49 protein-coding genes are annotated in these 50,290 nt (G+C 66.1%); 22 read left to right on the forward strand and 27 right to left on the reverse strand.

Features of this window, described 5'->3' with window-relative positions:
- Positions 1-89: 89 nt before the first annotated feature.
- Positions 90-986 (reverse strand): KPN_02809 family neutral zinc metallopeptidase, encoded by an 897-nt coding sequence (gene ypfJ / locus AC1D14_RS19650; RefSeq protein ID WP_230119549.1) that lies wholly within the window; start codon positions 984-986, stop codon positions 90-92.
- A 60-nt stretch (positions 987-1,046) separates the two neighbouring features.
- Between ypfJ and AC1D14_RS19655 the strand changes: the two genes are divergently transcribed.
- Positions 1,047-2,495, forward strand: coding sequence for a class I adenylate-forming enzyme family protein (locus tag AC1D14_RS19655; protein WP_476969042.1), 1,449 nt, complete (start codon positions 1,047-1,049; stop codon positions 2,493-2,495).
- A 10-nt stretch (positions 2,496-2,505) separates the two neighbouring features.
- Entirely contained in the window at positions 2,506-3,711 is a 1,206-nt protein-coding gene (locus tag AC1D14_RS19660) for a thiolase family protein (RefSeq protein WP_230119547.1), read from the forward strand.
- A gap of 22 nt (positions 3,712-3,733) precedes the next feature.
- On the opposite strand, the gene AC1D14_RS19665 is transcribed toward AC1D14_RS19660, so the two are convergent.
- Genes AC1D14_RS19665 through AC1D14_RS19675 form a run of 3 tightly spaced genes read right to left on the reverse strand, consistent with a single transcriptional unit; the run spans position 3,734 to position 5,822 of the window.
- Entirely contained in the window at positions 3,734-4,360 is a 627-nt protein-coding gene (locus AC1D14_RS19665) for an energy-coupling factor transporter transmembrane component T family protein (protein WP_230119546.1), read from the reverse strand.
- Positions 4,357-5,106 carry an energy-coupling factor ABC transporter ATP-binding protein gene (locus AC1D14_RS19670; protein WP_230119545.1) on the reverse strand — a complete coding sequence of 250 codons (750 nt, stop codon included), beginning with the start codon at positions 5,104-5,106 and terminating at the stop codon, positions 4,357-4,359. The genes AC1D14_RS19665 and AC1D14_RS19670 overlap by 4 nt, the downstream gene beginning before the upstream one ends.
- On the reverse strand, positions 5,103-5,822 hold the full coding sequence (locus AC1D14_RS19675; protein WP_230119544.1) for a biotin transporter BioY: 720 nt from the start codon (positions 5,820-5,822) through the stop codon (positions 5,103-5,105). The genes AC1D14_RS19670 and AC1D14_RS19675 overlap by 4 nt, the downstream gene beginning before the upstream one ends.
- Before the next feature lie 289 nt (positions 5,823-6,111).
- Here AC1D14_RS19675 and AC1D14_RS19680 point away from each other — a divergent pair, with 289 nt between their 5' ends.
- On the forward strand, positions 6,112-7,710 hold the full coding sequence (locus tag AC1D14_RS19680) for an ABC-F family ATP-binding cassette domain-containing protein (RefSeq protein ID WP_230119543.1): 1,599 nt from the start codon (positions 6,112-6,114) through the stop codon (positions 7,708-7,710).
- Positions 7,711-7,778: 68 nt separating this feature from the next.
- Positions 7,779-8,060 (forward strand): VOC family protein, encoded by a 282-nt coding sequence (locus AC1D14_RS19685; protein ID WP_354962160.1) that lies wholly within the window; start codon positions 7,779-7,781, stop codon positions 8,058-8,060.
- Between the two features lie 160 nt (positions 8,061-8,220).
- On the opposite strand, the gene AC1D14_RS19690 is transcribed toward AC1D14_RS19685, so the two are convergent.
- Genes AC1D14_RS19690 through AC1D14_RS19705 form a run of 4 tightly spaced genes read right to left on the reverse strand, consistent with a single transcriptional unit; the run spans position 8,221 to position 10,281 of the window.
- A complete protein-coding gene (locus AC1D14_RS19690) occupies positions 8,221-8,721 on the reverse strand; it encodes a YbaK/EbsC family protein (RefSeq protein ID WP_230119542.1) in 501 nt (166 codons plus the stop codon).
- On the reverse strand, positions 8,705-9,583 hold the full coding sequence (locus tag AC1D14_RS19695) for an SURF1 family cytochrome oxidase biogenesis protein (RefSeq protein ID WP_476969043.1): 879 nt from the start codon (positions 9,581-9,583) through the stop codon (positions 8,705-8,707). The genes AC1D14_RS19690 and AC1D14_RS19695 overlap by 17 nt, the downstream gene beginning before the upstream one ends.
- Positions 9,584-9,847 (reverse strand): hypothetical protein, encoded by a 264-nt coding sequence (locus AC1D14_RS19700; RefSeq protein ID WP_476969044.1) that lies wholly within the window; start codon positions 9,845-9,847, stop codon positions 9,584-9,586.
- Positions 9,844-10,281, reverse strand: a complete 438-nt coding sequence (locus AC1D14_RS19705) for a DUF3099 domain-containing protein (protein ID WP_476877238.1) — start codon at positions 10,279-10,281, stop codon at positions 9,844-9,846. Before AC1D14_RS19705 ends, AC1D14_RS19700 begins: the two co-directional genes overlap by 4 nt.
- Before the next feature lie 139 nt (positions 10,282-10,420).
- Between AC1D14_RS19705 and AC1D14_RS19710 the strand changes: the two genes are divergently transcribed.
- From AC1D14_RS19710 to AC1D14_RS19720, 3 genes are all read left to right on the forward strand, one after another.
- A complete protein-coding gene (locus AC1D14_RS19710; RefSeq protein WP_230119539.1) occupies positions 10,421-11,146 on the forward strand; it encodes a beta-ketoacyl-ACP reductase in 726 nt (241 codons plus the stop codon).
- Positions 11,147-11,336: 190 nt separating this feature from the next.
- The gene (locus AC1D14_RS19715) at positions 11,337-12,089 is read left to right on the forward strand and encodes an SDR family oxidoreductase (RefSeq protein ID WP_230119538.1); all 753 of its coding nucleotides are present in this window, start codon (positions 11,337-11,339) and stop codon (positions 12,087-12,089) included.
- A gap of 159 nt (positions 12,090-12,248) precedes the next feature.
- Positions 12,249-13,094, forward strand: a complete 846-nt coding sequence (locus tag AC1D14_RS19720) for a VOC family protein (RefSeq protein ID WP_230119537.1) — start codon at positions 12,249-12,251, stop codon at positions 13,092-13,094.
- A gap of 30 nt (positions 13,095-13,124) precedes the next feature.
- Here AC1D14_RS19720 and serB read toward each other — a convergent pair whose 3' ends face one another.
- On the reverse strand, positions 13,125-14,030 hold the full coding sequence (gene serB / locus AC1D14_RS19725) for a phosphoserine phosphatase SerB (RefSeq protein ID WP_230119536.1): 906 nt from the start codon (positions 14,028-14,030) through the stop codon (positions 13,125-13,127).
- A 121-nt stretch (positions 14,031-14,151) separates the two neighbouring features.
- On the opposite strand from serB, the gene AC1D14_RS19730 reads away from it, so the two are divergent.
- The 3 genes from AC1D14_RS19730 to AC1D14_RS19740 are packed head-to-tail and all read left to right on the forward strand — an operon-like array spanning position 14,152 to position 16,558.
- A complete protein-coding gene (locus AC1D14_RS19730) occupies positions 14,152-14,937 on the forward strand; it encodes an ABC transporter ATP-binding protein (RefSeq protein ID WP_230119535.1) in 786 nt (261 codons plus the stop codon).
- Between the two features lie 18 nt (positions 14,938-14,955).
- The gene (locus AC1D14_RS19735; RefSeq protein ID WP_230119534.1) at positions 14,956-15,741 is read left to right on the forward strand and encodes a sulfite exporter TauE/SafE family protein; all 786 of its coding nucleotides are present in this window, start codon (positions 14,956-14,958) and stop codon (positions 15,739-15,741) included.
- A gap of 7 nt (positions 15,742-15,748) precedes the next feature.
- Entirely contained in the window at positions 15,749-16,558 is an 810-nt protein-coding gene (locus AC1D14_RS19740) for a TrmH family RNA methyltransferase (RefSeq protein WP_230119533.1), read from the forward strand.
- A gap of 140 nt (positions 16,559-16,698) precedes the next feature.
- On the opposite strand, the gene AC1D14_RS19745 is transcribed toward AC1D14_RS19740, so the two are convergent.
- Positions 16,699-17,460: a VOC family protein gene (locus AC1D14_RS19745; protein WP_230119532.1), complete on the reverse strand. Its 762-nt coding sequence runs from the start codon at positions 17,458-17,460 to the stop codon at positions 16,699-16,701.
- A 293-nt stretch (positions 17,461-17,753) separates the two neighbouring features.
- On the opposite strand from AC1D14_RS19745, the gene AC1D14_RS19750 reads away from it, so the two are divergent.
- Positions 17,754-18,011 carry a type B 50S ribosomal protein L31 gene (locus AC1D14_RS19750; RefSeq protein WP_028267311.1) on the forward strand — a complete coding sequence of 86 codons (258 nt, stop codon included), beginning with the start codon at positions 17,754-17,756 and terminating at the stop codon, positions 18,009-18,011.
- Between the two features lie 83 nt (positions 18,012-18,094).
- Positions 18,095-19,189, forward strand: a complete 1,095-nt coding sequence (locus tag AC1D14_RS19755) for a lipoate--protein ligase family protein (protein WP_230119531.1) — start codon at positions 18,095-18,097, stop codon at positions 19,187-19,189.
- A 50-nt stretch (positions 19,190-19,239) separates the two neighbouring features.
- On the opposite strand, the gene pepN is transcribed toward AC1D14_RS19755, so the two are convergent.
- Together pepN and AC1D14_RS19765 are read right to left on the reverse strand one after the other, a co-directional pair.
- Positions 19,240-21,882, reverse strand: coding sequence for an aminopeptidase N (gene pepN, locus AC1D14_RS19760; RefSeq protein ID WP_476969045.1), 2,643 nt, complete (start codon positions 21,880-21,882; stop codon positions 19,240-19,242).
- Between the two features lie 4 nt (positions 21,883-21,886).
- A complete protein-coding gene (locus AC1D14_RS19765) occupies positions 21,887-22,945 on the reverse strand; it encodes a YeiH family protein (RefSeq protein ID WP_476877250.1) in 1,059 nt (352 codons plus the stop codon).
- Positions 22,946-23,105: 160 nt separating this feature from the next.
- Between AC1D14_RS19765 and AC1D14_RS19770 the strand changes: the two genes are divergently transcribed.
- The 3 genes from AC1D14_RS19770 (at position 23,106) to AC1D14_RS19780 (ending at position 26,524) form a co-directional block, all read left to right on the forward strand.
- On the forward strand, positions 23,106-24,662 hold the full coding sequence (locus AC1D14_RS19770) for a circularly permuted type 2 ATP-grasp protein (protein ID WP_230119529.1): 1,557 nt from the start codon (positions 23,106-23,108) through the stop codon (positions 24,660-24,662).
- Positions 24,663-24,749: 87 nt separating this feature from the next.
- Positions 24,750-25,676 (forward strand): alpha-E domain-containing protein, encoded by a 927-nt coding sequence (locus tag AC1D14_RS19775; protein WP_230119528.1) that lies wholly within the window; start codon positions 24,750-24,752, stop codon positions 25,674-25,676.
- Entirely contained in the window at positions 25,673-26,524 is an 852-nt protein-coding gene (locus tag AC1D14_RS19780; RefSeq protein ID WP_230119527.1) for a transglutaminase family protein, read from the forward strand. Before AC1D14_RS19775 ends, AC1D14_RS19780 begins: the two co-directional genes overlap by 4 nt.
- 25 nt (positions 26,525-26,549) lie before the next feature.
- Here AC1D14_RS19780 and AC1D14_RS19785 read toward each other — a convergent pair whose 3' ends face one another.
- From AC1D14_RS19785 to glgC, 4 genes are all read right to left on the reverse strand, one after another.
- Complete coding sequence (locus AC1D14_RS19785) at positions 26,550-27,032, reverse strand: pyridoxamine 5'-phosphate oxidase family protein (protein ID WP_230119526.1); 483 nt, start codon at positions 27,030-27,032, stop codon at positions 26,550-26,552.
- Between the two features lie 116 nt (positions 27,033-27,148).
- On the reverse strand, positions 27,149-27,610 hold the full coding sequence (locus AC1D14_RS19790; protein WP_476969046.1) for a pyridoxamine 5'-phosphate oxidase family protein: 462 nt from the start codon (positions 27,608-27,610) through the stop codon (positions 27,149-27,151).
- A 59-nt stretch (positions 27,611-27,669) separates the two neighbouring features.
- The gene (locus AC1D14_RS19795; protein WP_230119524.1) at positions 27,670-29,121 is read right to left on the reverse strand and encodes an SDR family NAD(P)-dependent oxidoreductase; all 1,452 of its coding nucleotides are present in this window, start codon (positions 29,119-29,121) and stop codon (positions 27,670-27,672) included.
- An 81-nt stretch (positions 29,122-29,202) separates the two neighbouring features.
- Complete coding sequence (gene glgC / locus AC1D14_RS19800; protein WP_230119523.1) at positions 29,203-30,603, reverse strand: glucose-1-phosphate adenylyltransferase; 1,401 nt, start codon at positions 30,601-30,603, stop codon at positions 29,203-29,205.
- 100 nt (positions 30,604-30,703) lie between these two features.
- Between glgC and glgA the strand changes: the two genes are divergently transcribed.
- Positions 30,704-31,900 carry a glycogen synthase gene (glgA, locus tag AC1D14_RS19805; protein ID WP_230119522.1) on the forward strand — a complete coding sequence of 399 codons (1,197 nt, stop codon included), beginning with the start codon at positions 30,704-30,706 and terminating at the stop codon, positions 31,898-31,900.
- Between the two features lie 106 nt (positions 31,901-32,006).
- On the opposite strand, the gene AC1D14_RS19810 is transcribed toward glgA, so the two are convergent.
- Entirely contained in the window at positions 32,007-34,121 is a 2,115-nt protein-coding gene (locus tag AC1D14_RS19810) for an acyl-CoA dehydrogenase family protein (RefSeq protein ID WP_476969047.1), read from the reverse strand.
- A 48-nt stretch (positions 34,122-34,169) separates the two neighbouring features.
- A complete protein-coding gene (locus AC1D14_RS19815) occupies positions 34,170-34,850 on the reverse strand; it encodes a TetR/AcrR family transcriptional regulator (RefSeq protein WP_230119550.1) in 681 nt (226 codons plus the stop codon).
- A 68-nt stretch (positions 34,851-34,918) separates the two neighbouring features.
- On the opposite strand from AC1D14_RS19815, the gene AC1D14_RS19820 reads away from it, so the two are divergent.
- The 3 genes from AC1D14_RS19820 to AC1D14_RS19830 are packed head-to-tail and all read left to right on the forward strand — an operon-like array spanning position 34,919 to position 38,577.
- On the forward strand, positions 34,919-36,322 hold the full coding sequence (locus AC1D14_RS19820) for an acetyl-CoA C-acetyltransferase (protein WP_476969048.1): 1,404 nt from the start codon (positions 34,919-34,921) through the stop codon (positions 36,320-36,322).
- A 9-nt stretch (positions 36,323-36,331) separates the two neighbouring features.
- Positions 36,332-37,669, forward strand: a complete 1,338-nt coding sequence (locus AC1D14_RS19825) for a 3-oxoacyl-ACP reductase (RefSeq protein WP_476969049.1) — start codon at positions 36,332-36,334, stop codon at positions 37,667-37,669.
- Positions 37,666-38,577: a MaoC family dehydratase gene (locus AC1D14_RS19830; protein ID WP_476969050.1), complete on the forward strand. Its 912-nt coding sequence runs from the start codon at positions 37,666-37,668 to the stop codon at positions 38,575-38,577. The genes AC1D14_RS19825 and AC1D14_RS19830 overlap by 4 nt, the downstream gene beginning before the upstream one ends.
- A 10-nt stretch (positions 38,578-38,587) precedes the next feature.
- Here the strand turns inward: AC1D14_RS19830 and AC1D14_RS19835 are convergent, their stop codons facing one another.
- The 4 genes from AC1D14_RS19835 to AC1D14_RS19850 form a co-directional block, all read right to left on the reverse strand.
- Positions 38,588-39,706 carry an FUSC family protein gene (locus AC1D14_RS19835; RefSeq protein ID WP_476969051.1) on the reverse strand — a complete coding sequence of 373 codons (1,119 nt, stop codon included), beginning with the start codon at positions 39,704-39,706 and terminating at the stop codon, positions 38,588-38,590.
- Between the two features lie 89 nt (positions 39,707-39,795).
- A complete protein-coding gene (locus tag AC1D14_RS19840; protein WP_476969052.1) occupies positions 39,796-40,857 on the reverse strand; it encodes a glutathione S-transferase family protein in 1,062 nt (353 codons plus the stop codon).
- Positions 40,858-40,866: 9 nt separating this feature from the next.
- The gene (locus AC1D14_RS19845; protein ID WP_476969053.1) at positions 40,867-41,631 is read right to left on the reverse strand and encodes a M50 family metallopeptidase; all 765 of its coding nucleotides are present in this window, start codon (positions 41,629-41,631) and stop codon (positions 40,867-40,869) included.
- Positions 41,632-41,680: 49 nt separating this feature from the next.
- Positions 41,681-42,406, reverse strand: a complete 726-nt coding sequence (locus tag AC1D14_RS19850; protein WP_230119514.1) for a polysaccharide deacetylase family protein — start codon at positions 42,404-42,406, stop codon at positions 41,681-41,683.
- A gap of 336 nt (positions 42,407-42,742) precedes the next feature.
- Between AC1D14_RS19850 and AC1D14_RS19855 the strand changes: the two genes are divergently transcribed.
- Positions 42,743-43,207, forward strand: coding sequence for a GatB/YqeY domain-containing protein (locus AC1D14_RS19855; RefSeq protein ID WP_230119513.1), 465 nt, complete (start codon positions 42,743-42,745; stop codon positions 43,205-43,207).
- 100 nt (positions 43,208-43,307) lie between these two features.
- Positions 43,308-43,505 (forward strand): hypothetical protein, encoded by a 198-nt coding sequence (locus AC1D14_RS19860; protein ID WP_230119512.1) that lies wholly within the window; start codon positions 43,308-43,310, stop codon positions 43,503-43,505.
- A gap of 149 nt (positions 43,506-43,654) precedes the next feature.
- Here the strand turns inward: AC1D14_RS19860 and AC1D14_RS19865 are convergent, their stop codons facing one another.
- From AC1D14_RS19865 to AC1D14_RS19880, 4 genes are all read right to left on the reverse strand, one after another.
- Positions 43,655-44,494: a phosphatase PAP2 family protein gene (locus tag AC1D14_RS19865; RefSeq protein WP_230119511.1), complete on the reverse strand. Its 840-nt coding sequence runs from the start codon at positions 44,492-44,494 to the stop codon at positions 43,655-43,657.
- A 161-nt stretch (positions 44,495-44,655) separates the two neighbouring features.
- Positions 44,656-47,004: a multicopper oxidase domain-containing protein gene (locus tag AC1D14_RS19870; RefSeq protein WP_230119510.1), complete on the reverse strand. Its 2,349-nt coding sequence runs from the start codon at positions 47,002-47,004 to the stop codon at positions 44,656-44,658.
- Positions 47,001-47,675 (reverse strand): hypothetical protein, encoded by a 675-nt coding sequence (locus AC1D14_RS19875; RefSeq protein WP_476969054.1) that lies wholly within the window; start codon positions 47,673-47,675, stop codon positions 47,001-47,003. Before AC1D14_RS19875 ends, AC1D14_RS19870 begins: the two co-directional genes overlap by 4 nt.
- Before the next feature lie 156 nt (positions 47,676-47,831).
- Positions 47,832-48,083, reverse strand: a complete 252-nt coding sequence (locus AC1D14_RS19880; protein ID WP_230119508.1) for a hypothetical protein — start codon at positions 48,081-48,083, stop codon at positions 47,832-47,834.
- A gap of 495 nt (positions 48,084-48,578) precedes the next feature.
- Between AC1D14_RS19880 and AC1D14_RS19885 the strand changes: the two genes are divergently transcribed.
- Positions 48,579-49,040 carry an Hsp20/alpha crystallin family protein gene (locus tag AC1D14_RS19885; RefSeq protein WP_230119507.1) on the forward strand — a complete coding sequence of 154 codons (462 nt, stop codon included), beginning with the start codon at positions 48,579-48,581 and terminating at the stop codon, positions 49,038-49,040.
- A gap of 179 nt (positions 49,041-49,219) precedes the next feature.
- On the opposite strand, the gene AC1D14_RS19890 is transcribed toward AC1D14_RS19885, so the two are convergent.
- On the reverse strand, positions 49,220-50,290 hold a 1,071-nt coding region (locus AC1D14_RS19890), incomplete at its 5' end, for a penicillin-binding transpeptidase domain-containing protein (protein ID WP_476969055.1).

The following is a 50,290-nucleotide window of genomic DNA, read 5'->3' on the forward strand; positions in this document are numbered from 1 at the left end:
GGGGCCCGCCCGCCGTCGTACCCTCATCGATTGCTCCGTAAGTGCCCTTCTCAAGCCTCAGAACGGCACTTACGGAGCAACCGATTGGATTAGAGGGTGGCGGCGCTGAAAGTGTCGCACTGGTTGATGTCGCCGGTCTTGTAGCCCTGGTAGTACCACTTCTGCCGCTGGGCGCTGGACCCGTGGGTCCAGCCCTCGGGCGAGACCCGGCCCGTGGCTGCCTTTTGGATGCGGTCATCGCCGACTGCGGACGCGGCAGAGAGGGCGTCGTTAAGGTCCTTCTGCGTAAGCGGCTCCAGGAACGGCTTGCCGGTTTTGGGATCCTTCTGCGTGGTGGCGTATCGGGTCCAGAGGCCGGCGTAGCAGTCGGCCTGCAGTTCAACGCGGACGCCACCCGACTGGGCACCCTGCGGATCCTGCTGAGCCTTGTCCAGGTCGCCCAGGATGTTCTGGATATGATGGCCGAATTCATGGGCCACGACGTATTCCTGCGCCAGCGGGCCACCCGACGAGCCGAAGCGGTCCACGAGTTCCTGGAAGAAACCGGGGTCGAAGTACGCCGTGGTGTCCGCGGGGCAGTAGAAGGGGCCTACTTCTGAGGTGGCCGCGCCGCAGGCGGTGCCCGTGCCGCCGGTGAAAAGCACCGTCTTGGGCCGGGGGTACTTGACCTTGTAGTCGGCCAGATACGCCGGCCAGAACGCGTTGAGGCTGGTCACTGTTCCGGTGATCCTGCAATCGAGCCGTCTATCGGCGTCCGTACCGAGTTTGCATTCCGTGGGCGCCGTTCCCTGGCTCTGGCCGGGCTGTTCCTGCCCCGAGCCGACCAGTCCTTCGAGGAGCCCTGGATTGATGCCGAACAGCGCAGCCAGAAGCAGGATTACGCCGCCCCCGATGCCACCCCCGATTTTCGGTCCGCGGCCCATTCCGCCGCCCCGCCGGTCTTCCACTTGGGATGAGTCTATTTCGACTCCGTCATTGAAGCTCATGTTGTCACAATAGTCGTCTGCAGCATGGGTGCAGCCGGTTCCGCCGGTAAAGTTGGTCCGATGCCTTTTCTCAACAGACTCCAGCGCTGGGCCGATGAACGCCCCGACGACACCGCCGTCGTCGTGGCGGGCAAGCGGCTCAGCTGGTCCGGTCTCCGCGACGAAGCGGAGGCCATTGCCGCCGGCGGCGCTGCCGAAATCACGGTGCTCGCCGAACAGAATTCCACGCACTTTGCGGTCGCCTTCGCCGCCGCTGTAGCGGGTGAGCGGCAGTGCGCAGTTCTCGATCCAACATGGCCGGAGCAGTTGCGGGCGGAGATAGTTCACCGGTTGGGACCAGCCGCTGAAGCGGTCCCCGGAAGGGCGGGCGCAGCGGCGGGGGCGCCAGCCGCGGACGGGCGGCTTGCTGACGGGCGGCTTGCTGACGGTGATCCGGAGTCGTCCTTCCTGATCGGCCTGACCTCCGGCACCACTTCCGTTCCCAAGGCGTTTACCCGTTCCAGGCGCTCCTGGCAGCAGTCCTTCGAGGCCTCCATGGAGTTCTTCGGCCTCAGCCAGGAGGACAAAACCCTTGCCCCGGGGCCGCTCGCGGCGAGCCTCAACCTCTATGCCCTGGCCGAATGCCTCTACGCGGGCTCGGAATTCCACACACTCGAGTCCTTCGACGTCGGCGACGTCCACGCCGCCATCAGCCACGACGGCATTACCCGGCTGGTGCTGGTCCCCACCATGCTCCGACTGTTCAGTGAACGCGGGCTGACCGGCTGTGTTGATGCCTCCGGCCTGCGGAGCATCATCTGCGCCGGTTCAAAGCTTGACGCCCGCACCCTCGAAGCAGCCCGCCGGTGGGCGCCGAACGCCACCATCTTCGAGTACTACGGCGCGTCGGAGCTGAGCTTCGTGTCCGGCACCGGCCTTCCGGCCGGCAGGCCGCTGGACGCCGGTGGAACCGGCATCGGCCGGCCGTTTCCCGGCGTCGACGTCAGGATCATGGACGACGCCGGCGATGTCCTTACCGACGGGGCTGCAGGGAACATCAGCGTCCGGAGCGGCATGGTCAGCAACGGGTACCTGTGGGGCGACGACGGGCAGGCGCTCCGGTGTTTCAACGGCTGGTTCACAGTGGGGGACCAGGGGTATCTGGAGAACGGCGAGCTGCACATCCTGGGCCGGCGCGCAGACATGATCATCACGGCCGGCAAGAATGTCTACCCGCACGAAGTCGAGCTGGCCCTGGCTTCCGTTCCCGGCGTGGCGTCGGCCGTGGCGGCCGGCATGGACGACGACGTCCGTGGCCAGCGCGTGGTGGCCGGGATCGTCCCGTCGCACGGCGGGGTCACCGCCACCCAGCTCAAGACCGGTCTCGAGGAAATCCTGCCGAAGGACAAGAGGCCGCTGCAGTATTTCGCCCTTGCCGAGCTTCCGCTGACGGACCGTGGAAAGATCAGCCGCCGCGTCATGCTCGACTGGATCACCGCCCGCGACTCCCGCGTCCGGCGCCTTGTCTGAGTCGGATCGCGTGTCTGAGGCGGGCAGGACAGAAACGCAGGCGCAGCAGCCCCTCCCGGCTGAGCGGCAGCCGGTCATCATCGCCGCGTTGCGCACGCCCCTTTGCCGGGCAAACGGCGCCCTGAAGCGGCTCCGCGCCCACGAACTCCTGGCGCCGGTGCTGGGCGCGCTGCTGGCCCAAAGCGGGATCGGGGCTGCTGAAGTGGCCGACGTCGTCATCGGCAATGCGGTGGGCGGCGGCGGCAACGTGGCCCGGCTGGCGGCCCTTGAGGCAGGCTTCCCGGTCACTGTCCCGGGCCTTACCGTCGACCGGCAGTGCGGCTCCGGCCTTGACGCCATCGTCCTTGCGTCACGGCTCGTTGCGGCGGGTGGCGGCGGCTTGTATCTGGCCGGGGGAGTGGAAAGCATCAGCACCGCGCCGCTGCGCGCGCACCGGGACGACGACGGCGTTCCCGCCTTTTTCAGCCGGGCCCAGTTTGCGCCGCACAGCATGGGCGATCCGGACATGGGGGTGGCCGCTGAGAACGTGGCAGCCGAGTTCGGCATCAGCCGTTCGCGGCAGGACGACTTCGCGCTGCGCAGCCACCGCAGGGCTGTTGCCGCCGCCGCAAACGGCGCCTACGACCGGGAGATCGTCCCGCTGGAGGCGGCTGCCGGCAGGGTGACAGCCGACGACGGGCCCCGGCCCCGGCTCAGTGAGTCCCTGATGGCGAGGTTTCCGGCTGCCTTTGTGGAATCCGGGACCGTCACCGCCGGTAACTCCTGCTTCGACGCGGACGGCGCTGCCGCCGTCGTCATCACCTCGCTGGCGCGGGCACGGGAACTGGGCGCGGCTGATGGGCTGGCCGTCCTGGGAACTGATACAGCCGGGGTGGAGCCGCGGCTCCTCGGCATCGGCGCCGCATCAGCCGCAGAGCGGCTGCTGGCAGCGCGGGGTGAGACGGCCGACGTCGTGGACCTTGTGGAATTCAATGAGGCGTTCGCCTCCCAGACGCTGGCATGCATGGACCGGCTGCGCATCGATCCGCAGCGAGCCAATGCCGACGGCGGTGCTCTGGCGCTCGGCCATGCGTACGGGGCATCCGGCGCCGTCCTGGTCACGAGGCTGCTGGCCCAGGCCCGCCGCACTCCGGATCAGGAGAAACTCGCTCTCGCGATGATCAGCATTGCCGGGGGCATGGGAACGGCTGCCCTGTTCAGGTACGCCCGGCTCTAGGCCGCAGGCAGCACGGCCGGAGTCAGTCGTCCTCGGGTTCACCCAAACCGCGGGCGGCCAGGGCATCACCGGTGTGGCGAGCATAGGCAACGGTGGTGATAAACACCGGCAGGACCAGCGCGCGCGGGTTGCGTTCCAGGCCGCGGGCGCGCGCCGAGTCACGGACGTCCGCGTAGGCCCCGGCGATGAAGGGGATGCTGCGCAGCATGATCGCGATGGTAAGGGCAAACCGTTCGGGATCCGCCCCGAAGCGCGTGAACGGCCGGGCAAGGGACACCACTCCGTCCAGGAGCCGCTGCAGCGGTGTGGTTGCCGTCAGCAGCGATGCCGCCACGACGCATAGCAGGACGTTCAGGACGATGCGTGCCGCCACGGGCGCCCCAAGCTGCCACCACTGGAACACGCCGATGGCCAGCAGCACCGGAAGCAGCGGGCGGACAGCGCGGAAGAGGCGGGCCGGACCCGCGCCGCTCAGCAGGAACAAGGCGCACATCAGGGTGAGCGCGGCGGCCGCCAGCCGCCAGTCGACAATCAGGAACGAGGCCATGCCGCAGCCCACCACCAGAAGGAACTTCAGCCAAAGGGGAGTGCGGTGGATCAGGGACCTGCCTGCCACGTAGTTGGCGAGCAGGAAGCCGTGCCCCCTCACCTCGCATCCCCACTGCCCGCGCCCCCACTGTGCGGGACCTCAAGGCCAGCGGCGCACAACGAGCGGTAATGCGCGACGGCGGCGGCAGCATCGCCGTCGAAAGCTATCCGGCCGGACTCGACTACCAGGACGCGGTCCATCTCGAGGGCGAGCTCAAGGTCATGGGTGGACATGACGATTTGCTGGCGGAGTCCCGCGATCGTGCGCCGCAGCAGTTCACGGTTCCGGAGGTCCAGAAGCGTGGACGGTTCGTCCAGGACCAGTACGTCGGGTTCCACCGCGAGTACCACCGCCAGCGCCAGCAGCTGCCGTTCGCCGCCGGAAAGCTCGTAGATGCTCTGGTCCGCCAACGGCAGGAGGCCGAAGCGGTCCAGCGCGGCGTCGGCCCTTTCGCGGCGTTCGGTTCCGTTCCTGACCGAGCGCCGGAGGGACAGTTCAACGTCCTCCCTGCCCGTCGGCATGACCAGCTGGGACAGGGGATCGGTGAACACGAAGCCAACCTGCTGACGGATGGACCGCACTTTCCGGACGGTGTCCAAACCGTTGACGGTGACCGTTCCTTCGGTGGGCGCGACGAGGCCGTTCAGGAGCCGGAGGAGGGTGGACTTGCCGGATCCGTTGGCGCCGATAACGCCGATCCGCCGTTCGGCGAGGCTGAGCGTCACGTCCTGAAGCAGCACCTTAGGGTCTGGGTGGCCGTCGACGGCCACCCGGACACCCACGGTGCTGAGGGAGATCAGGCTCACGGCTGGTTGGAGGACTGCTGCCCGGAGGGCGCCGCGCTAGAAGGAGCTGCGCTTGAAGGAGGTGCCGTTGAGGGAACCACGCTGGACGCGCTTGGGGAACCCAGCGGCCGGACGCGGCGGGCAAGCAGGTCCGGAAAGGCCTTGTGCAGGGCCAGCGCCACCGTGACGGCGAGGACGTTCTTGATGATGTCGCCCGGGTAGAAGGGGAGGTCGGCAAGGAAGGCCTTGGACAGGTCCAGCTTGGCGTTGACCATCATGCCGAGCACGCCGAGCGCGTGCACGACGACGATGCTCGTAACCATGGCCGCGGCGAAGAGGAACACGCCGCGGTACTTGAGCGTGCGCCGTATAACGATGGCTGCGAGCCAGCCGACGACGGCGGCGGCCAGTGGGAAGCCGATAATGTAGCCGGCCGAGGGGCCGGCCAGGATGCCCAGCCCGCTGCGGCCGCCGCTAAAAATGGGGAGTCCGGCGAGTCCCAGCAGGGTGTAGAGCCCCACGGCGGCGAACGCCCTGCCCGGTCCGAGCGCCAGCCCGGTGAGCATCACGGCGAGGGTCTGAAGCGTGATGGGAACGCCCAGTCCGCCCACAGGAATCGCGGCTACGAGAGCGGAGGCGGCCACCAGGGCGGCGAAAACGGCGATGAGGCCGAGGTCGGTGGCGTTCCAGCGGCTGCGTTTCTTCACGCTGGCGGCGGGGGGACGGGTCTGGGTCATGGGAGGTCCTGTCGGAGAGATACAAACAATTATCGGCTGATGTTGACGTTACTGGCGCGGAGATAGGTGCATTTTGTAGCTGTTCTACAAGGGAGGCGTGCCGGGCCTTAGCGCTGGGCACAAAAGCCCGCGCCCAGCGCAGTCAGGCGACTGTGTTCGTGCCGGTTATGCAGGGCGCCCGAGGCCGGTAGACTTGTATAGGCCGTTCTCTCGGCCGCACCGCCCCGGCACCCACAAGTTACGATCCGCTGTGCCGCTGCGTTCCCTGTTGTGAAAGGCCTTACCTGCTTTGATTACCGTCCAGGATCTTGAACTGCGCGCCGGCGCCCGCCTCCTTATGGACCAGGTGAGCTTCCGGATCGACAAGGGAGACAAGATCGGCCTCGTGGGCCGTAACGGTGCAGGCAAGACCACGCTGACCCGGGTGCTCGCGGGCGAGGGCCTGCCCGCCGGCGGCAAGGTTTCCCGCAGCGGCGAGATCGGCTACCTGCCCCAGGATCCGCGCACGCCGGACATGGAACAGCTCGCCCGTGACCGCATCCTGTCCGTCCGCGGCCTGGACGTCGCCGTCAGCAAGCTCCGCGTGGCACACGAAGAGATGGCCAGCGAGGACGCCGCCGTCCAGCGCAAAGCCATGAACCGCTACGACCGGCTGGAATCAGAGTTCCTGGCGGCAGGCGGCTACGCGGCAGAGGCCGAGGCTGCGGCGATCTGCTCCAACCTCGCCCTGCCGGATCGGTTGCTGAACCAGCCGCTGAAGACGCTTTCCGGTGGCCAGCGCCGCCGCGTGGAACTCGCCCGCATCCTGTATTCGGGCGCCGAGACAATGCTCCTCGATGAGCCCACCAACCACCTCGACGCCGATTCGATTTCTTGGCTTCGTGAGTTCCTCAAGAGCCACCAGGGTGGTCTGATCGTGATCAGCCACGACACGGAACTGCTCGAAGCCACCGTGAACAAAGTCTTCCTGCTCGACGCCAACCGCGCGCAGATCGACTTCTACAACATGGACTGGAAGCGCTACCTCCAGCAGCGCGAAACCGACGAGCGAGCCCGCAAGAGGGAGCGCGCCAACGCCGAGAAGAAGGCCCAGGTCCTGTTCGACCAGGCCAACAAGATGCGCGCCAAGGCCACCAAAGCTGTCGCCGCCCAGAACATGGCCAAGCGTGCCGAACGGCTCCTCGGCGGGCTCGAGGCAGTCCGCGAGACCGACCGTGTGGCAGCCCTGCGTTTCCCGGATCCCTCGCCCTGCGGCAAGACCCCGCTCACCGCGGACGGCCTCAGCAAGTCCTACGGCTCGCTGGAAATCTTCACCGATGTGGACCTCGCGATCGATCGCGGCTCCAAGGTGGTCATCCTGGGCCTCAACGGCGCCGGCAAGACCACGCTGCTCCGGATGCTCGCCGGCGTCGACAAGCCTGACACCGGCGAAGTCATTCCCGGCCACGGCCTGAAGGTGGGTTACTACGCCCAGGAACACGAGACGCTCGACGTCGACCGGACCGTGCTGCAGAACATGCGGTCCTCCGCCCCGGACATGAACGACTCCGAAGTGCGCGGAATCCTCGGCTCGTTCCTGTTCTCAGGCGACGACGTCGACAAGCCCGCCGGTGTGCTTTCCGGCGGTGAGAAGACGCGTCTGGCGCTGGCCACCATCGTCGCCTCGAGCGCAAACGTGCTCCTCCTCGACGAGCCCACCAACAACCTCGACCCCGCCAGCCGCGCTGAAATCCTTGGCGCCCTGAGCAACTACACCGGCGCCGTCGTGCTGGTAAGCCACGATGAAGGCGCCGTCGAGGCGCTGAACCCCGAGCGCGTCGTGCTGCTGCCCGACGGCGTGGAGGACCACTGGAACGAGGACTACCTGGACCTCATCACGCTGGCTTAGCAGGCCTCCTGTTCGCAATGGCTCCCTGGTTTCGGGTCATCCTCAAGAGGCCAGCATTGCGCCGCAGGATGGGGACCTGGCCTTCCATCGATGTGATCGCTGTGCCCGAAGGCAAGACCATCAAGAACCGGCTGCATTTCGACCTGCCGGCTGACGGCGTGTCCACTTCCGAGGAGCTCGAGCGCCGGCTCGCCCTCGGCGCACAGACGTGGGCCAGGGCCCGGAAGTCAGTTGGGTGGTACTCGGTGATCCCGAGGGCAACGAGTTCTGCCTGCTGTCCCGATCCGTCCAGGACGTCGAAGATCAAGGTTGAATGGTGCCGGACCGGGCTTGAAAAAGCTCATGGTTGAACGGGGCCGGCGCGCGTAGAATTTAGGCAGGCCGGCGGCGGCACCTGAGCAGCTCGTGTCCCCCATGCCTGCTGGCTCAGCCCAGTCCGCCGCCGGCCCCGGGGCGCACATCAAGAAGCGTCGGGCCGGAAGGGCCGGCTGCGGTCCGCCGAGGCCGGTCCTACCGCACCCGTATCGCATGGGCTCCGGTGATTCGCTCAAGCTCCTTGTACGTGATCGAGAACATCGAATGGTGGTCTCCCGCCCCGGCCCAGAGCACGGGGTGGGCTGCCAGCGATGCGTCCAGGAGTGTCCGGATCCTCTGCGGATGGCCCACCGGGGCCACGCCGCCGACTTCCTGTCCGGTGTGTTCCAGGACGAAGGCCGGGGTTGCGCGGCGGACCTTTCCGGACCCCAGCTGGTCTGAGACGTAGCCCGTGTCAACTCTGGCCGCGCCGCTGGCCAGGATGAGTAGGGGAGCGCCGTCTAGTTCGAACACCAGGCTGTTGGTGATAGCAGCGACGTCGCAGCCGAGCGCGGCAGCCGCGGCGGCCGCCGTCGGGACTTTGCCTGGCAACACCGTGACAGTGTCGCGTGCACCTGCCTCGGTGAGGGCGCGCCGTACGTTGGCCACAGGATCGGAAGGAATGTCCTTGCTCCTGCCGTCAGTATCCCTGGGCATCCAGGATCGCGTCTTCCTCTTCTTCGGCCGTGGCGCGCTTCCGTTTCCGCGGTACGGGCGGACGACGGCGGGCTCCCGCGGCGGTGTGGCCAGTGTCACCGCCGGCGCCGGAAGTCGCAGCGTCTTCGGCGTCAATCGCTGCGTTCCGGGCCTGCTGGCGCGCGGCGTACCCGAAGCCGACGAACATCAGGATGCCGAACGCGAACCACTGGAGCGAGTAGGAAAGGTGTGTGCCTTCTTCGACCGACGGCATCGGGAACGCCTGGGGCATCTCGGCAGCCGGCGGCGTTTCGGAGGCGAGCTGGCCATAGGCGCCGGTCAGGAGCGGATATCCGAGTTGGGCCGAGTACGCCGGCAGGTCGATGGAGGGGAGCTGCCCGTCCGGGGCGCCGCGCTGCAGGGCCGGTTCACCGTGCTTCAGCCGCACCACTGTGGTAATCTGCCCGGACGGCGGCGCCGGAACCGAATCCGGGTGCCCTGGATTGTTGTTGCCGATCGGCAGCCAGCCGCGGTCTATCACGACGGTTTCGCCGGAGACCAGCCTGAACGGCACCACGACTTCGTAGCCCGGCTGGCCGTTCAGGGGGCGGTTGCGGACGATGCGCTGCCCCGCGGAGTCGTAGCTGCCGCGCAGCTCCACCTGCGTCCACTCCTTGGACGCATCGAGCTGCCGGAACTGGTTTTTTGCGTCCGAAAAGCTGATCGGCGCGGCCGAATAGTTGGACGTGACCCGCTGGATTTCAGCCAGGGTTTCCGCGCGGCGGTCCATCTGCCAGCGGCCCAGGAACACACAGCCGGTGGCAAAGACCGCAGCCAGCAGGAGATAGCCCAGCCACTTGCTGGAGAACAGGAACCGGTACATTCAGCTGTTCCCGCCGGTTGTTGAGGCGGCGTCGAGCGGGACAGTTTCCTTCCACAGCCCGCGCGTCTGCAGATAGTCTTCCAGCCATTCCTTGTGCCCACCGCACGCCAGCCACACTTTGCGGCGGTCCGGAGTGTGGATCTTCGGGTTGTTCCAGAGCAATTGCCACGACGCGTCTGCGCGGCAGGCTTTACGTGAGCACATGGCTGCGGAGGCCGGGCCGGCGGTCTCGCCCGCACCGCCGTCCAGGTTGAAAATGTTCATGAAGCTTTCTGTCCCCGGCCGTCGTCGTCTTCTTCATCGCTGATCAGCTCGCCCTGCAACACCGTTGGCGGCTCTCCCTCGGCGTCACCCTCCCAGGCGATGCCGGATGCTTCCAGTTCAGCGTACGGTGTGTAGTCGAGGAGCGAGTCGCTGTGGATTTCGGCCTGGTCGGAACCGTTGGCGATCACCACGGCGATCCATGGCAGGAAGACCGCACCCGCCACAGCCACGAGCTTGAGCCAGCCATCCACCACGAAGATCAGGATGAGGCAGACCATGCGGATCCCCATGGCCACCGCGTACTTGATCATGCGATCCCGCATGTCCTCGGAATGCGCTGCAGCGGCGTCCGTAATGCTGTGCACCTCCGACTGACCGGATGCGGTGCCAGGCTTCTCGGGCATCGGCTGTCCGGGCTGGTGGTGGGTTGTCACGGCTGTCTAATCACGCTCCAATGGCTTACCTAATTCTCTCACCATCCGGGGGAGCCGCCCAAACGGGCGCTAAGATCGGAGGCAGTCAAAAATCGAGCCACCACAGCGGAGCCAGGCTTCGCAGAAATCCGGAGTACCCATGTCTGAAGCAGCCGCCCCGGCCCGCAGCGTCCTCATCACCGGCGGAAACCGCGGCATCGGCCTCGCCATTGCCGAGGCCTTCCTGGCCAACGGGGACAAAGTGGCTGTGACCTACCGGAGCGAGTCCAAGCTTCCGGACGGCATCCTCGGGGTCAGGGCCGATGTGACCGACGAAGCGTCCGTCGACGCCGCGTTCACCGAGGTCGAGAACGCGCACGGCCCCGTTGAGGTGCTGGTCGCGAACGCCGGCATCACCAAGGACACCCTGCTGCTGCGCATGAGCGAAGACGATTTCACCTCAGTGATCGACACCAACCTCACCGGCGCGTTCCGCGTCATCAAGCGTGCCTCCAAGGGCATGATCCGGCTGCGCAAGGGACGCGTGGTCCTCATCTCCTCGGTCTCCGGTCTTTACGGCGCACCGGGCCAGATCAACTACTCCGCCTCCAAGGCCGGACTCGTCGGGATCGCCCGCTCCCTCACCCGCGAACTCGGCTCGCGCGGCATCACGGCGAACGTTGTGGCGCCGGGCTTCATCAACACCGACATGACGGCAGAGCTGCCCGAGGCTACCCAGAAGGACTACCTCTCCAAGGTGCCGGCGGGACGATTCGCAGACGCCTCCGAGGTGGCCAACGTTGTCCGGTGGATCTCCAGCGACGAGGCGTCGTACATCTCCGGCGCCGTCATCCCGGTCGACGGCGGCCTCGGGATGGGCCACTAGGAGCCGGACGCTCACGCTGCGCCCCCACCCCGGGGACCAACGCCCTGCCGGCGGTGTCCAACAGAGCGTCGGCCGGACTACCTGCCCCGGGCTTCTTTGTGGAGGTCAAACAAAGGAATTGGGAGTGTGCGCTGGCATGATTGACTGCAGACCTACAGCAATTTAGACGTTTCGAACAAAGGGAGCTCGTATGGGCCTGCTGGACAACAAGACCGCCATCGTGACCGGATCCTCGCGGGGAATCGGTGCCGAAGTGGCCAAGAACCTCGCCGGCGAGGGTGCCGCCGTCGTCGTCAACTACCGGCAGAAGGCGCCGCGCGCCAACAAAGTCGTGGCCGGAATCGAAGCCGCGGGCGGCCGTGCGGTGGCAGTCGGTGCGGACCTGACCACCCAGGAAGGCGTGCAGGCACTCGCCAGTGCTGCCATGGAAAACTTCGGCTCGCTGGACGTTCTGGTGCTCAACGCATCGGGCGGCATGGAGTCGGGCATGGAAGAGGGTTACGCCCTCAAGCTGAACCGCGACGCTCAGGTCAACATGCTCAACGCCGCCGTTCCGCTCATGAAGGAGGGTTCGCGCGTGGTGTTCGTCACCAGCCACCAGGCCCACTTCATCAACTCAGTGGCCACCATGCCGGAGTACGAGCCGGTTGCCCGCAGCAAGCGCGCCGGCGAGGACGCGCTCCGTGAACTGCTGCCCAACCTGGCAGACAAGGGCATCTCACTGGTGGTCGTTTCCGGGGACATGATCGAAGGTACCGTGACGGCGACCCTGCTGGACCGCTCCAACCCGGGCGCCATCGAGGCCCGTCGCGCGGAAGCCGGCAAGCTGTACTCCGTCGAAGAGTTTGCTGAAGTGGTAGCGGGCATGGCAACTGCCGACGTCGAGTCCGGCCACACGGAATATGCCGGCGGCGCCGACTACTTCGGCAAGAGCGCCGAGTAGCGATTCCCGGTCTCCCTGGAGAGCCGGTTCTCCAGGCGACGGCACTAATCACGAAGAGCTCCGGGCAGTACGCCTGCCCGGAGCTCTCTTCTGTGACTGAGGCTCTTTCGGGGCGTCGAGGCGTTGTCCGAGGAGCCCGCGCGGCTTAGGGTCTTATGCATGGAACAGCAAGGAGAGGCGGCCCGCCGGAGCTACCCGTCGGGTGTCCCGTGCTGGGTGGACACCCAACAGCCTGATGTGGAGGCCGCCATGGTGTTCTACGGCGGACTCTTCGGGTGGGAGTTCGAGGACACGGCCCCGCCCCGTGCACCTGATAGGTACGTAATAGCCAGGCTCGACGGCCAGGAGGCTGCCGCGATCGGCGGACCCGGAACCGGCGCCCCCGCCTGGAACACGTACGTCTCCGTCGAGGACGCGGACGCCGCCGCGCGCCACCTGTTGTCTGTTGGCGCAACACTGAAATCGGCTCCTGCCGATGCGGGCTCAGGAAGCGTGCAGGCGGTGCTGGCCGACCCCGACGGCGCCGAGTTCCGTATCTGGCAGGCCCGGGAGCGGCCCGGTGCCCAGGCGGTCAACCGGCCTGGCGGGTGGAACTTCAGCGACCTCCACACAACAAACATCGAGGCAGCGGTCGCCTTCTACACCAAGGCTTTCGACTGGCAGTTCGACTACCTCGATTTCGGAACGATGATCCGCTGCCCCGGGTACGGTGACCACCTCGAGGCCACTGTCGATCCCGACATCAGGGCTCGCCAGTCGGGGGACGCCGTCCCCCGCGGTTTCGAGGACGCCGTCGGCTGGCTTGTCTCCGCGGGCCCCGGCGAGCGGCCGCGGTGGCACGTGACGTTCACTGTCGCAGACCGGGACCGGACGGCCCACGATGCAGAGCGGCTGGGCGCCGACGTCCTGCGGCAGGAGGACACCGCATGGACGCGTACGGTCCTGATCCGGGATCCCGGAGGAGCGGTGTTCACGGCGAGCCAGTACGCGCCGCCGTCCGGCTGAATCGAGCCAGCCAACGAGCGTTTCTGCGGCTCAGACGCCGGCGATGTGCCGGACGGCGTCGAGATACGGCATGTTCACCGCGGCATCCGCCACGGCCCGGACAGCAGGCTTGGCGTTAAAAGCAACGCCGATTCCGGCTGCCCCGAGCATGTCCAGGTCGTTGGCGCCGTCGCCCACGGCGACAGTGTGCTCCATCGCGACGCCTTCCGCGGCGGCCCATTCGCGCAGGTACTTCTCCTTCGCGGCACGGTCAATCACGGCACCAAGCACTTTGCCGGTGAGGGCGCCGTCGACAATTTCCAGCTCGTTGGCGATCCAATAGTCCAAGCCAAGATCCTCGGCGATGGGGCGAAGTATCTGGTTGAAGCCGCCGGACACCACTGCCACCACATGGCCCGCGGCCTTGAACGCCGCCACCAGCTCCGCGGCGCCCTCGCTGAGTTTCACTTCAGCGCGCACGGAATCGACGACGGCGGCCGGCAGCCCGGCGAGCACGGCCACCCGGGCGTGGAGGCTTTGGGCGAAGTCCAGTTCCCCCCGCATGGCGGCTTCGGTGACCGCAGCTACTTCGTCACGTTTGCCGGCGTAGGCGGCCAGCAGTTCGATGACCTCCTGCTGGATGAGCGTGGAGTCCACGTCCATGATGAGGAACTTCCGCTCTGCCGTCCTCAGTTCCGCGGGCACGATGGCCGTATCCACGCCGTCACGGCCCGCCTGCTCCTTCGCCGCGGCCACGCGGTGCCGGAGGCCAGCGATGTCCGCCGCGGAGCCGGACGGCACCGCAAAGTTAACCGTGCAGACGTCATAGCGGCCGTTTTCGCTGCGGGAAGCCGCCTCAAAATCCGTGCCGGAGCCGGCCAGCAGGGACCTGAGATTTTCCGGTTCCGAGGGGGACAATTTCACGCCGTAGCTGACCGCAGTCACGTTCGAAGTCATGGCTGCAATCTTAGCGAGCGCATCCGTGGCCCCCGAATTCGTTTCGGCGGCTGCGGGTGCGGGTCAGGGAACAGCGTTCCAGTTATCAGTCGCACCCTGTTTTGTCCTAGTGTCTACTCCTATGAGTGATGTTCTTGAAATGGCCGCCGTCAGCGTTGTCCGCGGAGCCAAAACGCTCCTGAGCAAGGTGGACTGGCAGGTCCAGGAAGGCGAGCGCTGGGTGATCCTCGGACCCAACGGCGCCGGCAAGACCACTCTGCTGCAGATCGCAGCCGCCCGGCTTCACCCGACAAGCGGCATGGCCGGCATTCTCGAGGAGATCCTCGGCGCCGTTGACGTCTTCGAACTGCGGCCCCGCATCGGTCTGTCCTCAGCCGCGCTGGCCAACCAGATCCCGGAGCACGAGACGGTGCTCAACGTTGTGGTCACGGCCGCCTATGGCGTCACCGGACGCTGGCGCGAGGGATACGAGAAGGACGACGAACGCCGCGCCTTTGCCCTCCTGAATGAGTGGGGGATGGGGCCCTTGCTGAACCGTTCCTTCGCCTCGCTTTCCGAGGGCGAGCGCAAACGTGTCCAGATCGCACGCGCGCTCATGACCGACCCCGAACTGTTGCTGCTGGACGAGCCGGCCGCCGGACTGGACCTTGGCGGCCGCGAGGACCTGGTCCACCGCCTGAGCGAACTGGCCCGCGACGAGGACGCTCCCGTCATCGTGCTCGTTACGCACCACCTGGAGGAAGTCCCCCCGGGCTTCACCCACGCCATGCTCATGCGCGACGGCGGCGTCGTGGCTTCCGGTGCCGTCGAGGAGGTCCTCACCTCCGGCAACCTGAGCGAGACCTTCGGCCTGCCTCTGGATGTCGCGGTCAACGCCGGGCGTTACACCGCAACTGCCCGCCGCTGACGGGTCGGCCGGGGCAGCGTGGAGTTTTTCAGCGGCATCCTTGTGTTCTTTGCCGGCCTGTGGGCCGGCACCATCAACAGCGTGGTGGGCTCCGGCACCCTGGTCACCTTCCCGGTTCTGATTGCTTTGGGACTGGCGCCGGTGACGGCCTCCATGAGCAACGCCATGGGCCTCGTGGCCGGAGGCGCGGCCGGCGCGTGGGGCTACCGCCGTGAGCTCGAAGGACGCGGCCGGCAGCTGCTGAAGATGCTTCCGGCTTCTCTGCTCGGCGGCATAACCGGCGCGTGGCTCCTGCTCCATCTCCCCGAGAAAGTCTTCCACTATGCGGCGCCGGCCCTGATTGTGCTGGCCCTGCTGATGGTCGTGTTCCAGCCCCGGCTGCAGCGCTGGGTACGCAACAGGGAAGAGAATCCTGAGCATGCCCTCCGGGACAAGCACCACGGTGTCCTCCTTGTGGTGCTCGTCTATCTCGCCGGCGTCTACGGAGGTTACTTCGTTGCCGCACAGGGAATTCTGCTGGTCGGCATCCTTGGTGTCTTCATGACGGGGACGATCCAGAACGCCAACGCGATGAAGAACATCCTGGTGCTCGGGGTCAATCTGATCGCGGCCACGTCCTACATGCTCTTCGCCTTCGACCGGATCAACTGGACCGTGGTGGCAATCATCGCCGTGAGCTCGCTCATCGGCGGCCTGGTCGGCGCCAAGGTGGGCCGCAGGCTCTCGCCGCCTGTCCTGCGCGGCATCATCTTCGCCCTTGGGCTCGTCGCTCTTGGCTTCATGATCGCCAATCTGCTGAAATAATCGGCCGGTGACTTTCCACTATCTCGAAACCGCCGAAGACCCGCGCGTCTCGGATTACACCCAGCTGACGGACGTGCACCTGCGCAAGGTCCGTGAGCCGGCCGAGGGCATGTACATCGCGGAATCTTCCAGGGTGCTCCGTCGGGCACTTGCAGCGGGCCACCGGCCCCGGTCGTTCTTCCTCGCGGAAAAGTGGCTTCCGGACCTTGCGGACGTCTTCGAGCAGTATCCGGAGGTTCCGGCTTATGTGGGAAGCTCGGTGCTCCTCGAGGAGATCACCGGCTTCCACCTCCACCGGGGGGCCATGGCGGCCATGCACCGGCCCGCGCCGGTTCCGCTCCCCGAACTGCTCGCCGGTGCCCGCCGGGTGGCGGTGCTGGAAGACATCGTGGACCACACGAACGTCGGGGCCATCTTCCGTTCCGCGGCGGCACTGGACGTGGACGCCGTCCTCGTGTCTCCCCGCTGCGGGGACCCGCTGTACCGGCGCAGCGTCCGCGTGAGCATGGGTACGGTGTTCCAGGTGCCCTGGGCGAGGCTGCACAGCTGGCCACAGGACCTTGGCCTGCTCCGGGACCAGGGCTTCACGGTGGCGGCCATGGAACTCACACCGGACGCTGTGAATCTCGACGAGCTTGCTGCGCGCAACCCGGAAAGGCTTGCGCTGGTGCTGGGAACGGAGGGTGCCGGCATGAGCGCAGAGACGCTGGCCGCCGTCGACCTCGCCATAAAGATCCCCATGCGCACCGGAGTCGATTCGCTGAACGTGGCGGCCGCATCCGCCGTGGCCTTTTGGGAGCTGCGGCCCCGTAATTGATCGCCGGGCAGTCGAGCGCTGCAGCAGCTCCTGCACGTCGAACCTCGAGCTCATCGCGCCCACCCGGGTTGGTGCCGAGGGTCCCAAAACGTGCATGTGTCATGAGTCCATCCCTCGCGACGGCCCCATATACGGCACGCTCAGCTGGCGGCTGCGCTGACCGCGATGAAGCCGCCTTGAGGGTCGCCGATCACCGCGCTGCGAAATCCCGGGGTGTTTATTGGGGCCATCAAGATGGTGCCCCCAAGGGCGACAGCGTGCTGGGCGATGGCGTCCGCGTCGTGGACGGAGAAATTGACGCTCCAATGTGGCGGGACCGCGACGCCGTCCGTCGCCGTCACGACGGCCACGACTCGCTCTGAGCGTCGCCACAGCGAGAAGGCAGCGTCCGGCACCGACTCGAGCTCCCAATCGAACACAGCGCCGTAGAATGCCTGCGCTCGCTCGACGTCCGTCGTGTGCAGCGAGCTCATCGCCCACGAGTTCGGCTCGTTGGCTACCTCAGCGCCGTCCCTCTCGCCAGCCTGCCGCACGCAGAACGGGACGCCGGTGGCGTCGGCGAGGACAGCAATGCCGCCGTCCGAGCCGCCACCAAATGGTCCTGCCAGGCACGTGCCTCCCGCTTGTTCGGCACGTGCAAGGGTCTGGGCGACGTCGCTGACACGCACGTGGGTGTTCCACACCGGCGGGGATAACTGTGGCGCCTGGCCGATCCCGGCCACCAGCCGGCCGCGGAGGCGCGCGGCGAAGTAGTCGCCCTCGAGGCCGGTCGGCATTGGGGTGGGATCATCGAAACTCCAGCCGAAGAGCGGGCCGTAGAAGTCCATGGCGGCCCGGGGCTCCGGCTGGAACGTGTCGACCCAGCACGGCGCGCCGACTGAGTTGATTTCTCGCGTTGTCATTGAAGTGCCCATCTGTTCGTGGAAATCTTTTCGATGAGTTCGGCCAGGTACGGCGGTGTTGTTGTGTCCTGTTGCAGCGTATTGGAGCAACGTTGTGACTGCTAGCGGAACAGGGCTCCTGCTCGACTGAGTCCGTGTGCCGGCCCGGCCATCGGTTCGTCACTGCATCGCGGATCCGCTATGATTGATAGCTGGTTGCACTGCGTCTTTTGCTTGCCTTTGATGCAGACAGCGGCCATCCCATTCATACCTGGCAACTGGCAAAATCCAGTTGTGCGAACAAAGGTCCCATTATGAAGTCTGATATCCACCCGAAGTACGAAGCTGTTGTTTTCAACGACCTGGCTTCCGGCGTCAAGTTCCTGACCAAGTCCACCGTGTCTTCCAAGAAGACCATCGAGTGGGAAGACGGGAACACCTACCCGGTCATCGACGTCGAAATCTCCTCCGAGTCCCACCCGTTCTACACGGGCAAGCAGCGCATCATGGACTCTGCAGGCCGCGTCGAGCGCTTCAACGCTCGCTTCAAGGGCTTCGGCGGCAAGAAGTAACTTACTTCTCCCCAAGGTTCTTTGGAAAAGCCCGCACCGGGAACGGTGCGGGTTTTTTGCGTTTGTGGGGCAGGATGGAAGGCATGACTGCCACGCCATATTCTGCAAACGACGGCGGTGCCCCGCGCCTTCATGGCGAGTACAAGGTTCCGGGCGGCAAGCTCGTTGTGGTGGACCTCGACGTCGTCGACGGCACCTTTGCCGGCATCTCCCTCAGCGGCGATTTCTTCCTCGAACCCGACGAGGCCCTGCCCGACATCAACGCAGCGCTGGAGGGACTCCCGGAAAGCTCGACGGCGCCCGAGATCGCCGCCGCGGTGGAGGCAGCCCTGCCGCCGGGCGCCGTGATGTTCGGCTTCTCGGCGGATGCTGTGGCGGTCGCCGTCCGCCGGGCACTGTCCAAGGCCACCGCCTGGTCCGACCACCATTGGAACATCATTGCCCCCACGGTGTTGCCCACACACCTGAATGTGGCGCTGGACGAGGTCCTGACCGAGGAGGTCGGCGCCGGCCGGCGCAATCCCACGGTCCGCTTCTGGGACTGGGAGGAGCCGTCTGTGGTCATCGGCAGCTTCCAGTCCTTCCGCAACGAGCTTGACCCCGCCGGTGTGGCCAGGCACGGAATCACGGTGGTCCGCAGGATCAGCGGCGGGGGAGCGATGTTCATGGAGGCCGGCAACTGCATCACCTACTCGCTGTACCTGCCACAGACGCTCGTGGACGGCATCAGTTTCGCCGACTCGTACGCGTTCCTGGACGCGTGGGTGATGGCCGCCCTGAAGCAGCTCGGCATCGACGCCTTCTATGTGCCCCTGAACGACATCGCCACGGACCAGGGCAAGATCGGCGGGGCCGCCCAGAAGCGGCTCGCCAACGGCGGCATGCTGCACCACGTCACCATGAGCTATGACATCGACGCCGACAAAATGGTGGAAGTGCTGCGGATCGGCAAGGAGAAACTGTCAGACAAGGGAACCACCAGCGCCAAGAAGCGGGTGGATCCGCTGCGGCGCCAGACCGGATTGGCTCGCACAGACATCGTGGCCGCCATGATGGACGTGTTCGCCGGACGGTACGGAGCCACGCCGTCGGAGATTACTGCGCAGGAATTCGAGACGGCACGCGCGCGGGTTGCCGCGAAGTTCGGCACCGACGAGTGGCTGCACCGCGTGCCATAGGTATCCATCGAGTGCTCCATAACTGCCCTTCTGGGCGCTCAAAACGGCAGTTACGGAGCAACCGATGGTGTTTTCGAGGCGGACTGGGCGGTGAGCGCCCGGTGGAGGTGGCTTCGCTGCTCGATGATGATGCGGCGCAGCGCCCGGGGCGCGTCCCTGTGGTCAGCCAGCCAGGCGTCAGTTCGCACAATGACCGGATGTTCGTCGGGGGAGCCGGCACCTGGAAGAAGGTCACGGGACCCGGGGTAGAACCCGCGCACAATCCGGCTGGCGATCTCGATGCTCCGCTCCGCCCAGACCGCTTCCAGACAGCCGAAGTACGGTTCCACGAAGGGGTCCAGCAGGTCTGCCGGGCCGGTATTGAAGCCGGCGATGGTGGCGCTGAGCAGCTGGTTGGACATCCCTGTGCCGCGCACTGCGGCCTCCCACGCCGCTGCCTTGACCGCGGCCTCGGGCCGGGCTGCGAGCGCCGTGGCATGTCCGGCCCGTCCGGACGCCGTGGTGTCCCGTGCCAGCTCGCCGTCCAGCTCGGCAACGCTTGCCTGGCCGTGAGCGGCCAGGGCATGCCACAGACTCCAGCGGAGCTCGGCGTCCACGGCGAGTCCAGGCACCACGGTGGCGCCGTCAAGCAGGCTGCGGAGCACTGGCAGCTGGCTGCCGTCCGTGCGGCTGAGTGTGGCGAGCGTGCGTGCCCAGGCCAGCTGCTGGTCCGAGCCCGGCTCCGCTGCGCGAAGTTTCCCGGCTGCCGCGGCGGCAAACGCCGCCCGCAGGGCATCACGTTCGTCTGCGGGGACGTAGTGATCCAGCGCCGTTGAGGCATTTCCCAGAATGTTCAGGAGCACGCCGATTCCCGTTTCGGCAGGGGCAAATCTGCGGACGGCGTCCACGTACAGCGCCGCAGGTGTTTCACCGTCCCGGGCGGAGTTCCACAGCGCAGTCCAGCACAGGGCGCGGGCCATCGGATCGGCGATTCGGTCCAGCGATGCACGCACCGTGGCTTCGGAGACCGGATCCAGCCGGACTTTGGCGTAGCTCAGATCCTCGTCATTCACCAGCAGCAGGGCCGGCCGGGCCTTGCCGCCCAGTTCAGCCACCGGCTCCGAGGCCCCGGGCAGGTCCGTCTCAACCGAATCAGTGCGCACCAGCATGCCGGCGTCGTCGAAGTTGTACAGTCCGATCCGCAGGCGGTGCGGCCGCAGCTCGCTCCGGCCGGTGGCGGGGTCCATCGCTTCCTGCAGCAGGGTGACCTGCTCCATCGTGCCGTGGCCCGGTGCGTCGTCGGCAAGCTCCAGCTCGACCCGGAGCGTGGAGATGCCGGACGTCTGGAGCCACTGCCTGGCCCATACCGTCAGGTCCCTGCCCGACGCCTGGCTGAGTGCACCCAGAAGGTCAGCCAGTGTGGTGTTGCCGTACTCGTGGCTCCTGAAATACTGCCGGGAGCCGGCGATGAACGCGTCAAAACCGACATAGGCCACCAGCTGCTTCAGGACGGACGCGCCCTTGGCGTAGGTGATGCCGTCGAAGTTCTGCTTGGCCGACTCAAGGTCGGGGATGTCCGCAACGATCGGGTGGGTGGTAGGCAACTGGTCCTGGACGTAGGCCCAGGCCTTGCGGTTGTTCGCGAAGTTCACCCAGGCCGTGTCCCATCCGGTGGTCCGGTCCACACCGAGTGTCCCCATGTAGTCCGCGAAGGACTCCTTCAGCCACAGGTCATCCCACCACTGCATGGTGACSAGGTCACCGAACCACATGTGGGCCATTTCGTGCAGCAGCGTGTTGGCGCGGCCCTGGTACTGCGAATCGGCGGCCCGGGAGGCGAAGACGTAGTTCTCCGTGAAGGTGACCAGGCCTGGGTTCTCCATGGCTCCCAGGTTGTATTCGGGCACAAATGCCTGATCGTACTTCCCCCACGGGTACGGGTAGTCGAACAGGCTGTTGAAGAACTCCAGTCCCTGCTTGGTGAGCTGGAACAGCTCGGCAGTGTCAAAGGATTCCGCCATGGAGGCCCGGCAGTAAAGTGCCAGCGGCACCTCAAGCCGCGTGCCGTCGTCGGAGGTTCTGCTCCACAGATCCTGCGCCTTGAAGTAGGGGCCTGCCAGAACGGTGGTGATGTAGGTGGACATCGGCAGTGTGGGAACGAAGTCCCAGCGGCTCGCTCCGGCGTCGTCCGCCAGCGGGAGCCGGGCCGCCTCGGCCCCGTTGGAGGCCACGTGCCATCCGGACGGGGCGGTGACGTGGAAGGTGAAGGAGGCCTTGAGGTCCGGCTGTTCAAAGTTTGCGAACACCCGGCGGGCATCGGCGGGCTCGTACTGGGTGTACAGGTAGCACTGGCCGTCCGCGGGATCGAAGAACCGGTGCATGCCCTCGCCGGACCGGCTGTAACGGGCGGTTCCTGTGACCGTCACCGTGTTCTCGGCCTGCAGTTCGTCCAGCCGGATCCGCGAACCGTCCACGATCCCGGCCGCCGGCAGTTCGGTGCCGTTGAGGACCACGCTCTGGACGTCGCCGATGAAATCCAGGAATGTCGATGTTCCCGGTTCGCGTGCCGAAAAGGTGATGGTGGTCCGGCTGGTGTAGCCGGCCGCGTCCTGATCGGGCGCGTTGCGGACGTCGAGGGAGACGTCGTAGCCGTGGGTGGTGATCAGTGCTGACCGTTCTGCCGCTTCATTGCGCTGGAGGTTCTCATTCGACACTCCGCTATTGAATCATGAGGAAAGCGGCGGCCAGGCCAAGGACCGCTATCAGCAGCCAGGCGGCCAGCGCCGCCATCACTGCCCGGAGCCCCGTGTGCAGCAGGGTGTGGATGCGCACCGCGGACCCGAGCCCGAAAAGCGCACCCCCGAGCAGGATGTCCTGCAGTGCGGCCGCCGCTTCAAGCCAGCCGGCAGAGACCCATCCGGTGGAGCGCAGCGCCACGAGCACCACGAACCCGACGACGAAGAGCGGAACCACGGGCGGCAGCCTCTCCGGGGTCACCAGGGGCAGCTCCGCGTTTGCGCCCGGCTGTACCTTCCCGGCGCGGTGTGTACGGCGGACCGAAACGATCCGCTGGTGCACTCCCGCTGCCGCCACCATGGGAGCCAGCAGGATGACCCGTGTCAGTTTGACGACGACGGCGATCGCCAGCGCCGCAGGACCTGCGGTCTGCGCCGTGGCCACCACCTGGCCGACGTCGTGGACCGAGGCGCCGGTCCACGCGCCGAAAATCTCGGGGCTGAGGCGCAGCGGATGGACCAACAGCGGCAGCACGCCGATGGCCAGCGTGCCGCAGAGCGTCACGAGAGCCACCGGCAGGACGGTGTCCGGGTGCCTGATCCGCCTCACCGCGGCCATGGCACCGATCGCCGAAGCGCCGCAGATGGAAAACCCCGTGGCGATCAAGAGGGAGGCTTCCCGCGGAAGCCTGAAGAGGCGGGAAATTCCGTACGTGCCGGCAAAGCTGGCCAGCACCACACCCGCAATCAGCAGCAGGGATGTCCAGCCGAGCCCCAGCACGTCTGCAATTCCCACCTTGAGTCCAAGCAGCACGATGCCGCCGCGCATCAGGTGCTTCCCGGCGAAGTCCAGTCCCGGCCGGGCCCGTCCTGCCGTCCACACCGCCGTGAACGGCAGGTTGGCCGCCAGCAGCCCAAGGACCACGGCCAGTGTCATCGCCGGAAGGGCCGGAACCGCGGCATGGACGGAGAAAGCAATGGCCAGTGCCACCACGGCCGTCAGCAGGCCGGGCAGATTCCGGGTAAGGTTCTGGTGCACCACCCTGCGCAGCTGCGGCGGCGGCGTCGTCGGGGATCGGAAGTCTGGCACGTCCCTACCATGCCGGACAGGGGCGGCAAAAGACCAACCGGGAGGACCCGCCAACACGCCAGGACGGGGTCCGGAAATGAATTCGCAACAAAAAGGTGGTTGGCTAATGACCATGTCTGACCTATTCCAGGATTACTCTGAGGCGGCCGGCCGCACGGGCGCCTATGACGAGATGTTTGCCCCCGGGCAGATGGCCCGCACGTCCTACGGGCAGGTCGCCGGCGCTCTCCGGGAGCTTTCCCTCGCGGACGTCACCGCCCGCGCAGACTCGATGGCGCGCACGTTCCTGGACCGCGGCGTGACCTTTGACTTCGCCGGCGAGGAACGCCCCTTCCCCCTGGACATCGTTCCGCGGGTGATCCCCGCCGACGAGTGGGACGTGCTGGAACGCGGCGTAGCCCAGCGGGTCCGGGCTCTTGAGGCCTTCCTCAATGACGTCTACGACAAAATGACGGTCGTGTCCGACGGCGTGATCCCCAGGCAGCTGGTCACCACGAGCGCGCACTTCCACCGCGCCGTCCACGGCTTCGAACCGGCCGGCGGCGTGCGCGTGCATATCTCCGGCATCGACGTGGTGCGCGATGCGGAAGGGACCTTCCGCGTTCTTGAGGACAACGTCCGCGTCCCCTCAGGGGTCAGCTACGTGCTGGAAAACAGGCGTGCGATGGCGAAGGGCCTCCCGGAGGCATTCGGCCAGCAGCTCATCCGTCCCGTGGAGGAGTACCCCCGCCGGCTGCTGTCCGCCCTGCGTAAGACGGCGCCTTCCGGCGTCGACGATCCCACCGTGGTGGTGCTGACCCCGGGTGTTTTCAACAGCGCGTACTTCGAGCACACCCTCCTCGCCGGGCTGATGGGCGTGGAGCTCGTGGAGGGCCGCGACCTCATCTGCCGCGGCAACCGCGTGTACATGCGCACCACCGCCGGTGAGCAGCGGGTGGACGTCATCTACAAGCGGATCGACGACGACTTCCTCGACCCGCTGCAGTTCCGCTCCGATTCCATGCTGGGCTGCCCGGGCCTGGTGAATGCCGCCCGCGCCGGCGGCGTGACCATCGCCAACGCCGTGGGCAACGGCGTGGCTGACGACAAACTGGTCTACAGCTACGTTCCGGACCTGATCCGCTACTACCTCGGCGAAGAACCCGTCATCGCCAACGTGGACACCTTCCGGCTGGAAGAAAAGGAAGCGCGCGAGCATGTCCTCGACCGGCTCCACGAACTGGTGGTCAAGCCGGTTGACGGTTCCGGCGGCAAGGGCCTCGTGATTGGCCCGGACGCGTCCAAGGAGGAACTGGAAGCCCTGCGCAAGCGCGTCATCGCTGATCCCCGCGGCTGGATTGCCCAGCCGGTTTTGCAGCTCTCGACGGTGCCCACGCTCAGTGGGGACAAGTTCGGGCCCCGCCACGTGGATCTCCGCCCCTTCGCCGTCAACGACGGCGACGACGTCTGGGTCCTTCCCGGCGGCCTCACCCGCGTTGCCCTGAAGGAGGGTTCCCTGATCGTGAACTCCAGCCAGGGCGGCGGGTCCAAGGACACCTGGGTGCTGGCAGATTCCCCGCAGGTCCCCGTGGAGAGGCTGCCGCGGCAGTCCATCACCGTCCGGGAACGGGTCTCCGTGTGGCCGGTCGAGAGCAACTGGCGCGACCGCCAGTCGGAGCAGCAGCAGTGAGGCGGCAGGCGCCGCTCATGCCGGCATCCGCAGCCTTGTCATCAGACCGATTTCCCGCCACCACGCTCGCGCAGGAGGTAGCCGCACATGCTTAGCCGAATCGCCGAGTCCCTTTTTTGGATCGGCCGCTACGTTGAAAGGGCCGACGGAACGGCCCGCATCCTGGATGTCCACCTCGAACGGCTGAACCACCTGCCCACTGAGGAGCGGCGCAGCGTTGCCCGCGAACTGCTCGCGGTCATGGGAGCGCGCCCGCAGAGCGAGGAGTTCGGACTCGAGGAACTGCTGCACGCCCTCGCGTACGACAAGCACAGCGCCACATCCATCGCCGGGTCACTGGGCGCCGCACGTGAGAATGCCCGCCGTGCCCGTGAGACCGTGTCGTCCGGCCTGTGGGAAAGCCTTAACACCACGTACTACGGCCTCAACCAGCACCGCAAGGACGTGGTGGGCACCTACCGGTACTGCCACTGGGTGCTGGAACGGACCGCCATGGTCAGCGGCCTGGCGGACACCACCGTCAGCCACGATGACAGCTGGCTCTTCCTGGCCCTCGGACGCTCGCTTGAACGGGCCGACATGACGGCCCGCATGCTCTCCACCCGCGACGTCCTGTCCGCAGGCATGTCCTGGGTGAACATGCTGCGCTGCGCCGGTGCCTACGAGTCCTTCCTGCGCACGCGCCGTGCCGCCTTCGGAGACCAGCACGCGGCCGAGTTCCTCCTGCTGGACCGGCTCTTCCCGCGCTCGATTGTCTACGCACTGCGGGATGCCGACGAGTGCCTGGCGAAGCTGGATCCCTCGGCGCAGCGCGTCGGCTTCATCAACGACGCCCGCCGGATTGTCGGCCAGGCCCGCACCTTCCTCGAGTTCCACCGGACCGACGACCTCATGTCGGAGCTGCCGGAGCACATGGAGCGCGTGCAGAAGGCTGTTTCGCAGGCCTCGGACGCCATTTCCCGTAAGTACTTCAATCAGGCGGACGAACTGGCCTGGGTGGGAGAAGTTTCATGACCCGGCTGAGCATCATTCACAACACCGGCTACAAGTACAACAAGCGCGTCACCTTGTCCTACAACGAGGCCCGCATGACGCCGCTGACGGATCCGCAGCAAGTGGTGCTGGAGTCCTCGATGAAGGTCTCCCCGTCCCAGGCAGCGGTCAGCAGCTACCGCGACTATTGGGGCACCCGGGTCACCGCGTTCGACATGCAGATGCCGCACGAGTACCTTGAGGTCCTGTCCACAACCACCGTCGAAGTCCACAGGGTGGAACGCATTCCCTCGGAGGCGGACATCGTGGGCTGGGACGTCCTTTCCTCGCCGGAGGTCCTCAACCAGTTCAGCGACTGGGCACCCCAGTCCCAGCTGACCGGCCCGGGCGAGGAAGTGCTCGGCATCATCCCCGGCGTCGTGGCCGGAAAGAACCCGCATGAGGCCGCCTTGGCAGTCTTCGAATGGATGCGCGGCGAGATGACCTACATGAAGGGCACCACCGGCGTCACCACCAGCGCCGAGGAAGCCTGGACGCAAAGGCAGGGCGTATGCCAGGACCTCGCCCATCTGGCCATCGGAGCGCTGCGCAGCAGCGGCATCCCCGCCCGGTATGTCTCCGGGTACCTGCACCCGCGTTCGACGGCGGACATCGGCGAGTCCGTTGCCGGCCAGTCCCACGCGTGGCTGGAGTGGTGGGACGGCGAATGGCGCAGCTGGGACCCCACCAACCACAAACCGGCGGGAGATTTCCACGTCACCGTGGCCCGCGGCCGCGACTACCGCGACGTGCCGCCGCTCAAAGGCATCCTGTCCGGCGGCGGGGGATCCACGCTCAGCGTAAGCGTTGAGATCACCCGGCTGGCCTGACGGCCGGGTTTTCGGCCAGGGGATCCTACTCCGGGGAGGACTTTACGGCCCCGCTGAGCTGCGTCCACCAGGTGAGCGGCGGTGTCACCTTGAAACGCCGGCCGGTGATGGAGTCCGGAGTGATCCGGACGAAGTGGTCTTTCTGCCCGGCCTGCCACGGGAAAAGGTAGAGGGACGCCGAATCAAGGATTTCCTCGGTGTCCTTGAGGGCCGCGGCTTTGCCCTTGACCACCACGCTCCAGGCCATTCCGGAACCGGCATCTACGCCGTCGGCTTCCAGCGCTACGGGCGCGTCGCCCAGGGCGCCGCCAAGTTTGGTTCCCTCGGCAGTCCGGAACACCAGGGTGCCGTGGTCCACAGCGTAATTGAGCGGGAAGATGTCCGGATGGTCCTCCACCCAGACGGCCAGCCGGCCGACCGAAACCTGCCGGAGAAGCTCCCAGCACTGGCTTGATTCCAGGTGTTCCACGGATTCCCGGGACGCTGCGGCGGGCTGCACATTAGTCATGGACCAGAGCCTACGCCCGCTCCGACACGCTCGCCAGTGCGCCACCCGCGGCAGGGCCGCGCAGGCGTGAGCGGGCCCACCGCGTCGACTCTTGCGACTGCCGGAAGGGGCGGGGGCTACTCGAAGGACGCCCGGCGCTGGTCGCCAAGCCGGGTGTTCCAGACATCGGGGGCGTTTACCTTAAACCGCCGGCCGGTCAGGGCTTTCGGCGACAGCCGCACATAGTGTGATTTAGTTCCGGGCTCCCACGGCTCCAGGCCAAGGGCGTCCGCCGCAGCGCGCTCGGCGGGGTCGTCCACTGCCACGGTGCCGCCCCGCGCCACAACGCTCCAGGCCTCTTCGGTCTGGGCGTCGTAGCCGTCAATCTCGAAGGCGGCGGGCTCCTCTTCCATGGAACCCCAGAGCTTTGTCCCGCTGGCCGTGCGGAACACGATGCTTCGGCGCTCAATGACGAAGTTGACGGGGAAGATTTCCGGATGCCCGTCGATGATGAGGGCCAGCCTGCCGACGTTGGCTGAGGCCAGCAGCTCCCAGCAGTCGTCGAATGTGAGCTTACCGTCGTGCGGTGCACTGTTCATGGACACATCGTACGGCCACGGGCCGCGCACAGGGAGGTCATGACCCGGAGGACGGCCTCTTACCAGGGGCTCGGCTTGTAGTCCTTGAGGAAAACGCCGTATTGGTCTTCACCGTTCTCTCCCATGACGATGGGGTCGTAGACCCGTGCCGCCCCGTCCACAAGGTCCAGGGGTGCATGGAAGCCTTCGTCCATCAGCCGGACCTTGGTGTAATGCGGGCGCTCGTCGGTGATCCAGCCGGTGTCCACCGCCGTCATAAGGATGCCATCGTTGTCCAGCATCTCCTGGGCGCTGGTCCGGGTCATCATGTTCAGGGCGGCCTTGGCCATGTTCGTGTGGGGATGGCCCGGCCCCTTGTAGGCACGGGAGAACTGGCCCTCCATGGCGGAGACGTTCACGATGTATTTCCGGTGGGCTGTGGAGCGCTTCATGGCGTCCCGCAGCCTGCTGACGAGCAGGAAGGGCGCGGTGACGTTGCACAGCTGGACTTCCAGCATCTCCAGCGGGTCCACCTCGTCCACCACCTGGGTCCAGCTGTTGATGGTGGCGAGGTCGGGGACCAGTCCGCCGGCGTCGATGGCGGTGCCGGTCGCGATGCGTTCCAATGACGCAGAACCAGTAGAGAGTGCCAGCGAGGTGATGGCATCGCCGGCGAGCACGGGGTGCTCCGTGACGCTGCTGGCAAGGGCCAGGGGATGCTTGTCATGGGCATGGCCGAAGGTGACCAGCTCGGGACCTCCGTTGGCCGGCTCGAGGGCCGCCGGGAGCGGCTCGTCTTCCGCATCCACGAGGGGCTTGTACGCGTTGCCCGAGCGGCGCACGGTCTGCGCTGCGTTGTTGATGATGATATCCAGAGGGCCCGCGGCGTTCAGCGAATCGGTCAGCGCCATGACTTGGGAGGGATCGCGCAGGTCGATGCCCACGATCCTCAGCCGGTGCAGCCAGTCCGCACTGTCCTCCATGGCAGCGAAACGGCGTGCGGCGTCCTTAGGAAAGCGGGTGGTGATGGTGGTGTGCGCCCCGTCGCGGAGCAGCCGGAGTGCAATGTACATGCCGATCTTGGCGCGGCCGCCCGTGAGCAGGGCCCGGCGTCCGGTGAGGTCCGTCCGGGCGTCGCGCTTGGTGTGGCTAAAAGCGGCGCATTCCGGGCAAAGCTGGTGGTAAAAGGCGTCCACCTGCGTGTAGTGCTGCTTGCAGATGTAGCAGGGCCGAGACCTGATCAGGTGGCCGGCCACCTTGCCGGTAGCGGAGGGGGCGAGCTTGTTGCCCCGTGTCTCGTCGTCGATCCGGTCAGGGGCGGCCGTGGCGGTTTGCGCCAGTACAGCGCGGTCGGCCTCGGCGATGAGGTCGCGCTTCGAGACCCGGCGGTGCCGCTTGACGGCCTTGAACATCTTCCCGGTGGCACGGCGCACCGAGACGTAGTCCGGGTGCTCCTCGTCATAGACGTGGATGGTGTGCAAAACCTTGAGGCAGGCCTGAATCTCTTCAGGCGTCAGATCGGAGGTGCTCATTGGTCTGATTTTACAGCCTGTTGAGCCTCAGGCCTGCCTCAAGGTTTCCGGGGGCGGTCGCTCGGCGCGGGGGCCGGGCGCCTACCTCGACGGAGAGTTGGATCCCACAGCGGCGGCCTGGACCTGGCTTACCTGTTCCACGGAACTGTGCACTTCGGGGTAGTTCTCCGTGGCGGCCTTCACCGCGTTGGGAACCAGGTGCAGATTGGCCGCCGAAAGCTTCCGCTCGGCGTCGTCCGGTTCCGGTACGGCCTGCCCCTTGGAGAGCACGGTGATGCCTGAATCGGTGACCTTAAAACCGCGGGCCCGGTCGAGTTCCGGATCAAGGCCGATCGCGGCACCAGCGGGAACCTTGACATTCTTGTCGATGATGGCGCGGCGGACCACCGCACCCGCGCCGATCTGGACCTTGTCCATCAGGACCGAATCCACAACGCGGCTTGCCGTTCCGACGTAGACGTCGTTGGACAGGACCGAGCCTTCCACGATGCCGCCCGAGATGACCACGCCGCTGGCAACGATGGAGTCAAGGGCCGTTCCGACGGTGTTGTTGTCGCCGCGGACGAACTTGGCGGGCGGGGAGATGCTCTGCCGCGTGTAGATGGGCCATTCGGAGTTGTACAGGTTGAACACCGGCAGGGGAGAGATCAGGTCCATGTGGGCGTCGTAGAAGGAGTCGATGGTGCCGACGTCGCGCCAGTAGGTGCGGTCGCGTTCGGTGGATCCCGGGATGTCGTTGAGTGTGAAGTCGTACACCCCGGCCTCGCCCTGGTTCACGAAGTAGGGGATGATGTCGCCGCCCATGTCGTGCTTCGTGTCCAGGCGTTCGGCGTCGACGTGCAGGGCGTCCACCAGGGCGTCGGCGTCAAACACGTAGTTGCCCATGGAAGCCAGAAACTGGGTGGGGTCCGCGGCCAGCCCGGGGGTGGAGGACGGCTTCTCAACGAATGCCGCGATCTTCTGGGAGTCTTCGGGATCCACCTCGATCACGCCGAACTGGTCCGCCATGTGCAGCGGCTGGCGGACGGCGGCGACCGTTGCTTTCGCGCCACTGCGGACGTGCTGCTCCACCATCTGCGCGAAATCCATGCGGTACACGTGGTCGGCGCCAACGACGACCACAATATCCGGGTTGGCATCGCGGATCAGGTTCAGGGACTGGTAGATGGCGTTTGCGCTGCCAAGGAACCAGCTCTTGCCCACGCGCTGCTGCGCGGGAACCGACGCAACATAGTTGCCCAACTGGGTGGACATCCGCCAGGTTTCGGAGATGTGGCGGTCAAGGCTGTGGGACTTGTACTGCGTCAGGACCACGATCTGCAGATAGCGGGAATTCACGAGGTTGGACAGGGCAAAGTCGATCAGCCGGTAACTTCCCGCAAAGGGCACGCCGGGTTTGGCCCTGTCCGCCGTCAGCGGCATGAGGCGATTTCCCTCGCCGCCCGCGAGGACAATGGCCAGGACTTTCTTATTCAACGGCATGTGGTCGCTCCTGTACGCCTTCGTAACTTCCCCAACAGTCCGGCACGCCCGGACTCCTTCACACTAGAACAGTTCAACCGTAACGACTACCTTGGGTATCGTGCGAATAGACATTGTGACTAAAGAGTTCCCGCCGGAGATCTATGGTGGTGCGGGCGTCCACGTGGCCGAGCTGAGCCGGGTCCTGGCCAAGCACGTCGACCTGCAGGTGCGTGCCTTTGGCGCGCCCCGGGACGCCGACTACCACGGGGCGGCCGTGACCTCCTACTCCGTGCCGGAGGATCTCGGTTCCGCCAACGCCGCGGTCCAGACACTCGGCGTGGACCTGCGGATCGTGCCGGACATCGCGGGCGCCGACGTTGTGCATTCGCACACCTGGTACGCCAACATGGCGGGACACCTGGCCTCGTTGCTGCACGGCATCCCGCATGTGCTGAGCGCCCACAGCCTGGAGCCGCTGCGCCCGTGGAAGGCTGAGCAGCTCGGCGGCGGCTACGCGCTGTCCTCTTGGGTGGAGAAGACCGCCTATGAGGCCGCCGCGGCCATTATCGCGGTCTCCGAAGGCATGCGCCAGGACATCCTGCGCAGCTACCCCGAGGTGGACCCCGCCAAGGTCAAGGTGGTGCACAACGGCATCGACGTCAGCCTCTGGAACCGCGACGAGGACCACGACGCCGTCCGTGCGCTGGGCATCGACCCCGACCTTCCCAGCGTGGTGTTCGTTGGCCGCAACACGCGCCAGAAGGGTGTTCCCTACCTGCTGCGCGCTGCCGCGAAGCTCCCCGCCGATGTGCAGCTGGTGCTGTGCCTCGGGGCTGCCGACACGCCCGAACTCGCCGCGGAGACTGCACGCCTGATCGAGGAACTCCAGAGCCAGCGCAGCGGAGTGGTGCTCATTGAGCGGATGCTGCCCCGCAACGAGCTCATCCAGGTTCTCAGCCACGCCACCGCCTTCGCCTGCCCCTCCATCTACGAACCGCTCGGCATCGTGAACCTCGAGGCCATGGCCTGCGGCGCCGCCGTGGTGGCCAGTGCCACCGGCGGCATCCCCGAGGTGGTCCAGCACGGCGAAACCGGGCTCCTCGTGGATATTGAACAGGTCACCGACGGCACCGGCACCCCGCTGGATCCGGAAAAGTTCGTCAGCGAGTTTGCCGCCGCCCTTACAGAGGTTGTTTCTGACCCCGAGCGCGCCCGTGCCATGGGCGAGGCCGGCAGGCGCCGGGCCGAAGAGCACTTTTCCTGGGAATCCATCACTGAGACCACCCTCGACGTCTACCGTTCCGTCCTCAAATAGCCGGCACTCAAGCAGGACTGCCCAAATTCAGTAAAGCAAGGCAATAAAGCGCGACGGCGGCGCTCCCCACCCATGGGGAGCGCCGCCGTCGGGCATTTAACGCAGATTAGCCCTTCCGCGCCAGGAGCGACTTCTCCTCCACCGGGGCGTCACCGCTGGCGCGCTGCGCACGGTAGAAGTTCCGTGCCTCGTCCTGGCGGACCTTCTCCGCGCCGGTGGCGATCGCTGCACGGAGGTGGTCCGGGCCGTATCCGAAGGCATCCACAAGATCCAGCGCGTGGGGACGGATCTTGACCAGAAGCCTGTTGATGTAGTCGCCCACGGTCCGCGCGCGCTGCATCGAGAGCCGGCCGTTCATGAGATACCAGGACAGGTTCTTCTCGATCAGGGACAGCCCGAACAGATCCCGTAGCCACGTGAGGACAGCCCTTGTTCCAGGGTCCGCAACCTTGGGGAGAGCCTCGGTGAAAGCTTCCCACTGCAACAGTTCGGCGTGGGCCTGGGCCGCGTCGATCAGCTCGTCCTGGTGCTGGTTGAACACTGCAGCAGCCTGGTCCTGCGGCAGCTTGTTGGCGCCCTTGAGGGCAGCTGCGGCCTCGGCGACCATCGACTGCACCCGGTCTGTCAGGAGCGCCCGCTGGCTATCCTCATCGCGCAGGGCAATTGCTGCCTTCTGGGGAAGGCCGTTATCGGCGACGAACTGCGCCACTCCCCGGAGCCCGGTACGGTGGACGGCGGTTCCGGCCGCCTGGTTGACCACGTAGCGCGCGAGGACTCCGAACGTGACGCTGCGGAATTCCTTGGCGTAGTCAGCCAGCAGCCGCTTTGCCACAAGCTGGAGGAGGACCGTGTTGTCGCCCTCGAAAGTGACGTAGACGTCGAGGTCGGCGCGGAGCGACGCGAAGCGGTTTTCGATCAGGAAGCCGGCGCCGCCGCAGGCCTCGCGGCACTCCTGCAGGGTGTCGAGGGCGTGCCAGGTGCTGAGCGGCTTGAGGGCAGCGGCCAGCGTCTCGAGGTCCTGCCGGTCCTCATCAGTGTCGTGCGCGCCGGAGAATACGTCGTCGAACTTCTCCAGCAGCTGCTCGTGGGCGAACGCCGCAGCGTACGTGGTTGCCAGGCGTGTGAAGAGCCGGCGCTGGTGGCGCTGGTAGTCCAGGAGGACTTCCTCCTCGGTGGGGGAGGAAGCGTTGAACTGGCGGCGCTCGGTGGCGTAGGTAATGGCGGTCTTGAGTGCGAGCTTGGAGGCAGCCACCGCGGCACCGTCGAGGCTGACCCGGCCCTGGACCAGCGTGCCCAGCATGGTGAAGAAGCGCCGGCCGGGGCTGGCGATCGGGGAGCTGTAGTTCCCGGCAGCGTCCACATCGCCGTAGCGGTTAAGCAGGTTCGTGCGGGGGATCCGGACATTGCTGAAGTGCAGGCGCCCGTTGTCGATCCCGTTCAGGCCGCCCTTGACGCCGTCGTCCTCGCCGCCTATCCCGGGGAGGAATTCCTTCGTGTCGGGATCACGGAGATCGACGTAGAACGCATGGACCCCGTGGTTCACGCCGCGCGTGACCAGCTGGGCGAACACCACGGCGCCAAGGCCGTCGACGGCGGCGTTGCCGATATAGTCCTTCCAGGCTGCACGGAACGGTGTGTTGATGACGAATTCCTCCGTGCCGGCGTCGAAGGTGGCGGTGGTGGCGATGCTGGCGACATCCGAGCCGTGCCCTGTCTCCGTCATGGCGAAGCATCCCGGGATGTCGAGGTTCATGATGCCAGGCAGCCACTTCGTGTGGTGCTCACCTGCGCCCAGGTGCATCACGGCGGAACCGAAGAGGCCCCACTGCACGCCCGCCTTGATCTGCAGGGAGGGATCGGCCGTGACCAGTTCCTCGAAGCCAGCGATGTTTCCGCCGTGGTCATCGGAGCCACCGAAGGCTGTGGGGAAAGCGCGGTGGACGGCGTCGTTGTCCACGAGGTACCGAAGCTGGCCGAACGTCCGCTGCCGGTGTTCGGTGTGGGTGAGGCCTTCCGTCTTGTGCAGTTCCGGGCGGGCGGCCAGCTCGCGTGCCTGGCGTCGGACGTCTGCCCATTTGCCGAGCAGCTGCTCACCCAGTGCGGCGACGTCGACGGCGGGCGTCCCGCCGGGGATCAGGCCGTTGGCGCTCTGACCCGTAGCAATGCCTTCCGGCGCGGGTCGGGAGGGTGCGCCCGTGGGGCGGTCCGCTACTTCAGTCATGTCGATTCCTTCGTTGGTTCTGACAATTTGAGGGGTTGTTGAACGGGTTTATTGAACGTCGGTAAGTTCTGGTGCGATGCCCACACACAGCCACGCCGTAATCTGGCGGGCCATTGCGTCCTGGTCGGGCTTCTCGGGGGAGACCGGGCTGGCCAGCCACTGTTCGCCGGCATTGCGGACCAGCCCGATCGCGGCGTTGGGCCAGTATCCGATGACCGCTTCCTTGCCGGCGCCGAGATGCGCGCGCATGGGCCGGGCAATCATCTTGGCAATGGAATCAAAGAAGTGACCGAGGGCCCCGGCCGTGGCAATGGTGGTCTGGCCGCCGTCCTGTTCCGCGGCCGAGTGCCGGGTCACGAACGCGTACACGTTGGGACTCGTCTCGGCCATCTGCAGATAGGCAGAGACCATGGCGAAGAGGCCCTCGCGCGGCGTCTGGGCGCTCTGGGCCGCCTCGTGGATGCGCCGCTGCATCTGGCTCAATACCACTTCGCCCACTGCCTGCTGAAGGCCGGCCTTGTCTCCGAAGTACCTGTAGAAGACAGACTTTGATGTCCCGGCTGCGGCCGCGATGTCCTCCATGGACGCATCGCTTCCGAGGGTGTGAACAGCTCGTCGGGCGGACTTGATGAGCTCTCGCCTCCGCTCCTCACGGTGCGACTGCCAGCGGGAGGCGCGGCCGTCGACAGCGGCGGGTACGGGCTCGGGAAGTCGGCGGGGCCGGTTCATGTTCACGATACCCAGCGTATCAGGTACGCTGGGTATCGATAATTAGCGCGGATCAAAGGAGACAGAGCATGTCCGTCGATGGACAGTCAGTAACCGGACCAGAAGAAACCACCAACGTCCGGGCGGCAGGTTCGCCCCAGTCCCTTCGTGAGGCACAGTCCCTTCGTGAAGCACAGGCTCTCCGAAAGGCTGTGGTGGTCGGCGGCAACAGGATCCCGTTTGCACGGACCGGCGGGGCCTACACGAAGTCCTCCAACCAGGACATGCTCACCGCGGCGCTGGACGGACTGATTGCCCGCTTCGGGCTGCAGGACGAGCGGATCGGCGAAGTCGCCGCCGGTGCCGTGCTGAAGCACTCGCGTGATTTCAACCTGACCCGAGAGGCTGTCCTGGGCTCCGCCCTGTCGGCCGAAACTCCCGCCTACGACGTCCAGCAGGCCTGCGCCACCGGTCTGGAAACTGTGCTGGGCCTCGCCAACAAAATCAGGCTCGGGCAGATCCAGTCGGCCATCGCCGGCGGCGTCGACTCAGCGTCCGATGCCCCGATCGCAGTCAGTGAGGGCCTCCGCGAAGTCCTGCTGGACCTCAACCGTGCGAAGGCGCTGCCGCAGCGCCTGCAGATCCTCGCCCGCCTCCGGCCCAAGGACCTCGCCCCCGATGCGCCCAACACGGGCGAGCCCCGGACGGGCCTGTCCATGGGGGAGCACCAGGCCTTGACCACAGCCCAGTGGAAGATCACCCGCCAGGCCCAGGACGAGCTGGCCTACAACAGCCACCGCAACCTCGCAGCCGCTTATGAGGCCGGATTCTTCGATGACCTCCTCACGCCCTACCGCGGGCTCAGCAGGGATTCCAACCTCAGGGCAGACACCACCCTCGAGAAGCTTGCCTCCCTGAAGCCGGTCTTCGGCCGGAACCTGGGCTCGGAGGCCACGATGACGGCAGGCAACTCCACTCCGCTGACGGACGGCGCCTCCACTGTGCTGCTTGCCTCGGAAGAGTGGGCGGACCAGCACGGTCTGCCCAAGCTCGCCACAGTCCTTGACGGCGAGGCCGCCGCCGTGGACTTCGTGCACGGAAAGGACGGGCTGCTCATGGCTCCGGCCTTCGCTGTGCCTCGGCTGCTGGCGCGCAATGGCCTGACACTGGATGACATCGACTTCTTCGAAATCCACGAGGCTTTTGCCGGGACCGTGCTGAGCACGCTGGCTGCCTGGGAAGACGAGGAATTCGGGCGCACCCGGCTCGGGCTGGACGGAGCATTCGGCAAGGTGGACCGTGCCAGGCTCAACGTCAACGGATCATCACTGGCAGCGGGACACCCGTTTGCCGCGACTGGCGGCCGGATTGTTGCGTCACTCGCCAAGATGCTGCACGCCAAGGGGACGGTGGACGGGCGTCCGGCGCTCGGACTCATCTCTGTCTGCGCCGCCGGCGGCCAGGGCGTCGTGGCACTTCTGGAAGCACACTAGGGATATCTCATGACAGACACTTACACACGGCTGGTCAGCAAGGGGCTGGGCCGGGACGTCGCCAAGAAGCTCGGACTCCCGCAGCCTGCCGTGCTGCGGCGCTACGAGCCCGGCCAGCCCCTCATCAGCGGACCGGTCCTGGTCGAAGGTTCCAGCCCGGGGGCAGACGCGCTCGCGGCACAGCTCCTTGAGTGGGACCTGGACGTCCGCCGGCACGCCGTTCCCAAGGAAAGGCTGGGCGCGATCGTGCTGGTTCTGGACGATCTGGAGTCACCGGCCGACCTCGAACAGCCGGTTCTGACGGCCGCCCCGTCGCTGCGCGACCTGGCTCCGAACGGACGCGTGGTCACTGTTTCGCGCGCTTCCGACGGAGCCACACCCGCCGCCGCCGCAGTCCGGCAGGGCGTCGACGGGCTGCTGCGCTCACTGGCCAAGGAACTGCGCGCCGGCGCCACGGGCAACGGCATTGTCCTCGCCGAGGATGTCAGCGCCACGTCGCCTGCGGCGCTCGGAGCGCTCAGCTTCTTCCTCTCGGGCCGGTCCGCCTTTGTGGACGGCCAGTTCGTGCGGATCGGCTCAACAGCGGGAAGGCTGCCTGCCGACGCTGACAAACCGCTCGCCGGAAAAGTCGCCGTGGTTACCGGGGCCGCCCGCGGCATCGGCGCGGCCATTGCGCGGACGCTGCACCGTGACGGTGCCACGGTGGTGGTGGTCGATATTCCGACCGCAGGTGACCATCTGGCCGACGTTGCCAACGAAGTCCGGGGCACAGCGCTGGAGCTCGACGTCAGCCGGGACGATGCCGGCCAGCGGATCATTGACCATGCCGTCGGACGCCACGGGCACCTGGACATCGTGGTCCACAACGCGGGCATCACCCGGGATAAGCTGCTCGTCAACATGGATCACGGGCGCTGGAGCTCCGTGATCGGCGTGAACATTGCCGCCCAGCTGCGGATCAATGAGGAGCTGCTGGCTTCCGAGCATTTCCGCTCGGCTCCCAGGATCGTGTCAGTCGCGTCAACCAGCGGCATCGCCGGCAACCGGGGCCAAACCAACTACGCAGCCTCCAAGGGAGGCGTGATCGGCATGGTCCGCGCCACGGCGCCGCTGCTCGCGGAGCGTGGCGGCTCGATCAATGCCGTGGCCCCCGGGTTCATCGAAACGGAGATGACGGCCCGCATCCCGTTCGCCACACGCGAGGTTGCGAGGCGGCTCAATTCACTGCAGCAGGGCGGTCGTCCGGAGGACGTGGCCGAGGCCATTGCCTTTCTCGCCAGCGACGCCGCAGGAGGCATTTCCGGAGAGGTACTGAGGGTTTGCGGACAAAACCTGGTGGGTGCATGAACACCGGCCAGCCCATCATCCTGGGCGAGATGCCGTCCCTTTCGAAACTCTATGTGAACGCGGCTGCGGCGGCGGCCCGGCGACGGATCCTTGGCTCCCCAGCGGGTGCGGGGCTGCCTTCGGTGGGCCACGAAGTTCGGGGAGTGCAGGCCGACGTCGGAAACCTCACCGCCTATCAGCACCTGATCGGTGAAACCGCCAGCGACGTGCTGCCCGCCGGGTTCATTCACGCGCTGGCGTTCCCCGTGGCCATGAGCGTCATGAACCGCGACGACTTTCCACTGCCGCTGCTGGGAATGATCCATCTCCGTAATGTTGTTGAGCAGCGCAGCCCCGTTCGGTTTACCGAGCCGCTGGATATTACTGCCCGGGCGGAAGCACTCCGGGCGCACAGGTCTGGAACGCAGCTGGACCTAGTTGCCGAGGTCCGGGTGTCCGGCGGCGAGACCGTGCGCTGGCGGGGCATTTCCACGTATCTGGCGAAGGGAGTATTCCTTCCCGGCATCGACAAAGCCTCCGCCTCCGTGCGGCCGGAGGACTTCAAAGCTCCGGATCCCACCGCCGTCTGGCAACTGGGCGTGGATGCAGGGCGGGCGTACGCCGCAGTGTCAGGGGATTTCAACCCCATCCACCTCAGTGTCCTGTCCGCCAAGGCCCTGGGCATGCGGCGGTCGATTGCGCACGGGATGTACCTGGCCTCGCGGGCTCTGGCTGATGTCGGTGCAGCCAAGGGCGATTCATTCCGCTGGGACGTCACGTTTGAAGCACCGGTATTCCTTCCGGCGCCGGTCGGCCTGGACATCAGCACCGTCCAGACGGATGGTGCGGCCTGGCTGCGATCGGACTACGTGGCCTGGAACCCGCGTTCGGGCCGGAAGCATTTCAGCGGTTCAGTGGCGGCGCTGTAGCTCGGGCTGCCTACTGGCCGTCCGTGCGGGCGACCCGCAGTATCCGGTGCAGGCTCAGCAAAATGGATTCCGCGGCGCTGGGGGCGTCGGCGTCGACGTCGTCGGAGGCAATCCGCCTTTCCAGGGAACCGACCGCAGCGTGTGCGGCAGTTATCAGCTCTGCTTGCCGGCCGGCGTCGTCCTCCTCCGCTGAGCGGAGCACTTCCCCGACGGCGGCCAGGGCTTTGGCGAGGGGCTCGCTGTACGGCAGGGGGATGGTGAAGGGCATGTCCTTGTTCCAGATGACGTCGGCAAGCACCTCGGTCATGTCCTGGATATGGAACGTGACGCGCTCCAAGTCTCGGACGTTGCGGTAGTCAAGGTCCACGTCGCGCGGATGGAAACGGCGGCGCGGGTTGGCTTCCCTGCTCGCGTCCGCCTTTTGGACGGCGGCGCGGACTGATCGGGCGGACCTGGCAAGCTCTTCGGACCGCTGTGACCAGGCTTCGTGCTCCGGAGGCCATTTTTCGTGCATCGCCGCCCCCATGTCCGACAGCTGACGGGCCAGGGCAAGCCGCAACTCGGCCAGGCTCAGGGCGGCAGCATTGAAGTGGAGGGGCGGGAAAACGAGCAGGTTTACGACGACGCCCACGGCAACGCCGACGCCCATTTGGAGCAGGTAGCCGAACGAAAAGTCGTCCGGGTTCCGTCCACCCACCAGCAGGACCAGGAGAGCCGCCGTCGGAATCCAGTCCCGGCCGGCCCCAAGGCGGGGGAGTCCGGCCAGCAGGACGCCAAATGCCATCACGACGCCAACGCTCAGCGGCGTGGCGCCCAGGCTGATCAGGACGAAAGCGAGTCCGATCCCGGCCGCCAGGCCGACGAGGGTCTGCAGTCCTTGTCGCATGGAACCGGCAACATTTTCATACATGGCCACCAGCGCGCCCAGCGGAGCGTAGTACGGGTAATGGGCCGCGGCGCCCGGCATCAGCGGTGCGATCAGAAATGCTATGCCGGCGGCCAGGCCCGCTTTGGCAGCCAGCTGCAACCGCGGTGCTGCCAGGGCCCGGGTCACGCTGGCTGACGTGAGCCGCCAAACTCTACGCGGAAGAGGCTCCTGGGCCGGGGTGTCCTGCTTTGTGGTGGTCATCGGGCCCCACACTAGGGTGGCGAACGGAGTGCGACAAGTGGACTAACCCCTCAGCGTCCTCGCCGGGGGCTGGGAGACGGCGGAATCTGTCAGCGGACTCCGTTCCCTGCGGCCACTTCTTCCCCTGCCCTGACGGGCCCTGGCGGAGTGCCCTCGCCGAAAGGACTTCCGCCCAGGGACTCCCGCCCGTGCGGAGTCAGCCACCCGGAAAGGTCCGGCCCCGCCGGGACGACGCCGGTGGGATTGATGTCCTCGTGGACGATGTAGTAGTGCTGCTTGATCTGCACGAAGTCGATGGTGTCGCCGAAGCCCGGAGTTTGGAACAGGTCCCTGGCGTATGCCCAGAGGACCGGCATCTCGCTGAGTTTGTTCCGGTTGCATTTGAAATGCCCGTGGTAGACGGCGTCGAACCTGACAAGTGTCGTGAAGAGCCGGACGTCGGCTTCGGTAATGTAATCGCCGACGAGATACCGCTGCGCTGCCAGCCGTTCGTCAAGCCAGTCGAGAGCGGTCCACAGGCGGCTGTAGGCGGCGTCGTACGCGTCTTGGGAGCCGGCGAAGCCACACCGGTACACGCCGTTGTTGACTTCGGTGAACACCCGCTTGTTGACGCGGTCGATTTCCTCGCGGAGATGCTCCGGGTACAGCCGCGGCGCTCCGGGGCGGTGGAACTCGGTCCACTCGGTGGAGAAGTCCAGGGTGATCTGGGGATAGTTGTTTGTCACCACGGCTCCGCTCGCGATGTCCACCATCGCCGGAACCGTGATGCCGCGCGGGTAGTCCGGAAAACGCCGGAAGTAGGCCTCCTGCAGGCGTTCAATGCCGAGCACGGGGTCTGTCCCGCCCGGATCCAGGTCGAAGGTCCAGGACCGGGCGTCGTGGGTGGGGCCGGGCTGGCCAAGGGAGATGGCGTCTTCAAGGCCCAGCAGGCGGCGGACGATGACCGTCCGGTTTGCCCACGGGCAGGCGCGCGCGGCGATCAGCCGGTAGCGGCCCGGTTCCACAGGCCAGCCGGGTTCCCCATTGGGCCCGGCTGCGCCGGTTTTCGTGATCCGGTCCTCGATGTAGCTGGTGTCCCGGTTGAATTCTCCGCCCGTGACATACGCGCCCTTTGTGCTGTGTTCTTTGACGGTGCTGGACTCCTGGTTCATCACTCCAGACTATGTGGCCGCTGCAAGGATGTGCGACATCGGCTGCCAGGCCACCACCCACGATGCGGCCACGACCAGGGAGAAGAGGACTATCCAGACTCCTGACGGAATGGCGGTCGCCCGGTAAAGGATGTACGCGTCCGAGGTCGGCAGCTGATCCCGGCGGCGGAGGTGCACGTTGGTGAGTTTGGCCAGGTCCCGTACGGCGGCCACGAGCAGCGCGAGCCCCAGGATGATAGCCACATGCCCGGTGAAGGCGGCCGGCACAGCGAGAACGAGGGCGGCTGCGGCGAAGACCGCGGCGAGAAGAATGAACACGCCGGCTAGGTTGCGGATGAACATCAGGGACGCCAGCAGCACCAGCAACCCGGCGGACATCGCGGCCGGGCCCCAGCCGTTGAAGCCGGACCATACCAGCGCGGCGCCGGTGACGCCCGGGACGGGATAGCCCCAAAAGCCGGACCAGACGGCGGCGAAGCGCCCGCGCGTGTAGGAGGTGGTGGTGCCGGAATGATTCAGCCGCAGTTTGATCCCGCCCAGCCGCTGGCCGCTGGTGAGCGCCGCAAAGGCGTGCCCCAGTTCGTGGGTCACTGTTGCGAAAAGCCCGAAGTACCGCCAGGTGGCGCGCGGGACCGAAAGAACGCCGGCGACCAGGACGACGGCGAGCAGCTCGGTGACGCTCACCGCAGGAATGTCGGACCTCGCGAAGCCGGCGACAATGCGGTCCCACCATTGCTCGGGCATGGGCAGGGCTGGTGCAGCTGAGTGATCCATAGGGTTCAAGGCTACCGCCGGAAGCTGTGGCCGGCCGTTGGATGCTGGGTTAGACGAGATTGAGCCAGCCGGGCTTGAGGCCTGCGGCCTTCAGGACGGGCAGGGCGCGTGCGACTCCCGCCGCGGTACCGCCCTGCGCCTGGTTGGCGTGGGCAATAATGATGTCTCCGGGTTTGGCTGCGGCGACTTCGCCGTAGACGACCGGCGCCGGGTACGTTGCACCGCCGTCGCCGTTGATGCTGAACGAGACGGGGATCAGTCCCAATCTCCTGACGATGGCAACCGAGACGTCGTCGAGGTAAGCGGTGCCGGGCCGGAAGTAGCGGGTGGGCGCGCCAGTAAGCCGGCGGAGCGCCTGCTGGTTCACCATGACCTCGTCGTAGACCTCAGCAGGGCTTGCGGTGCCCCTGATTCCGTAAGCGCTCCGGCCGGTCACTGACAGGGGGACATGTCTGGTGCCGTGATTCCCGATCTCGAACAGGGGATTACCCGCCAAGGACCTGGCGAGCTTCGGGTGGGCCTGGATCCAGCGGAAATTAAGAAAGAAGGTGGCACGTGTCCTCGTCCGGCGCAGGGTGTCGATGAGTTCCTGGTCCACGCCGTTTCCTCCGGGACCGCCGCAGCAGTCGAAAGTCAGCGCGATCCCGCGGCTGCCTGCGGAGAGTTTGTTGACGGTTCCGGGCGCTTCCAGGCCCCACTGCCGCGGAATGCGGCCTTTGAAGGCGGCGACGATGCTGTCCTTGCCGGGCGGGGTGGGTGCGTGCGTGCGCGTCATCTGGGGGACTGCGCCAGGAGTGCTGGAGGCGGGAATCCGCGGAGGTGGCGCTGTGTTAGTTCCGCTCCCGCCGCGCGGGTCGGCATCCGTGCACCCGCTAAGTGCCGCGGCAACCGTGGCGAAGGTAAAAAGCCGCCTGCTCATTACATGAGCCGGACGCTCTTCGCCTTGCCGTTCCATCCGTGCTTTCCTTCCGGTGCGGGTCCCCATGCCCCAAACCTTCACCACCCTAACGGGATTTTGTGTCATTGCCGGTGACGGCACGCGCGTCCTTAAAGGTGCACGATTGAATTACTAGCCGCCCACCACGAATCGCTACAGCACGATGAGGAAATCATGACCACACTGAAGGAACGCCTGCACGCTGACGTCATCGTCCACATGAAGGACCGCAACAAGGTCGCGCTCACCACCGTGAGAAACGTCTTGGGCGAGATCGAAACGCGGGAAAAGTCCGGCAAGACTCCGATCGAGCTGCAGGACGATCAGGTCATGGCCCTGCTGCAAAAGGAAGCCGCCAAGCGCCGGGATACTGCCCTCATCTACACCGAGGCGGGTGAAAATGACCGCGCCGCTGCGGAAATCGCAGAAGCCGAGGTCATCGAGACATATCTGCCGCAGCCACTGGGCGCAGACGAGGTGGAGGCAATAGTCGACGAGGCCATCGAAGCGTTGAAGGCCGACGGTGTTGAGCTGTCAATGCGACAGATGGGCGCCGTGATGAAGCCTGTAACCGCCAAGGTCGCCGGACGATTCGACGGCAAGGCGGTAAGTGAGATCGTCCGCGCGCGCCTGGCATAAGTGCAAGCATCAGGCCTAAGTACTGAGGCATCGACACAGGGTCGACTCGCCATCAGATTGGGAGGACGATGGAAGTACACCCACTGTAAGGAGGTCGGTGATGTGCTATTCATCGTGCGAGGGATGGCAGTACTACAAGAAGGATCACGCCCGGGAAGCTGAAGGGCGCCGGGAGACGAGCCCAGACGAGGCACCTGAGCCTCAGGTCCAGGCAGAGGAATCCAAGATGTGGGCCTATCTCGCCAAGCTGGAGCAAAGCGCGGTTGAGCAGCCTGACCGCGTCAGCGAAGGAGTCTAGGCACTGCAGTTCGGAGGGCCCCGCGGCGCGGGGCCCTCCGCTTTTGGGAGAGCAGGCGGCGTTTAACGCCCAAGTAGTGGTCCAGCGCCGCGATCACGCCGCCGGGGAAACGTGGTCATGTCCGACACGCCACGATTCCGCCACGAAGCCTACGGGACGGCGGCGGACGCGACATGCGACCGGTGTGTCCGGGCAGTCAGGTACAGGCGGTGGGCGGTAATTACCATCGCGAGCCACGCCGCCCCGAGAGACCACGCGGCCAACACGTCGGTCAGCCAGTGGTGTCCGAGGTAGACCCGGCTTAGCCCCATGGTTGCGGCGAAGAGTGCCGCGAGGATGACGGTCAGTGTCCGCACGCGCTGGGACCTCAGCCGGAGGACTATCAGGTAGGCGACGATGCCGGCGATGACGACCGAGTTCAGCGAATGGCCGCTTGGGAAGGATGCGGAGTACTCGTAGGGCGGGACGGCGTCGACCAGCGGTGGGCGGGTTCGGCCGATGAGCTGCTTGCCCGCGATGGTCATCAGCAGAGAACCGGCGCCGGCCGTAACGATGAGAATGACAGGGGTCCAGGATCGGCGCCGCAGAGCCAGTACAACCATGACAGTCAGCGCGAGAGCCGGCATGCCGACCGTGCCGCCGATGTCGGTGTATGCCGTGGCAAGGACGTCCACAACGGGGGAACGGACCGTCTTGGCGGTGTCAAGAACCGGATGGTCCAACCCCGCTACGCCGTCGGCCGCGACCACCGATTCGTACACCTGGGCGAAGACCGCAGATAGGGAAACGGCGATCATCGCCCCGACAATGAGTGTGACTATAAGCGCGGCGTGGGGACCAAGTAGGCGGCTGATCCGTTGAACCGCGCCGGCCAGGATCCGGCCGAAGCGGGTGTTCCACCGGGTGAGGTCCTGGTCGCCAACGAAACGGTCTTGGCGGACCTCCCCCTCCACGCCGCCGTTGAGAATTTCGTTGCCTTTCACCGTCATGATCGTTTCCTTAGGTCGCAGCCACCATCGTCAGTTAGTAAGCAACCTTATCGCTTAGCTCTCGTCGACGTAGAGCTTCGGCATGACAACGGAATCGGGCGTGCAGAATGCTCCCATGGAAGCATTGCGGATCCGGTCCGCAAGTCACAACGGCAAGCAGATCACGCGGCAGTCACCGCGACGGTTCTGGTTGCGAGCGTCTTGCCGGTGATCCAGTGCAGGAACTCGACGGAGATGGTGTACTTTCCGGCAGCGGGAGGGCGGAGCAGAAAGTCGATTTTCTCGGCTGCCCCGGATTTGATGATGTTGGTCAGTAGGGGTTGGCCTGCCGCTGAGGGGTGGACGGCCGGCCCGGTGGGGTTGGGGGTGTTCCAGAAGGGCCGGCCGTCATGGGCGATCAGTTCCGCGATCTTCACAGGGCGGCCCGCGGAGTCGGTAAACGTGGTGCGGGTGGGGAAGTAGTCCACGTTGATCATCCGCACCAGGGTGGGATGCTTGTTGCCTCGGACCACGTTGGCGCGCATGGCGGAGACAGCCCAGACGACGTCATCACCCACCGGCCTGTGGGCCACTGCCCCGCCAAGGAGGAAGAAGTGCCTGGGCTCGAAGCGGTTCAGGCCCACATCTTCGCCGGAGAGACCGGCGGCGTGGTTGAGCGTGTGCCACCGCGGATCGAGGGAGTAGGGCCCGATCACGGTCTCGGTGGCGATGTCATACAAGGGCCCGTTGACCGAATGGCGGCGGGTCCCGGCGGGCCAGGGGGACCTGGCGCTGGGCCGGGGATCGACGATGACCGCACCGAACATGCCCATCTGGACGTGCAGGGGCGTGTTGACGTGGCAGTGGTAGAAGTAGGTTCCTGAGGCCCCGCGGTTGGGGTTTCCGGGCACGCCCACGTCCGGCCGCCATTGGTAGGTGTAGTGACCGCTGACTTCGAAGGAGGTGTGGCCCACGCCGTCGTTGCGGGGGTCGGGTTCGATGCCGTGCCAGTGGATGGTGTGGACCCTTTTGCTGGGTTTGACCGTGCCGTGGAAGATCTGCCCCTCGGTCAGCCGAAGCGTCGAGCCTGGCAACTGCCGCCCCAATTTGTCGGCCTCAAAGCTCCACACTTCGTGCTCGGAGCCGTCGGGGAAGGTCATTTTCCGGTTGAAGAAGTCGAACTCCATGGCGACGTCCGGCGGCAGGGGATGTTCCGTTTCCGGGCTCCCCTCGTGGGGCTGGTTGGAGGCGAAGTCGACCTGGCTGCGGAACAGCTGGTGGGGGTCTGCGGCGGTGGGCGGCGTCCCTTGCGCCGGTGTGGGTGTCGCGGCCAGCACCCAGTCGGCAACCAGCCCGCCCGGGTAGAGCCCGCCGGCGGCAGTCTGGGACGGTTCCGCGTGGCAGTGCATCGGATATTTCCAGTCTCGGTCGCGTGCGTTCCAGACGGCGTCCACCACTTCCGGCGGGCGGCGGACGGGAAGCATTGCTTCCTTCCGCTCCAGCGGCTGGAGCTGGATGGTGTCCTCCCACTGCTGGAGGACGACGTCACCGACCGCGGTGACATGGCCGTTGGAGCGGGGGAAGTCGGTACCGTTGGCGCGCAGAGTCCAGACGTGGTTGCCGTGGTAGTGCAGCTGGTGGTCTGCGATTCCTGCGTTGACCATTCTCATCAGTTGCCCGGTGCGGATGGCGCCGGCAGCGGGGGAGGCGCTGAAATTCCGCACGTCGGTTTCGCGGGGAAACCCCGACGCGAGAGTGTCCTGATCGCGCCGTTCGTTCAGTTCCCTGTCCGTGCTGACCGCCAGCGCCTGGAACCCCGAATAGTCGTTGATGGTGAAGTACCGGGGAACGGCCGGAGTGGTGACCGGGTTGACGGTTTTTCCTTGTGAGGCAATCCGCGCCCAGTTCGAGTCGACGTCGTGGCAATACCACAGCCACTGCCGCTCGAACTCGGCCCCGCCGGGGGCGAGCCGCCAGGCGTTCCGCGGATCGATCACCACCAGTCCGCCGTAGAGGCCCAGGGTTCGTTCCACGGGTTCGTTGCCCGGGTCCGTGAACAGATAGGTTCCAGGTGCAGGTGCCGCAAACTGGAGCAGCTTCGTTGCCCCGGGGGCAACCGGTCCTGAGCTGACGTCCGCACTTGCCTTGCCGGCGCGGTGGAACCGGAGTTCGTGGGGCTGGGCGAGGTTGTTGTGCAGGAGGATCCGGATGGTGCTGCCCGTCTCTGCGATCAGGGTCCGGTCCGGGAAATAGCTGGCCCAGTACCCCCTCCGCGCCAGGTACGCTCCGCTGTTTGCCGTATCGGGCCGCAGCGGCTGCGGCCGGCCATGCGGCGGTATTGGGGCGCTCAGCGGATAGGTCCTGCTGGCCACAACCTGGCCGCCGGCGGTGAACACCCGAGGCGTCATGATCAGTGCGGGCTTCGGGTCCGTGACCGCGGTGCGCCGGTCCCCGAAGCCGCGGTGGTAGACCAGCGCCCCGTCCACCATCGGGATGAAGCCCTCGTTGATGTGGATGTCCAGGGTGCTCACGACCTGGCCCCGTTCACGGTCAGCGCTGGCAATGCAAGCTGCACGACTTGGTCCTTTTGCTCATCCGAAAACTCGAGTTCAAGGTCCGTGAGGTCGTTGGGTGCCAGGTAGCTGATCAGGACGCGCTCCTTGCTGTTTGCCCCGAGAACGCCCGGGGAATGGTCCGAATCCTGCGGAGTGATTGTTGTATCGGTAGGCAGCAGTCTGAGGCGCAGTTGCCCGGGGCTGAAGAGCACTGATTCCGGCCCAGTGTTATGCAGTTCGACGTCGAGGACGACCACATCGCCCCAGGTGAGGTATATCGGCTGGGGCAATCCCTGGGTCCACGGCTGCCGGCTGCCGTGCCCATGGCCATCGACCTCAGCCGCAGCCCCGGCGGGCTGAAGCGGCTGGTCGCCCGTTCGCGGTGCCAGGCCGCTGAGCAGGGAGGCCGTCGCCGCAAGGCTCGGTGCGGTCCGGCCTTGGGCGTCCAAGCGGGAAAAGCGTCCGGCCCGCAGGACCGACACCGTCCCGAAGGCTGTGGCCGCGATGGTTTCGGCGCTCTGATCACTGCGCGCCACCAGGCCGTATGTTCCTCCGGCCACCAGCACCATCGCGCCGCCGCCGACCATCCAGCCAAACTGGCGCCGGCTCAATGCCCGGTCAAAATATGTCCTCGAACCAGTATCCATGACCGCCCCAATGCGTTCGTAGTATCCCCTCATCGTGGGGGTGGAAACCTACGAAAACCTTGGACTTCCGGTGGGACATCTCATGATGGGCGCGGCATACGGTTCGTTGCACAGGCTGGAGCGGGGGCAGAGCACCCGAGGGACGGCGCGAAGGGGTTACCGGCGTGCGAGTTCCCCGACGCCCTTCCCGTGCCCGTGCAGCTTTTGGACCGACTTCCTAAACACTGTGGATGCGCCTTTGAACAGCCAGAGCGTCGTGATCTTTAGGAGGACGGTTACGAGCTGGATGGCCCCGCCCACGAGCAGGAGCAGGGTGACGGTGATGACGGCGGGCAGGAACATGAAGGAAACTGCCGTCATTGTGCCGAGATATGCGAGGGCATAGCCGACGATGGTGGTCTGGTCCACTGGGATCCTCTGAACGTCCGGATCGGCTCCGGCGCCTGCTGCGGAGTCCCCTTGCAGCTGCGGGTGATGCGGGCCCGGTCGTCGTTGACAGGTGCGCGATACACGGGACTGATGCTCCGAATGGTTGCCTGTTCGCCTGTTGTTGCGAGGGTCTTTAAACGTGGCGCCGGCTGCTTGCGGTCATATGGTCCCGGGTGGTTAGCCGTGGAAAACTGCTGGTGATCCCGACTGCCCCCTTTTTCCGATCTTCGTCGCGGTGACGCTGCTGCACCTGCCGATGTGGATTTTTTATAGCATCGCCGGGACGCCTCCGCAAGAGTCTGCGGGAGCAGACTTTTCAGGGGAGGGGACTGCAAGGCGGCGCAGGGGGCCGGAGGCCTTCGCGATGCCCGGAAGGCTGTCCTTTGCCACGGCCAAGGCGTACCTTTTTCTCACCAACAACACCGGGCCCGGGCCGGGCGCCTACCCCTCCGGCCGGAAAATGAGGAGGACAAGATGGAGAACTTTCTCCGGCGGGGCGGACTCGAAGTTCCCGAGCCCCTGCGCCGGTTACTGCAAGGCGACGCTGATCTCTGGCTTCGGGTAGAGGAATTCCAGGAGGGAACCACGCTGGTCGTCAGAACCGATGCACCCGGAGTCGATCCGGAAGAAGACGTCGACATCACTGTCTCCGATGACACCCTGCACATTGACGTGCGGCGGGAGGAAAACAAAGACGATAAGGACAAGACGGGCTATCGCAGCGAAGTCCGCTACGGCGACCACTCCCGCAGCATCTCCTTGCCCCGCGGTGTGAGCCAGGACGGCATCCTCGCCACGTACACCGACGGGGTCATCGAAATCCGTATCCAGCTTCCTGAACAGTTCCCAACCCCGGGCCCGAAGGTGCACGTCTCCCGCCCCGGAAGCCAAGGCCCCCACCAGTCTCCGGAGGCACCGGAGAACTACGTCACCTGACCCGGAACGCTTCGTGCATAGGGTGCCCGAGCACTGGCGCCGCCGGTTGCCTGGACGCCCGCGGGGCCAGTGTCCCGGATCCGCCTATTTGGGAGATTTCCGTTGACCGCCCTGACGTCGCATCGCCGCTGAGTGTCGCCCCGGACGTCATTCCCGTGCAGCACCCGCTCGGGGGTTTCCTAGGGTGCGGGTTTGCCGATGATGGACGCAGGCGGCTTGGGGAAGGCCGCCGCCGGGTACATTTTGGCCACTTTGAGCATGTAATTGGCCCATTGGGGTCCGGCGATCATGTACCCGTCGATGCGGCTGTAGAACTTTCCGTTGATGGTGAGGTTCCTGCCGGGCCGCTGCTGGCCTTCGAGGGTGTCGCCGAAGAAGGACGCTGTGGCGAGCCCGGTGGTGTAACCGACTACCCAGGTGGCGCCGTTGCTGTTGTTCGTTCCTGTCTTGGCCGCGACGGGGACCCGGCTTTGGACTTTGGGATTGATGTAGATGCCGGAACCCTTCCTGAGCACGTCCTGGAGTGCCGCATTCACGCCGCGGGCCACGTTCGGCTCTACGGCGTCACGGCAGCTGGGGGCCTGGGCCGGAAGTGCTTTTCCGGCGAGGTCCGCCACCCGGAGAATGGCGATGGGCTCGCAGTAGCGGCCGTCGGCGGCGAAGGTGGCAAAGGCATTGGCCATGTGCAGCGGTGCCACACCGGTGCCGCCCAGCACATTTCCGAGCTGGTGCATGTTGACCGTGGTGCCGTCCAGGCCGCTGTGGATGCCTACGGCTTTGACCATGTTCTGGATTCCGCAAATATCCAGTTGCGCCACTTCAGCAAATGTCGCGGTGTTGATGGAGTTGTAGAGGCCGTAGTTGGCCGGCATTTTGCGATAGTACCCCTCTGAGGCGTTTTGAAGATCGTCGGCGGCTTCCAGGCCGGCCCTTCGCTGCTTGGTGCTGTAGCCGCCTACGACCTTGCCGCAGGAAGACCGCCAGCGGAATCCCAGCGGGTACTCCCGCTTTGAGGCGTCCACCGTCTCCGTCATGGTCCTGCCTTCGTGCAGCCATTCGGCGAAGGTGAACGGCTTCATGGTGGATCCCGGCTGGAAGCCGCCTGCGCCGTTGAGGTCGTTGCCGTTGGCGTCCTTGGAATCCACGTTGAAGTTCAGCTGGGTATCGAACTTTCCGCGCTGGGGAAGGAACACCGTATTCTGCGCCATGGCGAGGATCTTGCCGGTTCCAGGCTGGACGGAGACCAGGGA

It is taken from the genome of Arthrobacter sp. P1_B11 (genome assembly GCF_056406715.1).

Excerpts from the sequence above, each read along its gene's own strand:
- AC1D14_RS19825 (WP_476969049.1), top strand. The coding sequence starts at position 36,332 with ATGACAGACACTTACACACGGCTGGTCAGCAAGGGGCTGGGCCGGGAC.
- AC1D14_RS19755 (WP_230119531.1), top strand. The coding sequence starts at position 18,095 with ATGACTGCCACGCCATATTCTGCAAACGACGGCGGTGCCCCGCGCCTT.
- AC1D14_RS19860 (WP_230119512.1), top strand. The coding sequence starts at position 43,308 with ATGTGCTATTCATCGTGCGAGGGATGGCAGTACTACAAGAAGGATCAC.
- AC1D14_RS19715 (WP_230119538.1), top strand. The coding sequence starts at position 11,337 with ATGGGCCTGCTGGACAACAAGACCGCCATCGTGACCGGATCCTCGCGG.
- AC1D14_RS19855 (WP_230119513.1), top strand. The coding sequence starts at position 42,743 with ATGACCACACTGAAGGAACGCCTGCACGCTGACGTCATCGTCCACATG.
- AC1D14_RS19875 (WP_476969054.1), bottom strand. The coding sequence starts at position 47,675 with ATGGATACTGGTTCGAGGACATATTTTGACCGGGCATTGAGCCGGCGC.
- glgC (WP_230119523.1), bottom strand. The coding sequence starts at position 30,603 with ATGCCGTTGAATAAGAAAGTCCTGGCCATTGTCCTCGCGGGCGGCGAG.
- AC1D14_RS19845 (WP_476969053.1), bottom strand. The coding sequence starts at position 41,631 with ATGGATCACTCAGCTGCACCAGCCCTGCCCATGCCCGAGCAATGGTGG.
- AC1D14_RS19810 (WP_476969047.1), bottom strand. The coding sequence starts at position 34,121 with ATGACTGAAGTAGCGGACCGCCCCACGGGCGCACCCTCCCGACCCGCG.
- AC1D14_RS19850 (WP_230119514.1), bottom strand. The coding sequence starts at position 42,406 with ATGACGCGCACGCACGCACCCACCCCGCCCGGCAAGGACAGCATCGTC.
- AC1D14_RS19775 (WP_230119528.1), top strand. The coding sequence starts at position 24,750 with ATGCTTAGCCGAATCGCCGAGTCCCTTTTTTGGATCGGCCGCTACGTT.
- AC1D14_RS19790 (WP_476969046.1), bottom strand. The coding sequence starts at position 27,610 with ATGAACAGTGCACCGCACGACGGTAAGCTCACATTCGACGACTGCTGG.
- AC1D14_RS19840 (WP_476969052.1), bottom strand. The coding sequence starts at position 40,857 with ATGAACCAGGAGTCCAGCACCGTCAAAGAACACAGCACAAAGGGCGCG.
- AC1D14_RS19655 (WP_476969042.1), top strand. The coding sequence starts at position 1,047 with ATGCCTTTTCTCAACAGACTCCAGCGCTGGGCCGATGAACGCCCCGAC.
- AC1D14_RS19885 (WP_230119507.1), top strand. The coding sequence starts at position 48,579 with ATGGAGAACTTTCTCCGGCGGGGCGGACTCGAAGTTCCCGAGCCCCTG.
- AC1D14_RS19710 (WP_230119539.1), top strand. The coding sequence starts at position 10,421 with ATGTCTGAAGCAGCCGCCCCGGCCCGCAGCGTCCTCATCACCGGCGGA.
- AC1D14_RS19685 (WP_354962160.1), top strand. The coding sequence starts at position 7,779 with ATGGGGACCTGGCCTTCCATCGATGTGATCGCTGTGCCCGAAGGCAAG.
- AC1D14_RS19830 (WP_476969050.1), top strand. The coding sequence starts at position 37,666 with ATGAACACCGGCCAGCCCATCATCCTGGGCGAGATGCCGTCCCTTTCG.
- AC1D14_RS19730 (WP_230119535.1), top strand. The coding sequence starts at position 14,152 with ATGAGTGATGTTCTTGAAATGGCCGCCGTCAGCGTTGTCCGCGGAGCC.
- AC1D14_RS19770 (WP_230119529.1), top strand. The coding sequence starts at position 23,106 with ATGTCTGACCTATTCCAGGATTACTCTGAGGCGGCCGGCCGCACGGGC.
- AC1D14_RS19795 (WP_230119524.1), bottom strand. The coding sequence starts at position 29,121 with ATGAGCACCTCCGATCTGACGCCTGAAGAGATTCAGGCCTGCCTCAAG.
- AC1D14_RS19750 (WP_028267311.1), top strand. The coding sequence starts at position 17,754 with ATGAAGTCTGATATCCACCCGAAGTACGAAGCTGTTGTTTTCAACGAC.
- AC1D14_RS19820 (WP_476969048.1), top strand. The coding sequence starts at position 34,919 with ATGTCCGTCGATGGACAGTCAGTAACCGGACCAGAAGAAACCACCAAC.
- AC1D14_RS19695 (WP_476969043.1), bottom strand. The coding sequence starts at position 9,583 with ATGTACCGGTTCCTGTTCTCCAGCAAGTGGCTGGGCTATCTCCTGCTG.
- AC1D14_RS19675 (WP_230119544.1), bottom strand. The coding sequence starts at position 5,822 with ATGACCCAGACCCGTCCCCCCGCCGCCAGCGTGAAGAAACGCAGCCGC.
- AC1D14_RS19720 (WP_230119537.1), top strand. The coding sequence starts at position 12,249 with ATGGAACAGCAAGGAGAGGCGGCCCGCCGGAGCTACCCGTCGGGTGTC.
- AC1D14_RS19690 (WP_230119542.1), bottom strand. The coding sequence starts at position 8,721 with ATGCCCAGGGATACTGACGGCAGGAGCAAGGACATTCCTTCCGATCCT.
- AC1D14_RS19780 (WP_230119527.1), top strand. The coding sequence starts at position 25,673 with ATGACCCGGCTGAGCATCATTCACAACACCGGCTACAAGTACAACAAG.
- ypfJ (WP_230119549.1), bottom strand. The coding sequence starts at position 986 with ATGAGCTTCAATGACGGAGTCGAAATAGACTCATCCCAAGTGGAAGAC.
- AC1D14_RS19815 (WP_230119550.1), bottom strand. The coding sequence starts at position 34,850 with ATGAACCGGCCCCGCCGACTTCCCGAGCCCGTACCCGCCGCTGTCGAC.
- AC1D14_RS19700 (WP_476969044.1), bottom strand. The coding sequence starts at position 9,847 with ATGAACATTTTCAACCTGGACGGCGGTGCGGGCGAGACCGCCGGCCCG.
- serB (WP_230119536.1), bottom strand. The coding sequence starts at position 14,030 with ATGACTTCGAACGTGACTGCGGTCAGCTACGGCGTGAAATTGTCCCCC.
- AC1D14_RS19865 (WP_230119511.1), bottom strand. The coding sequence starts at position 44,494 with ATGACGGTGAAAGGCAACGAAATTCTCAACGGCGGCGTGGAGGGGGAG.
- AC1D14_RS19745 (WP_230119532.1), bottom strand. The coding sequence starts at position 17,460 with ATGACAACGCGAGAAATCAACTCAGTCGGCGCGCCGTGCTGGGTCGAC.
- AC1D14_RS19835 (WP_476969051.1), bottom strand. The coding sequence starts at position 39,706 with ATGACCACCACAAAGCAGGACACCCCGGCCCAGGAGCCTCTTCCGCGT.
- AC1D14_RS19785 (WP_230119526.1), bottom strand. The coding sequence starts at position 27,032 with ATGACTAATGTGCAGCCCGCCGCAGCGTCCCGGGAATCCGTGGAACAC.